This is a genomic window from Rothia uropygialis (assembly GCF_004137765.1).
GTDB lineage: Bacteria > Actinomycetota > Actinomycetes > Actinomycetales > Micrococcaceae > Rothia.
The window spans coordinates 1-57,671 of record NZ_NOIS01000003.1 but is presented as its reverse complement, the minus strand read 5'-3'; the positions used below and the strand labels follow the sequence as shown (position 1 = coordinate 57,671).

Here is a 57,671-nt window from a genome sequence, read left to right as displayed (position 1 = left end):
GTCGAGAGGTCACGAGAACGGCGGCAGTAGGTGCAAAACCTGATCCCGCGGCACCAATCAGGAAGACCACCGAGGCCGCCAGGAGAACGCGTTGGCGGCCAATGCGATCCGCAACCGGCCCGCTGGAAATCGCACCAATCATGGCGCCAATCACGGCCGAGCTGACGACCATCCCCTCGATCAATGGCGTCAGCGGGATCTCATCAGGTATGAAAAGAATGGCTCCGGCAACAATCCCGTTGTCGTAGCCGAAGAGAAGAGCGCCCAAGGCACCCAAGATGAAAACCACCTTGGTGTTAATGAGTCTGTTTCTGAATCTCACGATGGACGCCTTTCTCGAGGGCTTACCTGGCGAATACTGGGAACTGTGCTTGTGGGGCGTGGGTCAGTCGTGCCGGCGCCGTTGGGCTTGTACGGGAGAGCGAGGGAACAGGATGGCCTAGGGTGGCTCGCCTCATAGCGTCGTGCCCATGGGCAAGAAATCGATTTATTGATTTCACCACAGAGTAGTTGGGCTGACGCGGGGGTGGCAAGAGGTGTTATCGCCTAAAAATATTCCGCCCACGCACTAAACCCCTGAAATACCAGGATTATAGGCCGATTTGGTTGCAAGGAAAACCGATGTTTCGTTGACATGGGCTTCAGGTGAGCATACGGTTCTGGCAAGTAATCGTTATCTCACAGCGTTGTACATTTCGACGTTACGGAGAGTCACCGCGGATCAAGGAGCATTCATGACTGACCAATTTCAGAGCGACTACAGGTTCCCAAAGCTCTCGTCCGTCGCGACTACGCCCGCTCACACCGTGATCCTTATTCCTAGCGGTGACCTACGGGAAAGTGCCAACACCGCGAGCTGGCCAGCTCAGCAGGAGCTTGAACGAATCGTGACCGATGTTGTCCAAGAATCGGGATGGTCGATTCGACGCGGATTTAGGCCGGACGAAGAGCGCAGACACGGGTTTATCCGTTCTCAGCGGATGGGGATTGAGGTTTTCAAGGACATACCTCCGGATGCGCCGATCATCGTCGCTACCGCTAATTGGCAGTACAGCCACCACGTCCTCGCGGGCTTGCGCACACACCGAGGTCCGATTCTCACCGTCGCAAATTTTGCCCCCGAGTGGCCGGGCCTGGTGGGCCTGCTTAACCTCAACGCCAGTCTGACAAAGATGGGTACTGAATACTCCACGATGTGGACTGTCGATGGTACGGATGATTGGTTCCGAAACGGTGTCCACGAGTGGCTTGATACGGGGAGCGTCACGCACGATGCATCGCATGTCCGCGATCTCCCCGAGCTCGTGGACAGCGAAGAGAAGAGATTGGGGGAGGCACTGGGTGATCAACTCCTTGCCGACAAAGCCATCATGGGCATCTTCGACGAGGGGTGCATGGGCATGTATAACGCCATTTTCGACGACGCGCTGCTCAACCAGATAGGTATGTACAAGGAACGGTTATCTCAATCAGCCCTGTGGGCGGAAATGCAGACCGTATCTGATGAGGAGGCAAATGCGATTGGCCGCTGGCTTATCGACGAGGGTATGACTTTTCGGCTCGGCGACGATGAGGCCACCGAACTCACGGAGGGTCAGCTGCGTCTGCAGTACAAGATGTACATCGCTGCGCTGCGCATCGCCGACGACTTTGGGCTGGACGCCGTGGGAATCCAATACCAACAAGGGCTCAAAGACGTGTGCCCGGCTTCTGACCTTGTGGAGGGGCTCCTCAATAACGAGTACCGGCCCCCGGTGACGAGTCGCGATGGTTCTCGAGTCCTGTGGGAGGGCAAAGCCCTGCCCAACTTTAACGAAGTGGACGAGGGCGTGGCTGTGGATGCCCTGGTGACCAATCGCATCTGGAGCGCCATGGGGATGGATCCCGCAACGACATTGCATGACGTCCGATGGGGCGGTGAGCACGAGGGGCAATATGTCTGGATTTACGAGATCTCCGGGTCGGTTCCCCCTTCTCACCTGCCGGAGGGATATCGCAACGCCGAGGGGTGGCGCCAAAACCCTGTCTTCTTCCCGGCGGGAGGATCCACAATCAACGGCGTTTCCAGGCCCGGGGAAATCGTGTGGTCTAGGGTCTACATCGAAGATGGTGGCCTGCATATTGATATCGGGCGGGGGAGCGTTGTTGATCTTCCGGTCGACGAAACGTGGCGACGTAAGGAGTCAACGAACCCAGAGTGGCCCATAGCCAACGTCGTCTTACACGGAGTTGACCGAAACCAATTCATGGCTCGACACAAGGCCAATCACGTTCAGGTGGTCTATGGGGATGACGCCGACGCGGCAGATCGTGCACTGACGGCAAAAGCATCTTTCTTTGCACGCATTGGTGTGACCGTTCACCTGTGTGGTGAGGTCAACGTCGCCTGATTATTATGGTCAGGTGGGGCACGAAGTATCTCGGTCCCATTCGTGAGGAAACTTGCCGTGGCCGAATCGCGCAGACGGCGTGACCATAACCAGAATGTTCGGAGTACATATGCCCCGGTCGGAGCCGACTATTCGTGACGTCGCAAGCCGGGCAGGGGTTTCATCGGCCACCGTCTCGCGAGTCATGAACGGCGCCGCTAACGTCGACAAGATCCTCGTCCGGCGGGTACGCGAGGCTGTGGAAGCAACGGGATATGTTCCGAATGTCGCCGGTCGGTCACTGCGGGCCCGGAATAGTTCACAGATTGCGGTCATGATTCCCGATGCCGACAACCCGTATTTCACCCAGGTGGTCAGTGAGGTCGAGGCAGTTGTGCGGGGAGCCGGATACTCTGTGATGTTGTGCCATGCGGACAACGATCCCGACCAAGAACGCTTGTATCTCGGGCAAATCATTGCCCGAAAGATGGCCGGAGTGATCGCGATTCCCTCTGACGAAAGCCGTTCAGGTCTTAAGCCTCTGACGGATGCGGGCATCCCGGTAGTACTCGTGGATCGCCGCCTCCCCGATTTTGAGGTGGATTGCGTTGCAACGGACAACGTGGATGCAGGGAGAAGAGCGGCAATGCATTTGCGGGAACGTGGATTTCGCAAGCCCGCATGCATTACAGGTCCGAGCACCCTTTCGGCGACCGAAGATCGTGTCACAGGTTTCATTCAGGCATGGTCTGGAGGGGTTTCATCGGGCGATGCCGGCCCGAGCGCCAGGGAGCCGGTCCTCTATCGGGGGGACCTGCATATCGGATCCGGGGCTGACGCGATGACCGAGATCCTGAAAGAGGCAGAGGTCGACTGCGTCTTCGTCACAAATAATCGGATGTCGGCGGGCGCGTTCCAGTCTGTGCGAGGAGTGGCGGATGCGCCGGCTCTGCTCTCGACGGACGACGATATTTGGACCCGACTCGTAAGTCCGTCCATTTCCGTGATTCAACAACCTATTCGGGAAACGGGCCGGCTCTCCGCAGAGATGCTGATCAACCGCATCTCAAACCCTGCAGAGATGCCGCGCACCACCCTATTGCGCGCCAAGGTGATCGTACGCGAGTCGACCGCGGGTGGACCTGCCGTCGATCGCTAGAAAGAGTTCGAGGGGAGACCGACTCGCTACTGCCTCTTGTCACTTTGTGATAAATCGTTTACTCATGGCACCTGAGAAGTGCGCCTTACCTTTTAAAAAAACCTATTGACCGCCCGTTATCTGGCACATATGGTGTCGGTAATCGATTTCTCAATGAGTATTCTCGTTCAAGGAAGCGTGGTTACCGACATGGGTACCTATCTAGCCGCCATCTCGCAGCTCAATCGAACACTCTCGACGCGATCAATCAGTCCGGAAAATTTTGACGGCGCTCCCGGTGGGGGAGGTCGAGCCACGGAGGGTACCGGCGCTGCCGCTTCGAGGGATCTTGGTCAGGGATGGAAAGTTTCGCCCAGCATTGACATAGCTCCGGGGCACACCGTGGATCTGGCGAGAATTTCTGAGCCCGGCTGCATAACGCATATTTGGCTCACAACCCACAGCGATCACTGGCGTACGTTGATCTTCCGGGCCTTCTGGGACGGCGCCATCGAGCCCGCGGTCGAGGTTCCCTACGGTGACTTCTTCTGCAACGGATGGGGAGAGTTTTCGCAGGTGAATTCCCTCCCCGTGACTTCCAATCCGCAGGGTGGATTCAACGCCTACTGGCCTATGCCTTTCAAGGAATCCGCCCGCCTCGCGCTCGAAAACACCTCCGAAGTCACCGTGACGGTCTATTACCAAGTCACCTACGAAGTCGGCGGGGACTATTCGGAAGAAGCGTACTTCCACGCTCAGTGGCGGCGCAGCAATCCTCTGGCCGAGAAAACGACCCACACCATACTCGAGGGAGTGGAAGGCGCCGGTCATTACGCCGGTACCTACATCGCGTGGGGAAGCAATTCGAGTGGCTGGTGGGGTGAAGGCGAAATCAAGTTTTATCTCGACGGAGACCGTGATTTTCCCACCATCTGTGGCACCGGTACCGAAGACTATTTCGGTGGAGCGTGGAACTTCGATGTCCCGGGCCAGGGATATACCGCTTTTTCGACGCCGTACCTCGGAATGCCTCAGGTGATCCGTCCCGACGGGCTTTACGCGAGCCAACAGCGCTTCGGCATGTACCGGTGGCATATACAGGACCCGATCTATTTTCACCGGGACATCAGTGTGGACATTCAAGCTCTGGGATGGAGAAGCGGGTGGCGGTACCTGCCTCTGCACGACGACATATCCTCAACCGCCGTGTTCTACCTCGATCAACCGGTCACGGCTCGTGCCCAGGCACCCACCTTTGACGACATGGAGGTACATCTGGGGTCAGCCCCAGTGCCTGACCTCGGCGCGACTCCGCCGCGACAACCGGGCCATGAGGAGGCCCTGGCTAAGCCACGGCAGCGTCGCTGAGGCCCCATCCCACGTCCGATCTTCTCCACGTGTAAGGACAGTTATGTCAATCGATCAGGATCCTCCGTCTTCGCGGCCTCTCCCACCGTTAACTCCTGGCCCATATCGCAAGAGGCTCGGCCTTATTTCCACGGTGGCCTGTTTCGGTGGCCTGCTTTACGGATACGACACAGGCGTGATCAACGGGGCCCTCCGGCCGATGTCAGCGGAGCTCGGGCTGACGTCGATCACGGAGGGAATCGCCACCAGCGCATTGGTGTTCGCCGCCGCATTCGGAGCCTTCTTCGGCGGTCGGGTGGCCGATGCGAAGGGTCGTCGCACAGCGATCATCGCCTTGTCCGTGCTCTTCTTTGCCGGGTCGGTTTTGGTGGTCGCAACGCCGAATCTAACGTTACTGGTGCTCGGCAGGATCTTCCTCGGACTCGGTGTCGGTGGTGCGTCAACCGTGGTTCCGGTGTTCTTGGCCGAACTCGCTCCCTTTGAGATTCGTGGGTCGATTGCTGGGCGGAACGAGGTGGCCATTGTGATCGGTCAGCTTTCTGCTTTCGTGATAAACGCGATTTTGGGGAGCACGCTCGGCCATCTAGACGGCATATGGCGCCTGATGTTTGCCATTAGTGCCATGCCTGCGGTCTGTCTATTCGTTGGCATGCTCCGTATGCCGGAATCCCCACGGTGGTTGGTTGAGAACGGTCGGAGAGACCAAGCCCTGGAGGTGCTCCGATCGGTTCGACCCGAAAGCCGGGCGGAAATTGAGCTGGAAGACGTTCAGGCCACCGCACAGGACGAGAAACACCGGCGCACAGGTCTCGGTGCCATCCTCAAGAATAAATGGCTCTTCCGTATACTCTTGGTCGGTATTGGTGTGGCCATCATGCAAAGGATCACCGGTATCGACACGATCATGTTTTATGGGCAGATCGTGCTGATCCAATCCGGCTTCGGGGAAAACGCAGCATTGATCGCCAATATTGCACCGGGCATCGTTGCGGTGATCGGGGGATTCACTGCGCTTTACATGATGGATCGCGTGGATCGTCGAACCACTTTCACGCTTGGCATCTCTCTGACCACCGTGTTTCACCTCCTCATCGGGATCGCGTCGATGATCATTCCGGAAGGCAATGCCGTCAAGCCGTGGATTCTGCTCGTGTTGATCGTGGGTTTTGTGGCCTCCATGCAGACCTTTCTCAATGTTGCTGTGTGGGTCTATCTCGCGGAAGTCTTCCCTCTTCATATGCGAGGTGTCGCCAACGGCCTGGCTGTCTTCTGCGGCTGGATGAGTAACGGTGTTCTCTCGCTCACCTTCCCGTCGTTAATTGACAACCTCGGGATGTCCACGGTCTTCTTCTTGTTCTTCGGTGTAGGCGTCCTTGCACTCATCTTCGTTCGGACCCAGGTCCCGGAAACACGTGGCCGCTCGCTCGAAGTTCTCGAAGACGGAGTGACCACGGGCACCATCTACAAGGTTCCAGTGAAGCGTAAGTAAGTGGAATGGACCGTCTCGAACACCGGGCAATGCCCCCCCCCGTAGGCCCAGGCCTAGGTTGAAAGCATCGGACGGAAGATCATCCGGCGCGATGATGGGACTCACCGTACCCAATCTCGTCCTCCGATGCCCACAGCGTCGATCTGTCGCCTCAAGGGAGCCCACAGAAAGAACGTCGGCGCTTTGTCTGATGAAAACCGTCGGTCAGATCCTGAATGAACGCTAAACGTCCAAAGACTTCAGGGGCACAATACGGGAATTCGGGATGGGTTATCCGCGGGAGCGCAGCTCTCATGGGGCATGCGCAGGTTCCTTCCGCTCGGCCAGATCTGGCGCAAGCCTGGAGCGTAAACGGCTGAAAGCCCAAAGCGCACCCGGGACCTACGCCCGCAGACCGTCCAGAACCATCTTGACTGCGGTCTCGGCGAGCATGTCCACGGTTCCTTCGCCTTCCGGCTGGTACCAGTCCACGATCGAATTGATCATTCCGAGCATTAGCCGTGGAGTCGACTTGCCGGAGATGTCCCCGCGGAGGTCGCCCTCTTCCTGTGCCTGGCGGACCAGGCTCTCCACGGTACGGGTGATCTTTCGGCGCCGTTCCAGGGCGGCCGTCTCCACGGGTGAGTTGCCGCGAAGGCGCAAGAGCAAGGTCACATATGGCATCTGATCGACGAGCACGCGGATCGATCCCCGGATCACTCCTTCGAGCTTGTCGATGCCGCGAGCGTCGGTCGCCTGGACGTCCTCCATCGCCTTCTCGAGTGAGTCGAGCGCTCTCAGCAAAGCCTCTTCGAGGATCTCCTCCTTCGAGCTGACGTGATGATAGATCGCCGACTTCGAGATCCCCAGGTTTTCGGAGAGGGTGCCCATGGACGTCGTGTCGTACCCGTATTTGTTGAAGACCTGAACACATACCGAGATGAGCTTCTCACGGTCGTAACCGGGCCGTCCTCGTCGTGCGCCGTTGCTCGGTGCAGCAGACGCGCCGGTTTCCTGGTCTTTCGTGGCAGGCACAGTGGGCATAAATTTCTCGGCTTTCTGCAGGGTCCATCACGAGATTACCCGACGACGAGGCGGGCCCGACGCTACCGCCTCGCCGCCCCGTGCGGAGGGTCCTCCGGCATAAGTGGGTCGTGCCGTCTCAGTGCGGCCGTCTCTGAAGGAGCAACCCGTCCCGAAGCGTGGTCAGCCCTCTCCGAGGGGAGCGCAAAACGGATCAACCCGGCTCTGGACGGACCTGCGCGAACAGAGCCCGGAAGATCCGGCCGCCCGCCCCGGTTACTTGTTCCGGTGGTCGTAGACCCTGCGAATCTTGCCGGACGATCGCGCCAAGGTGCCCGGTTCGGCGATGTCGATCAGCGCGGTCGAACCGATCTTGGTCTTGATCTCGGACAACAGTGTTTTGCCGTCCTCGACGGCCTCCTCGCGGGGGACATCCTCACGCCGTTCGATGTGGATCGTCATCTGATCCATGCGATTCGGACGGCTGATTTCGAGCGTGAAATGAGGTGAGAGCGCGGGGAGGTTGAGCGCGAGCTCCTCGATCTGCGTCGGGAAGAGGTTCACGCCACGCAGGATGATCATGTCATCCGAGCGGCCCGTAATTCGTCCCATGCGCCGGTGCCCCGGACGGTCGGTGCCGGGCAGCAACCGGGTGAGGTCGTGGGTTCGGTAGCGAATGATCGGAAGGGCCTGTTTGGTCAGCGCGGTGAAGACCAGCTCGCCGGGCTCTCCCAATTCGCAAACGCGATCGTCGAAGGGATCGATGATCTCGGGACGGAAATGGTCTTCCCAGATGTGGGAGCCGTCCCGTGTCACGGCCGATTCCCCAGCAACTCCGGGTCCCATGACTTCGGAGAGACCATAGATGTCGCACGCGGTGATGTCGAAGGTGCGCTCGATCTCGCGGCGCATCTCGTCCGTCCACGGTTCGGCGCCGAGGACCGCCCGCTTGAGTGAGGTCTCGCGGGGATCGAGTCCGGCCTTGCGGAACCCGTCAGCGATCGCCAGAAGGTATGTGGGGGTCGCGAGAATCGCGTCCGGCTCGAAGTCGCGGATCAGCTGGACTTGTTTCTCGGTCTGACCGCCCGACATCGGGATGACCGCGCAACCGAGCTTCTCTCCGCCGTAGTGCGCTCCGAGGCCGCCGGTGAACAGACCGTAACCGTATGCGTTGTGGATCTTCTGGCCGGGTCGGACGCCCGAGAACCGGAAGCATCGAGCGACCAGGTCGGCCCATGTGTCGAGGTCGTCTTGGGTATATCCGACGACGGTCGGCAGGCCCGTGGTGCCGGACGACGCGTGGATGCGGCGAATGTCGCCCATCGGTACGGCGAAGGACTCGAAGGGATAGGCCTTCCGCAGGAACTCCTTGTCCGTGTATGGAAACTTGCTGAGATCTCCGAGTTCTCTGAAGTCGCCGGGGTGCACGCCGTGCTCGTCATAGAGCTCCCGGTACGCCGGGACGTTCTCGTAGGCATGGTGCAGTGTCCACCTGAGGCGCTCGAATTGCAGGGACTCGATCTCGTCCCGGCTCATCAACTCTTCGGGGTCAGGCTGTGAGGGGTCCGCCGAAGCTGTGGGGGAATAAGGGTTCTCGATGGAACAAGTAATCATGGGGTTCACGCTTTCTGACGTTGGGGGATGGTCCGGCTGCGTCCGCGGAAATGGGCGATGACTTCGTCGTCAGCCGTGACCGTGACGTCGTAGAGACCGCTGCGACCGGTACGGGCTATCTCTTTGGCCTCTGCAGTCATGACCTGGCCCGGTCGGCCAGACTGGACGAAGTCGATTTGGGCCCCTTGGGCAACGGTAATGGTGCTGCCATCGCCGGCGGGGTCATTGCAGGCCATGGCGAAACACGTGTCCGCCAGGGAAAACACCATGCCGCCGTGGGCGATCCCAAATCCATTGAGCATCTCCTCCCGCAGCGTCATGCTGATGACCGCGTGACCGTACTCCGAGCGGTGCACCTGGATGCCCAGCCACTCCGAGGCCCGATCATTGGCCAGCATTGGATGATCTGGCATGTTGTTCTCCTCACATTATATGACCGAATGTTCAGTAGGGAATCGTTAAAATGACGGTGTGTCAACCGGGGCGATTGTGTGTTGACGACCACACCGTATGCCTATATCCTGAACGAACGTTCGGTTATTATTTATTGGAGGACGTCATGACCCACACCGACGACGCCGTCGCCCCTGAGCAGGAACACTTCGACGCGCTCATCGCGGACGACTCCCGCATCGAGCCCCGGGACTGGATGCCCGAGGCCTACCGAAAGACGCTGACCCGCCAGATCTCCCAGCATGCCCATTCGGAGATCATCGGCATGCAGCCGGAAGCCAATTGGATTACGCGCGCCCCGAGCCTCAAGCGCAAGTCGATTCTCATGGCCAAGGTCCAAGACGAGGCCGGCCACGGCCTGTATTTGTACTCAGCCGCCGAGACCCTGGGGACGCCGCGGCAGGTCCTCAATGACCAGTTGCTCTCTGGTCGGGCCAAGTATTCGTCGATCTTCAACTACCCGGCTCGCACGTGGGCAGATATGGGGGCCATCGGGTGGCTCGTGGACGGCGCCGCGATCTGCAACCAGGTTCCGCTGTGCCGGGCATCCTATGGTCCTTACGGCCGGGCCATGGTGAGGATCTGCAAGGAGGAATCCTTTCACCAGCGGCAGGGATGGGAAATTCTGTACGAGCTCTCGCACGGGACCGAAGCGCAGAAGAAGATGGCACAGGATGCCGTCAACCGCTTCTACGGTCCGGCCCTCCAAATGTTCGGACCTCCGGATGACGAATCTCCCAACTCGCAGCAGTCTATGGCGTGGAATATCAAGCGCTTCACCAACGATGAGCTGCGTCAGCGCTTCGTCGACATGATGGTGCCTCAAGCCGAGGCTTTGGGCCTGACGCTGCCCGATCCTGACCTGCGGTGGAACGAAGAGCGAGGTCACTATGACTACGGAGAGCTGGACTGGGACGAGTTCATGTCCGTGATCAAGGGGCGCGGACCGTGCAGCGTCCAGCGGATGAAGCGGCGCCGGGAAGCCCATGAGAACGGTGCCTGGGTACGGGAAGCGGCTGCCGCCTACGCCGAACGTCAGGCCGCCCGTGCGGCGGAAGCCGCGCACGAGGATGCCGACTCCGCCTCGACACCACAGCAACGTCCCGCTGCCCAGCTGATTGGAGCCTGAGCATGAGTGAGCAAAGCCAAGAAAACCAGCAGTCGGCCTGGCCGCTCTGGGAAGTGTTCGTCCGGTCCTCCCGAGGGCTTTCCCACGTTCACGCGGGATCGTTGCATGCCCCTGATGCAACCATGGCGGTCCGTAACGCGCGTGACCTCTACACGCGACGGAATGAGGGAACCAGCGTGTGGGTTGTCGAAGCCGAGGCAATCACGGCTTCGGACCCCGATTCCAAGGGAGGCTATTTCGAGTCGGCCCAAGGCAAGGCATATCGACACGCTACGTATTACACCAAGTCCGAAGGGGTGAAACACCTGTGAGCACCTTCGCATCGCACGAATCGGCCACCAAGATCAGTGCCGGCGAGTCCATCAGCACCGAGTCGATCACCGATTCCGGGGCCCAAGCTGCCGAGCCTGTCGCACAGTATGCGTTGCGGTTGGGCGACGACGCCCTGATCCTGTCCCAGCGCCTCGGCTGGTGGATCGCTCGGGCTCCCGAACTCGAGGAGGACATCGCGCTGTCCAACATCGCCTTGGACCTGATCGGGCACGCGCGATTCCTGCTGACTTACGCAGGGACCGCCTGGGACAAGACCGAGGACGACCTCGCCTACTTCCGCACTGAGGAGGAGTTCCGCTCGTGCCGACTAGTCGAACAGGAGAACGGCGACTTCGGGCAGACCATAGCGCGGCAACTCATCTTCTCGATCTATCAGTACGAATTGTATTCCGCTCTTCAGGGCTCATCCGATGCGACCTTGGCGGCTATCGCTGACAAAGCGGTCAAGGAGGTCGAGTACCACGTGGATCACGCATCGCAGTGGGTTCTGCGCTTGGGGCTCGGCACTGAAGAATCCCGACGTCGTATAGCCGCCGGATTTGAATACCTGTGGCCGTACGTTGACGAGTTGTTCACCGACGACGACCTGATCGATCAGCTCGAAGGCGTGGCCGTGCGGCCCTCTTCGATCAAGCAGGCCTCCATGAAGGCCATCGAGGGGATTCTGGCCGAGGCCGAGCTGGAGGCCCCAAGAGTCTCCCAGGCCCGGTTGCCCCGTGAGTTGCGCGATGGTTCCTATTCGGAACATCGGGGGTTCATCCTCGCCGAGATGCAGTCCCTGGCCCGCCAGCACCCCGGGGCAAGATGGTGATTGCAATGTCTCCGATCATTCATACGGCGCCGGACAAGGAATCCGCCGGGTTGGCTCGGGCTCTTCCTCTAGGTCCTTCGCGGCGCCCCTCTGGCGACGTGGACGCTGCGTTGTGGGACCTCGCGGCAACCGTCTGTGACCCGGAAATCCCCGTTCTGACGCTCGCCGACCTGGGCGTGCTCCGAGATGCTTACGTAGAGGACGGGCAGGCCATCGTGGTTATCACTCCTACGTATTCCGGGTGTCCGGCCATGGAAACAATGGCCGATGACCTCGTGGCAACCATTTCTGCGGCGGGATACTCAGAGGTCCGAATCGAAAAAGTCCTGCGACCGGCGTGGACGACCGATTGGATGAGCGATGAAGGCAAAGCAAAGCTGTCCGAATACGGAATCGCTCCACCAACCGGAAATAGCGCTCCCGGCCACAACAGCGGGCCGGTACGCCTGACCCTCTCGGTCAAGTGCCCGCATTGCGGCTCGCTCAAGACCCGAGAGATGACACGCTTCGGCTCCACCTCGTGCAAGGCCCTTTGGGTGTGCAACGAATGTTTGGAGCCTTTCGACTACTTCAAGGTTCACTGACATGTCACAAACCAGTACCGAACGCATGGACGTCGCCACGGAAGCGGCGGAGGAGAACACGTCTCCGGGACGTAACGGTCGGCGTCGCGCGACGTTCAACCGCCTTCCCGTTACAGGACTTCGGAAGCTGACCTCGGAGTCGGTCGAGGTGGCCTTCGGGGTTCCGGAAGAGCTCGAGGATGATTACGACTATCTTCCAGGGCAATACGTAGCCCTACGTGCTCAGATCGGCGGACAGGAAGTGCGTCGATCGTACTCGATCTGCGCCGAACCTCGTCCGGGAGAGATTCGCGTCGCCATCAAGAAGGACGTGGGCGGGATCTTCTCGACGTGGGCCAATGAAGAATTGGCGGTCGGGGATGAGCTCGACGTCATGAATCCTCAGGGGGCCTTCACATCTAAAACCCGGTTGACCTCGATGAACCATCCGGAGGACTTGGCCCGTGAGGAAGTGCGCCGGGACAAGAGTGCTCACGTCGTGGCGATTGCCGCGGGTTCGGGCATTACGCCGATCATGGCGATCGCCCGATCGCTCATGAGGGCCTCGCCGACCACGAGCATCGACGTCGTCTATGCCAACAGATCCGCGATGGACGTGATGTTCGCCGAGGAACTGGGGGACCTGAAGGACAAGTTTCCGTCACGGCTGGCTCTCCATCACGTGCTGTCCCGAGAGCAGCGCATTTCACCGTTGATGTCCGGTCGCATTGATCCGGAGAAGCTGGACGAACTCCTCGATCGGGTTCTGCAGGTCGAGACCGTCAACGAATGGTTCTTGTGCGGGCCGTTCGAGCTGGTGCAGTTGTGCAGGGACGCGCTGAAAGAACGAGGCGTCCCGGAGGACAAGGTGCGGTTCGAATTGTTCAGTACGGGGAAACCGGAGAAACCCGCGGGACAGCAGGGGCGGGAGGTCACCGTCGACCCCGAGGGCGAGAATTTCCAGATCAGCTTCACTTTGGATGGCAACTCCGGAAAGGTGGACACGCCCAAGTCGGCCAACGAGACTGTCCTGAACGCCGCTTTGCGTGTTCGGCCCGATGTGCCGTTCGCATGTGCAGGTGGCGTGTGTGGAACATGCCGGGCCAAGGTGGTTTCCGGCGACTTCACGATGGAAGAGAACTTTGCGCTGGAGAAGGACGAAGTCGAATCGGGCTACGTTCTGACCTGCCAAACACGGCCGACCTCCGACAGTCTGGAAGTTGACTTCGACGCGTAACCGCTGGAGTGCGCGAGGAAAGGAATCCCGATCATGATTGATCTGACCATCTCCGACGACATCGCCGAGATAGTGCTCGACGCACCGAAGAAGCTCAATGCAGTGAATTCCGAAGACCTTGCCGAACTGTCGGAGGCCTACCGCGCGGCAGAGAATGCGGGAGTCCGGGCGCTGGTTCTGAGGGGTGAAGGGCGGGGTTTCTGCGCCGGTCGTGACATCTCCGGAGTCGATCCGGCCCACGATGACGTCGAAGGGTATCTCGGGAATCGGGCCACGGCCTTGTTTCGGCAAATTTCTGCATTCTCGGCTCCGACCTTCGCCGCGGTCCACGGAGCGTGTCTGGGTGTCGGACTGGGCCTGGCGATCGCGAGCGACGTCGTCTACGTCGCGGAGGACGCCAAAATCGGGTCGCCGTTCGCCAACCTCGGGGCCACGCTCGACTCCGGCGGCCATGCTCTGTTCTACGAGAGGCTCGGCGCGCACCGGACCCTCGACCTGATCTACACGGGAGAAATGATGAGCGGGGCCGAGGCGGTCACCGCAGGGCTGTTTTCCCGGTCTGTACCCGCGGAAGAATTGCTGGACTTCACGATGCAACGGGTCCGGAAGGTGTCCCAGGGGGCGACCCAGGCGTACCTGGTCTCGAAGGCCCTGGTCGGTCAGTTGCGCGACGAGCGAGCGGGCCTCTGGGATTCCATGGCGGCCGAATCCGCCGAGCAGGCACGGCTGTGCTCGACGGATGATTACGCGGAGGGTTTCACGGCGTTCCAGGAAAAGCGCAAACCGAACTTCCGAGGCCAATAGCCGTATCACCCCCTGCTTTTGATCCAGGCCCATATTGCCCGTTTTCTTACCGAAAGCGGGCAATATGTTTGATGTGGATGGATTGGGGTACGGACGCGGTTGCGCGTAACACTGCGAAAAGCGGGTAACAGAACCTCACAGGATGGCCGTGAGTCCGGGGCTTTGCATACGCTCGGGTGAAGAAAGATCAAGAGTCCCAACGATCAAGCTCTGGCTGGTTGGGCGGCAACCCTCTCCCGTAGCGGGGTGCCCCAGATGATGATCTGGCACCGTCGGCATTGCGACTGGCGGACATGCAAGTACGGCGCGAGAATCGGCGCCACCGCGTGAATGTTTGCGCCGCTTCTCGTTACCGGGACAGAAGCGCAAGGCTCGGGCGCGCGGAGACCTGTGGAGTCCCTCCATGCACCGAAAGGAATCCCGATGTCGGAAAAGAAGCGCATCGCCATCAACGCCTTTGACATGACGTGCGTGGGTCATCAGAGCTTTGATCTGTGGCGCCACCCTCGCTCGCGTGCCACCGAGTACAACACCCTCGAATACTGGACTGACCTCGCCAAGACCCTAGAGAAGGGGCTGTTCGACGGGGTCTTCCTGGCCGACGTCGTGGGCATCTACGACGTCTACAAGAACTCCGCGGCCCCTTCGATCCGCGGCGGTGCGCAGGTGCCGGTCAACGATCCGTTCATGCAGATTTCAGCGATGGCGGCAGTGACCGAAAACCTCGGTTTCGGCGTGACCAGCGCCGTGACCTACGAGCAGCCCTACACTCTTGCCCGGAAATACGCGACGCTCGACCACCTGACCAAAGGACGCGTCGGATTCAACGTGGTGACCTCTTATCTCCCCTCCGCCGCCGAGAACCAGGGACTGCCGCGCCAGATCGAGCATGACAAGCGTTACGAGATCGCCGACGAGTTCCTCGACGTCTGTTACAAACTGTGGGAAGGATCCTGGGAGGACGACGCCGTGGTCAAGGACCGAGAGTCCGGCGTCTACGCGGACCCGACCAAGGTCCATCCGATTCGGCACCAGGGCAAATATTTCACCGTCCCGGGCGCCGGTCTGACCGAGCCTTCCCGTCAGCGCACACCAGTGATCTTTCAGGCAGGGGCGTCCTCGCGTGGGCAGGCTTTTGCGGGCAAGCACGCCGAAGCCGTGTTCGTCGGGGGCCTTCGACCGGACCTCACCCGATTCATGACGGACAAGATCCGAGACGAGGCAGAGAAGGCCGGTCGTCAGCGCGATGACGTCAAGATCTTCGCAATGCTCTCGGTCATCGTGGACGAGACCGACGAGAAGGCCAAGGCGAAGTACGAGGAGTACCTGAAGTACGTTTCGACCGAGACTTCTCAGGCGATCATTGGTGGTTGGTCGGGAGTGGACCTTTCCCAATTCGGCGAGGATGAGGTGCTCAACTACATCAAGACCGACTCGATCCAATCCTTCCTCACGCCATTTACTCTGCAGTCCAAGGACAAGGAATGGACCCGGGAGGAGATTGCGAAGCACTGTGCGATCGGTGGCATGGGCGATGTGATCATCGGCGGCCCGGAAAAGGTTGCAGACGAGCTCGAACGATGGATCGATGAAGGCGGACTGGACGGCATCAATCTCGCGTACCACGTCTCTCCGGGTTCATTCGAAGACTTCGTGGAGTTCGTTGTTCCCGAGCTGCAGAAGCGCGGGCGCTATCGCACCTCCTACGAGGGCTCAACCTTCCGGGAGAACCTCTTCGGCCAGGGGCGGGTTTCCATCGATGAGAACCACCCTGCGGCGGCATACAAGGGTGCGTATGTGGGCCAGCCATCCACGGGGGACACCCCGGCGCGTCCCGTCGAGGAGGATGACGCCGCCTAGAGCCGGCGGTCCGAGAAAAGACGGCTTCCACGAGCTCCACGAACGACGGCGCCGCGTGAAAAAGATGGTCCATGAGACTGTCTTCCTCGCGCGGCGCCGTCGTGTGCCCATCGCCTACTTATATAGTAAGGCGAACCTTTGAGAGCAACGCCACAAAATGTGCAGTTGTGCACTGTTTGCAGAACTGCATAAACTGCATGAGTGCAAACCACTGAACCATCCCTCCGGGAACGCCGCCGCGCGCGGACGTGGGACTCAATCCACGAGGCCGCGCGTGAGCTCGCGTCCGAGCGGGGGATCAAGCAGACCACTGCGGAGCTGATTGCAGAAAAGGCCGGCGTCTCGCCGCGTACGTTCTTCAATTACTTCGCAACCAAGGAGGACGCCATCATCGGATTGCGTCCTCCGCAAATGACCCAGGAAATACTTGGCAGTGTGCAAGAGAGCGAGTCCGGTGGCCTGCTCGCACAGGCCTCCCAGCTTTTGGCTCGTGTCATGTATGACTCCTTCGCGGGCGACCTCAAGGAAGTCATGGGCCAACTCGTCGAAGACCGGGAGTACATGCGTCAACGCATGAAAATCCACATGCTTCGTTGCGAGCAGGAGCTCAAGGATTTCTTGCTGAGAATGGACTGGTCGGTCTATCAAGAGACCGGACAGTTCGTGCCTCGCGAGGACGAGGACAGCGACCCGGTCCCGGAGCAGGAGGAGCGCATTCGTGCGATCATCCTCATGGCCACCGCGGTTCTCCGATACGTCGACTACGGCGCACGGTCTTCCCGGGAAGAATTTGCCGCATCCATCAACCGCACAGTGAATCTGTTCTCCACCATCGTCAAGGAGCCCCGTTGAGTACCACCTACACACCGCGTCACGCCCCAGGGGGTGGCACGACCGACTCCGGAGCCGCAGACGGCGGGTCCGCATCGCCCCAGACGGGGGCATTGGGCTCTGCGCATGCCGCGGAGAAGGAAGGGTTCGGTCGACCCACCCCGAACACCAATATCCCCTTGCTCTTCATCGGTCTGATGATCATCATGCTGATGTCTTCACTGAACCAGACCGTTCTCTCCCCCTCCTTGCCGACCATCGTCGGCGAGCTCAACGGCGTCGAGCACATGAGCTGGGTCATTACGGCGTTCATCATGGTTTCGACCATCATGATGCCGGCCTACGGAAAATTGGGTGACCTTTGGGGGCGCAAGCCTCTGCTGATTTTTGCAATCCTCGCCTTTGCGGCCGGTTCGATAACAGGTGCTGTCGCTCAAGACATGACGACCCTCATCATTGCTCGTGGCCTGCAGGGCCTCGGCGGCGGCGGGTTGATGATCCTCTCGCAGTCCGTGATCGCGGACGTCATCCCTGCGCGTGAGCGCGGTAAGTACATGGGCGCCCTCATGGGTGTCTTTGCGTTCTCATCCGTTGCCGGCCCGTTGCTCGGTGGTTGGCTGACCGAAGGGCCCGGCTGGCGTTGGGCCTTCTGGATGAATATCCCGCTCGGAGTCCTCGCGCTCCTGGCAACCATTTTCCTCATCCCGCACACCAATAAGGCTGTGGAGCAGCAGCGTCGAAAGATCGACGTGTTCGGCATGATGTTCCTCGGCGCCGCGACCGCTTGTCTCGTCCTGGCGATGACCTGGGGCGGCAACCAGTACGACTGGAATTCGCCGACCATTATCGGACTGCTGATCGCCGTCGTCGTCTGCGTGGCAATCTTCATTCCGATCGAGTCCAAGGTGACCGAGCCGGTCATGCCGCTCGCGTTGTTCAAGGACCGCAACTTCAACCTGACCACCATCGCCAACCTGTGCATGGGAATTGGCATGTTCGGTGCCGTCGGCTACATGCCGACGTACATGCAGATGGTTCTCGGCGTGGATGCGACCGAAGCCGGTCTGCTCATGATTCCGATGATGGGCATGCTGCTCATTACGTCGATCTCCGTCGGCTTCATCGTTTCGAAGATCGGCCGCTACAAGGCCTTCACCGTCGTGGGCTCCGTTCTGCTAGCTCTTGGTCTCTTCCTCTTGTCCCATCTCGAGGTCGATACCCCGGCCTATGTCATCTGCATCTTCCTGGCCGTGATCGGTTTGGGCTTGGGTATGTCCATGCAGCTGCTGACGCTCATCGTCCAGAACTCGTTCCCGATCAGCATGGTTGGCACCGCGACGGCGTCCAACAACTTCTTCCGGCAGGTTGGTGCGACCATGGGTTCGGCCTTGGTGGGCGGCCTGTTCACCTCGCGCCTGAAGACCTTCCTGGAAGACCGCATGCCTCCACAAGCGATGTCCGCTACCGGAAGCGGTGGGTCCAACTCACTGACCCCGGCGCTCGTCAGCGGCCTTCCGGAGCCCATCAAGGGGATCGTCGTGGGAGCCTACAACGACGCCCTGGTTCCGATCTTCTTGTGGATCGCTCCGCTCGGCATTCTTGCTGCTCTCGTCCTCCTGTTCATCCGTGAGAAGGCGCTGGCAACCAGCGTCTCCGACTCCGGCAAAACCGAGGACGTCAAGGCCGAGGGTTCCTCCGAGCGAGGTTCGAACGAGGAGGTTGAGTCATCGACTCCGCCCCACGTTGCTTCATCGGGCAACAGCGATGGTGCGGAATCGAGGGCAGGTTCGGAAGATGAGGTTCGCCCCCGGACCGGCGAATTTCCCCTTCCGGAGACTGGCTCGATGATGAATATCCACCGAAAGTAACCAGGCCGCCCGCACGCCCGGGGCCGCACCTTGGGCATCGGGCTCCATGACGACGCCGCCCGCCCGCCATCCCTCAAGGATGGTGGGCGGGCGGCGTCGTACGTTAACAAAGGATCGTGGTTAGATCGTGGTACCTGCGCGCTCGCGGTGGGCAGCCAGGTCATCGAAGACGCGGGCGTTCAGGTCGAAGCCCAGGACCGCTTCATCGAGAAAGGCTTGGCGCTGTTCCTCGGACATGGGCGCCTCGTCCAGGAGAGTGCGGTACTGGTCCTTGAAGATCTTGGGTTTGGGGAGATCCTCGAAGCGATACATGCTCAATCCCTCCCTGGGGACGCCGTAGTGGCGCCCCATGAGTGCGGCAACTGCTTGTCCGCCGGAAAGATCACCCAAGTACCGCAAATAGTGATGGGCCAGGAAGCGCTCGGGCGATCCGGCGGTCTGCCGGATTCGTTCAACGTAATCGCTCGTCGAGGTTAGGCAAGGCAGCGTCGAGTCACCAGGTTTCCGTAGCTGCCGAAGGTCGTGTCGGATCGATGCGAGGCGGTCCAGACCTGGTTGGTTGAAAGGGCGAGTCAGGTCATCGTCGAGCTGACGGAAGCGGTGGGCGACGGACTCGAGAGCCTCGTAGATGTACTCGTACTGCGTGAGGAGTTGGGTATAGGCTGCAGCGTCCAGACTCCCCTCCATGAGATCGGACATGAAGGTCGAGTGCTCGGCCTTGGAGTGTCTTTCCGCGGTACGCGTGCGAACAATCGCCGAAAATCTGGTGTCTTCGCTCGATGCGTCATCGGCGTTCGGAGGGATATGAGGCGCTGATTTCAAGGGGGTCTCCGTGTGTCGAGATGCTGACAGAGTGTCAGCAACATGGTGGTGACATCTTGTCACCAAATTATTTCGACCGCAACAAGGCTCGTCTTGATTAAAACCTAGGCTACCCTAAACTGGACGCTAGTGAACCCATTCGCGAATATATAAGTTAGCTAATTTGGTTCACCGACGATAACTCCACCACCTCCATAGGGGAATCTATGAGCAATCCATCCAGGGCCAGGCGCTGTCAGGCGTTTCTTGCTGCCGCGGTCATCGGTATTTCGGGTGTGGCCAGCATCCCGTTGACCGCACAAGCCACGGAGTCTCCAGCACATCCGGCCGATCAGCAGTCACCTTCCGGTCAGAAGATCGAGGGAGCCACGCTGTCGTGGAACCTCAATGACAGTTTTGTCAGCTATCTCAAGACGCCCGGGACGGGCGGAAAAATCGATGCCGACGGAGTCGACAATCTGGACAACGCGTTCGGGTGGTCCTCCGGAACCGGGACTTTTCGGGATGGCAAGGGCGAGGTTGCCCTGCCCGGTTCTCTGCACTTCACTGCCCACAACGGCGCAATGGACCTGACGGTGCGCGATCTTTCGCTGTCGATCGATGGGCAATCGGGCATCGTGTACGCGAATATCGATTCCAAGAACGCCTCTGGCGAGATGGTCCAGTACGGCAGGATCGCACTGGGCCACGTCGACCTTTCAGGTCTGAACAAGAGTTCCGACTCGCTCAGTGCAGAGGCCGCCAAAGTGACTCTGACCTCCCAGGCCGCCCCGGCCTTCGGAGGACGATACAAGGAGGGGCAAGAACTCTCGCCCCTGACCTTCAAAGCCCCACTGTCCGCGACTGGCCAGCCATCAACGGGCCAGGGTGAACAAACACCATCTTCGGCCCGAAAAATCGTTTCCTCGGACCTGAAATGGGGAATCAAGGAATCCTTCCGTAAATACATCCGCGGCCCCATCGCAAAGGGAACATGGGAGGTTTCCGGCGGGATCACCGACGATAACGGGAGTTTTGGATGGGGCGCCGGCACAGGGCACTACGACCCCTCGACCCAGTCCGGCGAGATCAGCTATCCCGGCGAGCTCCATTTCACGGGTCATGGCGGGATTCTGGACATGAGGATCTCGAACATCCGCCTGAAGATCACCAACGGCCAAGGCAGTCTGATAGCGGACGTGGCGTCCAATGATCCCGAAGGGCAGCCTCACATTTACACGAACTCGACCCTGGCGAAGGTGGACTTGTCCGGCGCCACACTCACCGGGGGCAAGGTTTCGGTGACCAACGCCAAGACCACGATGACGGCGAGCGGATCCGTGGCCTTTGCCAACTTCTACTCGGAGGGTCAAGAACTCGACGCGTTGAGTTTCTCGGCGATTTTGGATGAAGCCGCAGGCTCCGATTCACCCGGCGGTAACGGAGGCGCCGATACGTCTGCCCCTGTCCCTCCTATCAATAATGGCTCCGGCTCAGGAACCTCCGACGCGGGCAATGGCGGGAACGCCGGGACCGGCGGCAACGCAGAAACGGGTGGTTCCGGTGCCGGAGGCAACCTCGGGAACGGGGACAATTCGTCGGCTGGGAACGGCGGTACGGGCTCCGTCACGCCTGCGGAGCAGAATCCTGCAGTAGGCACGGCAGATGTGAAGCAATCCTCGACACGCAAGGTCGTCTCTTCGGATTTGCAATGGGGAGTCAAAGAATCCTTCCGAAAATACATTCGAGGGCCCATCGCCAAAGGCACATGGACGGTATCCGGCGGGGTCAAGGACAACGGGGGCGTCTTCAATTGGGGTACCGGGACAGGCCAGTACGATGTCGCGACCAAGTCGGGACAGATCAAGTATCCGGGCGAACTCCACTTCACTGGTCACGGCGGCATTCTGGACATGAAGATCTCGAATGTGCGGCTCCAGATCACGAATGGTGAGGGCAAGCTCGTGGCCGACGTCGTCTCCAACGACACCGATGGAAAGCCTCACACGTACAACAACTCCGTCCTGGCCACTGTGGACCTTTCCGGAGCAACGTTGAACGGGGACAAGATCTCCGTGACGGGAGCAAAGACCACGATCACCCCGAGTGGTGCCGCAGCTTTTGCCGACTTCTATTCGGCAGGAACGGCACTCGACCCGTTGAGCTTCTCGGCGACCTTGGGTGAGACAGTGGACTCCAACCCGATTGACGCCGTCGAGGATCAGGGTTCCCACGAATCCGCAACCGCAAGCGACAACCAGTTCTCCACGAGCAACGGATCGGACAATGGCCAAGGTTCCTCGAACGGCGGAGCCGCCCAGAACGCCGCTGGCTCCGGTGCACAGGCAACTCAGAACGGTTCCGCCTCTCGGTCCGGTGGTTCATCGACCAACCCGGGCAAAGCCGATTTGAAATGCGTTCCGGTGACCGTCACGGAGACGGCAAAGCCTTCCGTCTCCGCCGCCAACCACGATTCGGCAGGGGCCACGTCTTCGACCTCCGGAACCGTATCCGCGGCATCGCTGAACTGGGGCCTGAAGACCTCGTTCCGTAATTACATTTCCGGCGGAATCGCCAAAGGCAAATGGGATCTGAGCAGCGTCGGATACTCGAACGGAACCTACAACTGGAGCAATGGAAGCGGAAAATTCGAAAACGGCAAGGGATCCGTGAGCTTCCCCGGATCCGTCCGTTTCACCGGACACAAGGGCATTCTGGACCTGAAGATCTCGAATTTGCGCTTGGACATCGACGGAGCCAAAGGCACTCTTTACGCGACGGTTTCCTCGAACAACATGGAAGGCAAGAACAAGGACTACGGCGAGGTGGCCCTTGCTGATGTCGACGTCTCGGGCCTCAAAGTCGAGGGCGGCAAGATCTCTCTCGATGGAGGTAAAACCAACCTGACCAAGGTCGGTTCTGAGGCCTTCGCCGACTTCTACCAGCCGGGCCAGGAATTGGACCCGCTCTCGTTCTCGGGTTCGCTCTCCGGCGGCGAAAGCCGCTCGGTCAAGCCCATGGCGGAAAGCAAGGCCACCGTGGACCAGAATGCCAAGCCCGTCGTGACAACCAAGACCGTGTATCAGGGTGAGGGTTGTGAACACCTCGCGAGTACCGGGGCCCAATCTCCGGCCGCCCTGGCCGGGATCGGAGCGGCGATCTTGGCCGTCGGGACGGGCGCCGTCCTGATCGCGCGACGCCGTATGGGTCATAACAGGCCCTAGGCGTTCTCAACGCTCCGCCCCTGGGAACGACGACCCCGGGGGCAGGGTCATTTCCTGATGGGGATTGGCCAACGCGGAACGGGCCGCTCACCGTGCGGCCCGTTCCGTCACTTCTCCCTGAAACTCCTCGAATCTGACTGCAGAGAGTTCATTATGAGTATTCACATTTCACGGCCCGGGACCACCACCGCAAAGGACAAGCCCGGTGGCGCGGCGATGGCACTTCTGTCGGGGCTGCTCGCGCTGATCCTCCTCATCTCCGGATGCGGCCAAGGAAACGGGGCGCCCTCTCAGGCTGGTGGCTCGAGCCCGGAATCCGCCGTCAATATGAGCCCGCTCCAGGCGCAAGCGGATGCACTCACCGAAAAAGCGGTGGACGATCCGAAGTCGCTGAAGGGGCCGACCACGGCGTTATCCGTACCTGAAGTCGAACCTGTCAACGATCCGCAGACCCCGCAATTGCCGGTCACCGTCAAAGACCATCAAGGAACGGATGTGACGGTCGAGGACGCTTCACGCATCCTGGCCCTGGACCTTTACGGGACCCTTGCCGAAACCGTGATTGGGTTGGGCCTGGGGGACCACCTTGTTGGTCGGGTGACCTCTTCGACCGAAAGCAGTCTCTCCAAGCTGCCGGTCGTGACCGAAAACGGCCACGACCTCAACGTGGAGAAGATCCTCGAACTCCGCCCGACCCTGGTTCTGATGGATACGACCAACGGTCCGACCGAAGTGACCGAGCAACTGCGTTCGGCCGGGGTCAAGGTCGTGCACTTCGACCCTGATCGCTCCATGGGCCAAGTGGTTCCTCAGATCCAGAAAGTCGCCGAGGCCCTGGGCGTTCCGGACTCGGGGAAGCGGCTGGGCGAGCGGGTTGAGAAAGAGCTCGACCAAGCGATCCAGGCCATCAAGAGCGCCGCTCCCAAGGACGATGCCAAGAAACTTTCGATGGCATTCCTCTACGTCCGCGGGACGGGCGGGGTCTTCTTCATCCTCGGCAAGGGATCCGGAGCGGATGACCTGATCACCTCTCTCTCCGGAATCGACGCCGCCGGAGACGCCGGCGTCAACGACATCAAGCCCGCGACCAGCGAGGCACTGGTCAAACTCAATCCAGACCTGATCCTCTGCATGTCGAAAGGTGTCGAATCAACGGGCGGAATCGACGGTTTCTTGGCCCGCCCAGGTGTCGGCGAAACCAAAGCTGGTCAGAACAGGCGCATCGTGGACATGGCCGACGGGCAGATTCTTTCCTTCGGACCAAATACTCCCGCCGTTCTGCTCTCACTGGCTCAGGCCGTCTATGCGCCGGATGCGGCGAATGAATCCGCCTCGTCAGGGGCTTCCTCTTGACCCGAAAACGCCGCGGGTCCGCGGACACGAGAAACAGGAGTGCGTGGATTGCCTCAGTATTCGTGGTGATCGGAATGTGCCTGATCGGTGTCGCGATTGTGTCGGCGATGGTCGGGCAATTCGATATGCCGGCAACCGAGGTGGTGTCCGCGGTCGCGCGCAGATTCGGATGGATCGCCCAGGATCCCAACGCGAAGTTGGCGGATGCGACTCTCTGGAATATTCGCTTCCCCCGAGTGCTGCTGGGCCTATTGGTCGGAGCCGCGTTGGGCGTGTCCGGGGCGGTGATGCAATCTCTATTCGGCAACCCCTTGGCCGAGCCGGGTGTTATCGGCATTTCGGCAGGTGCTGCCGTGGGGGCTTGCATAGCAATTGTTCTGGGGCTGAGTTTTGCCGGAATCTTTACGGTGGCCGCGTGTGCATTCGTCGCCGCGTTGGTCACCACCGCTCTCGTCTATTGGCTGTCCCGTTGGCAAGGACGTTCCGGCGTCGTGACCATGATTCTGACCGGCATTGCGGTGACCGCCGTGGCCAATGCGGCCATCGCGCTACTGGTTTTCATGGCAGATAGCACGGGGAGGGACCAAATCGTTTTTTGGCAGATGGGTTCCCTCAACGGGGCGACCTGGGGAGCGGTCGCATCATCTGCCCCCACTGTTCTGGTAGGCCTGGTGGGCTGCCTGACCATGGCGAGAAAGCTGAACTTGTTGGCGTTGGGGGAGCGTGCGGCTGAACATTCCGGGGTCAATGTCGAGCGATTACGTCTGGTCGCGATCGCGTGCACGGCGATGCTCACCGGGACTGCGGTTGCCCATTCCGGGATCATCGCGTTCGTCGGACTGATCGTCCCGCACGTTTTGAGACTGGTTCTCGGGCCTTCGAACCGCTTGCTGCTGCCTGCCTCCGCGATGGGCGGCGCGTTGCTCATCGCCGCCTCGGACGTCGCCGCTCGCAATCTGGTGCCTTTCGCGGATCTGCCCATCGGAATCTTCACGGCGCTCGCCGGGGGCCCGACCTTCTTCATTCTGCTGCGCCGCACGTTGCGTCGAGGAACCACATTATGACTCTCCTGACGACCAAAAACATAGATTACCGGTATGGCGAGACCACCGTGCTCAGCGACGTTTCCTTCGACGTGTCCGTAGGGGAAGTCGTCGCGCTGATCGGTCCGAACGGTGCCGGAAAGTCAACAATGCTCTCGGTCATCGCAGGCGACCTGCGTCCCGACCGGGGTGCGATCCGGATCCAAGGCAGAATTCCCCATGCCTGGGCAGCAATGGACCTGGCGCGTCATCGGAGCGTATTGCTGCAGAACTCGAGCGTGACCTTCTCGTACCGCGTCGAGGATGTCGTCGCCATGGGGCGTACCCCGTGGAAAGGGACCCAACAACAGGACCACGACGCAGCCGTGATCAAACAGTCCATGGAAATCACGGATACGGCGAAGTTCTCCAATCGCGATGTCACGACTCTCTCCGGTGGGGAGGGCGGACGGGTTCAACTGGCCCGCGTCCTGGCTCAGAGCACCCCTCTTGTCCTCCTGGACGAGCCGACTGCTGCGCTGGATATTCTCCACCAGGAGTCGACCTTGCGTACGTGCCGGGAACTGGCCGCCGCTGGGTCAGGAGTGGTCGTGGTTCTGCACGATCTCGACGTCGCCGCGGCCTATGCTGACCGAGTCGTCCTGTTCCGCAAGGGGCGGGTAACGGCGTCGGGATGTCCCGAAGAGGTGATGACAACCGAGCGCTTGAGCGACGTCTACGGCTGGCCGATTGAGGTCCTGCGGCACCCACGGACCGGCCGACTCCTCGTTATCCCGGAGCGACAAGGGCATTTGTAGACAGCTCAGCGTGAAAAGTAACGCAGAACACAACAGGCGGTACTACCATGGGACTCATGATCTTCAAGGCGGTCGGGGAGACGCGGCCATACCCCGCGCATCCGTTCAAGAGCCAGAAGGAGTGGGGCATGCTCGCCCCGCGGCAGGTGAGGCTCGATCAGCTGATCACCACTCAGAGGATGCTCGACCTTTCGACCCTTTTCGGGGAGGACTCCACGTTTTATGGGGACATATTCCCTCATGTCGTCAAGTGGGAGGGCCGAATGTACCTCGAAGAAGGAGTGCACCGTGCCTTGCGAACGGCTTTGCAGCATCGCCCCGTGATGTATGCTCGCATCCTCAATCTGGACGCAGAGGCCGTCGACCTGGAAGAAAATCACAAGTGGGAAGGCTGAATGCCGCCTGGCAGGTCGCTGAGACATCACCTCTCGACTCGTTATTTAGTGACAACCGGTCCTATACTGTCAATATGCCTCGTATCTCCGCAGCCTCCAATGCCGCCCAGCGAGAGAACACCCAGAACGCGATCCTAAAATCCTTCGGGGAGCTCCTCTATACCCGCGGTCTCACCGGTTTGACCATGACCCACGTTGCCAAGAACGCCGGGATCGGTCGAACAGCCGTATACAACTACTTCGCCGACATGGGCGAGTTGCTTGTTGCATATGCGCTGGATGAGACCGAGCGTTTCATCAACGACCTGCGTACGGAGCTGACCAGCGTCATCAACCCGGTGGACCAACTTGCGGTGTATGTTCGCATGCAGATAGAGGACATGTCCCGCCGTCACCTTCCACCCGGGCCTGCCATGAGGTCGGTGCTGTCTCCGGAGGCATTCGAGAAGCTCGGGGATCACGTCGGTGAACTGCAAGCCGTGCTCGCGAGGATCTTGACGGCCTGCATAGACCAGGGTTACCTGGCCCAATCGGACATCACCGAGCTTGCGCAGCTGGTGCACGGTTCGCTCAGTTCGGCCGCGGACCGCGGCAAGAACGAAGATGAAGAAGCTCGCGACGAACGTATCCGGCACACGACCAGATTCATCCAGCTCGGCCTGGGCGCCCAATTCGACGACGAGGGGCGGCCGGTTCCGGCGTATGCGGATCGGCTCCCGGCCGAGGGGCCGCGGTTGCGCTCGGTGGCTTCCTGACCTCCTGCCGAGCGTACTCACGTGGCCAGGTCGGATTCCTTCCGGCGTGGCCACGTGTGTATCGTCAGGACGTTTGGTTGATCTGCCTCAACGAATCGAACGGAGCATGGGAGCTGAACCGTGCCTCGATGCCTTGGCGGACGAAGCGTTTGGCATTCTCTGCCGCTTCGAGCGGTGTAGCTCCCTTGGCAAGTTCGGCGGTCACGGCGGCCGCGAGCGAGCATCCGGCCCCGGCAACGGCGACCTCACCGATCTTGGGTGCGGACAACACCTTCAAGGTCTTGCCGTCATAGAACACGTCAACCGCATCCGGTCCCGCGAGCCGTACGCCGCCCTTGGCGAGTACCGCAGCACCGGAACGCTCGTGAATCCGTTTGGCGGCCTCTTCCAAATCCTCGACGCCGGAAATCTGGTCCATTCCTGACAGCGAGAGGGACTCGAAGTGATTCGGCGTCACGAAGTCGGCCAAGGGAAGGATCTTGGCCTTGAGAGCCTCATCCGTGTCCAACGCTGCACCGGGCTCCTGGCCCTTGCAGATCAGCACCGGGTCCAGCACGATGTTCCGGGGCTTGTTCTGCATCAAAGTCGAGGCAACGGTCTCGATGGTTGCGGGCGAACCGAGCATACCGATCTTGACCGCGTCCAGATCGTAGACGGCCGTGTTGACCTCCAACTGGTCTGCGAGGGTTTGCTGATCGATCGGGAAAACGCGATGCCCCCAGTCGTTTTTGGGGTCGAAAGACACAATGCAGGTCAAAGAGAGGCACCCGGAGACGCCGAGGGCCTGGAACGTCTTGATGTCAGCCAGAGCCCCGGCGCCACCGGTGGCTTCGGAACCCGCGATGGTCATCGCAACAGGGGTTTGAGTAGTCGTAGTCATGTACCCATTATCCAGCCGACAGGTAAGATTTTCACGGCTCGGGTGGCAGACGGGCCTCGAAGGCTGAAAAGGCCTTCACTTCGGAACAGTCGAACCACGGCTTCTCGGAATCGAGAGGTCGCGTCAATACAGATTGGTGACCAGCATGCAGTCCACCCCATCCGGACAGGGCAGACGGGTATCGCCGTCCTCCCCGAGACCCGAAGCCGGGACGCCTTGGCTAGCCGCTGAGCCCCGATACGCGAGGCGCCCGCGGACTTACTTCGACCTGCTTCTCGCGTTGTACTGCGTATTGCTGATTCTGTCGAACATCGGCGCGACCAAGGGCGTTGCATTCGGGCCCATCCTGACCGACGGCGGTTTCTTCCTGTTCCCGCTTGCATACGTCTTGGGTGACGTGGTGACCGAGGTTTACGGCTTCAAAGCGGCGCGTCGGGCGATCGTGACGAGCTTCTGCGCCGGGGCTTTCGCGTCCCTATGTTTTTGGATCACGATCATGCTGCCCTCGGCTGATTTCTATGAGAACCAATCGGCTTTCGAGGCCGTCCTCGGGCCGGTGCCCCGAATCATCGGGGGCTCGCTACTCGGCTTCCTGGTTGGACAGCTTCTGAATGCATGGATCATGGCGCTGATCAAGAAATGGACCCGTGAGCGGTTCATGTGGATCCGTCTGATCGGTTCCACTCTGGTGGGGGAGTTCGCGGACACCCTGATCTTCTGCACGATCGCGGCGCCGGTCCTCGGCATCGAACAATTCGGTGACTTCGCCAATTACGTCATCGTCGGCTACTTCTACAAGTGCCTCATCGAGGTCGTCCTGTTGCCCATCACGTACCCGACTATCGGTTGGTTCAAACGCCACGAACCCACATATCCGGGTGCGGTCAGTCGGTAAATCCGGCTATTTCCCCGATGTCCATGAGGTACGCGAGCTGGGCCTTGAGGGTCTTCACGGCCGGCCCGCGTACTTCCTCAGGGACATGGGCATAGATATCGGAAGCCAGCGCCGATGCTGAGGGACCGAGATCGTCGTTGGACGCCTTGAGACGGCGGCGCAACTCGTGGATTCGGTTGAGGCGGTGGTCCAACAGGCGCTCGCAGGCTTCTTCGAGGAATTCGCCGTGCGGACCGTGAGCAGGAAGCACCGTGAAGCCCGGCTCATCCTTGAACACCCGCAGGGTATCGAGATAGTCCTCAAGATCGCCATTGGGGTAGTCGAGCATTGTGGTGCCACGACCGAGAATCGTATCGCCCGTCAGAATCACGCCGTCGTCGAAAATGCTGAGACAGATCGAATCCGAGGTGTGCCCCGGCGCATGCCACACGCTGACCTCGACGTCGACGTCACGCAATACTTCTTCGTCCTGAAACGGTCCGGCCCCAACACACAACGAACGATCCCATGCACGAACGGGTGCGTCCGTGAGCTCGCGCAAGAATTGAACGTTGCCGATGTGGTCCTCGTGCCAGTGGGTCACCACGATCAGGGCGACGTCCACGGCGGCGGTGACGGCACGGGCATGCCCTTGGTCGCGGGGACCGGGATCGACGACGACCGCCCGCGGTTTCGGCTGACCCGGGGCCGGTGGGAAGGTTTCCCCCAAGTCGCCGATGACGTAAGTATTGGTGCCCTCCAGCGTCATTGCGCTGGGATTGTCGACGGTCAGGTACGCAGTGTGGGCGCTCGTTCGAACCCAACCGTGCGATCCTGGCACGGGAGGCGTGGACATATAGCTCGAAGAAGCACTCATAGCACTAGTTCATCACACCTCAGCAATGAGTACCTGCTCCCCTCCGGGTTCTTGCGTTGTTTGAAGTGTGGAACCCGGTGTGCGTAACCCGGTGCAATCGCGCGATAATTACGGGATATTCACTCGCATTCACGAGAAAGGCCCTCGGCAGCTCAATGGAAAAGAACACGAAGGACGGCGCGCTCGCGCGGTCGTTGTCCCATGAGCAGATGACCATGATCGCCCTGGGCTCCGCCCTGGGCACGGGCCTTTTTCTGGGTTCCGGCGCGGCAATCGGCGTGGCCGGTCCCGCGGTCATCATCTGTTACGCCATCGGCTCGCTGATCGCAGCCATCATCGCCTGCGCTGCCGGGGAAATGGCGGTCAAATTCCCCGTGCGGGGCGGTTTCGGCACCATGGCGGGTCGGTTCCTCGGGCCCTTTGGCGGCTTCGTGACCCGTTGGGCTTATTGGGCGACGACCGTATGCGTTGCCGGCGCCGAACTGGTTGCCGTGGCTACCTATCTCAAGTTCTGGTGGCCGCAACTGCCGCTCTGGGCGGGCATCCTGGTCTTCGCCGTCGTCGTCGTTTCCCTCAACGCATACAGCGTGAAATCCTTTGGTCTTGTCGAATTCTTCCTGTCCGGTATCAAAGTCATTGCCGTGATCGCGTTCATCGTGATCGGCCTGATCATCGTGTTCCTCGGTCTGCCGAGTCACCCGGCCGAGGGGATGAGGCACCTGACCGAACACGGTTTCGTGCCCAACGGTCCGAGCTCGATCTGGTTGGGCATGGCGGTGGTCATGTTCTCCTTCGGTGGTATTGAGCTCATCTCGATTTCCGCTGCGGAAGCAAAGGACCCCGTGCGCTCGGTCCGCAGCGCCGGTAAGGCAACGATCTGGCGTCTTGCGACGTTCTACGTGTTGGCTCTGTTTGTGGTCATGGCGCTGATGCCATGGTCCGCGGCTGCGGGAACCGGCGACCTGTCATCAAGTCCCTTCGTGATGGTATTCTCCGAGGTCGGAATCCCGGCCGCGGCAGCGATCATCAATTTCATTGTTCTCGTCGCCGCGCTCTCCGCGGCCAACGCAAACGTCTATGCCGGGACGCGCCTCATTCATTCGCTGTCGTACCAGGGCATGGCGCCACGCGGACTGCAGCGAACGACCAAGCTGGGCAGCCCCGTACGGTCCTTGGCCATTTCATGTGCGGGCATTCTTCTGGTCATCGTCCTTGCCCTGGTCACCGAGAACGTTTTTCTGATCATGATGTCGGTGATCACCACGTTCATCCTCGTGGTATGGACATTGATCCTGTTCTCCTACATCAGCTACCGGCGCCGGAACAGGGCTTCCGCGGAATTCCGATTGATCGGGGGAATACCGACGGCAATTATCGGCATCATCTGTTTGGCGGCCATTTTTGCCGCGGTATTCTCGAGTCCTGATATGCGGCTGCCGGGCATTGTTGCGGTGTGTTTCTACGCTTTTCTGACGATTGTTTACTACGCGTTCGTGCGTCGGTTTGTCGGCAGCGACAAAGACGCATTCGACGAGGCGGAACTCGCAACAAAAACTGACGTGTAGTTTTGCCGAAACGGGCGGTTGGTTGGCGCTAATCTTGATCCGGGGAACACCCCACGATCATTCGCCCGTGCCGATAGGGCAGGCATTTGCCTGTATTGACCCTTGTCGTGCCGGGCCGGCCCTAAGGGAATCAATCGCATGACAAAAACTCTTCGTCCCCCATCCGCATTGGGACTGACAAGAATGGCCAAAGGAGCCCTGACACTGACCCTATGCGCGGGATTATTGGGCATCCATGCGCCTGCTTTCGCGGTCGGCGGCGCATCGGAATCGAATTCGACCGGTACGTCGTCGCTGGGAAGTGAAACCGATGGTACCGAAAACAAACAGGTTGGGAGCCTCGTCCCCGAGCGGGATGTCCTCAAACCACCGGCCCTTGGCGCGATTCCGCCTGTTACTGGTGGCGAGAATCCGGGCGCGACGATGGGGCAAACTCAGAAGTCCATGGATCAGACGGACCATTTGTCTCCGGCGTCGGCCGAATCAGCCCACCAGGACATGCAGAAAGCACTCAAGGGCGAAGCGGTGACCAAGAACGCTGCCCCGAAAATCGCGGGTGCAGCCGCACCGGACGGGGTAGGACAGACCGCGGCGACGTCCGGAATTCAGGGGATGGACGTTTCCGGGTGGCAACCCAACGTCAACTGGAATTCCGAATACGCCAACGGGGCTCGTTTCGCATACATCAAAGCCAGCGAGGGGACCGGTTACACCTCTCCCACGTTCTCTTCGCAGTACACCGGAGCCAGTAACGCGGGAATGTACCGCGGTGGCTACCATTTTGCTTTGCCCTCCCAGTCTTCCGGGGCGGCGCAGGCCGATTACTTTGTGAACAACGGCGGAGGCTGGACCGCGGACGGTCGAACGATGCCCGGAATGCTGGATATCGAGTTCAATCCGTATTCCAGCCTGGGTAACACCTGTTACAACATGTCCCAAGGCCAGATGAACTCGTGGATCACATCATTCACGGAACAGTACAAAAACCGGACCGGACGGTATCCGGTGATTTACACGAACTATTCCTGGTGGGTTTCTTGCACCGGAAACACCAATCAGTTCAACTCCATGCCGCTGGATATCTCGTATTATTCGTCCACGGCGGGACCGATGCCTGCCGGGTGGAGTACCTACGACATTTGGCAATACAGCGCTTCCGGGCCCTATTCGGGGGATTCGAACGTTTTCAACGGCAACGCAGCTGGACTGTCCGACTTGGTCAGGAACGCGGGTTACAAGCCGGTCGGCGGCCGCTCCCCAGGCAATTCGGGCGGTGATACCGGGGGCTCGTATTACACGTCGGCGAATGGGAAGAGGGTCAAGCTCTCCGGAGCGATCGGTGGCAAGTGGAACGCAAACCGCAGCAAATACGGCGAACCGGTCAACAACGAGACGTGCGGTTTGGTCCAGGGCGGCTGCTACCAAACCTTCTCGAACGGATACACCATCTACTGGACCCCGAACGGTACGGGAACGCACGCGGTATATACGTGGGGTGCGATCGGAGACAAATGGATGGCCTCCGGGTACGAGCGGTTCTATGGGTATCCGGTCAACGAGGAGACCTGCGGGCTGGTTGGGGGTGGCTGTTACCAAACCTTCTCCAACGGCTACACGGTGTACTGGACTCCATTCGGCACCGGAACCCATGCGGTGTACACCTGGGGTGATATCGGCAAGGAATGGATGGCTGCCGGATACGAGCGAGGCTACGGTTATCCGACAACGGAACGGATCTGGAACGGAAGCCAGTACTACCAGAAGTTCTCCAACGGATGGACCGTAACCGATCCGAGCTGATGGCCGATGTCGGGACGTGCGAGAACGTACCGGCCGTTCCAGGGAGACCGCCCGAGGGACGGAACCGGTGCGTCCTCGGCGGACGGCGGGATCGAAATCGACCCTTTCCTTCAATGGATAAGGTGGAAGGATGAGTTCTCGAATCCTCACCGTAGAAGTGCCCCTTCGCTGGGGCGACATGGATGCGTACCATCACATCAACAACGTGCAGATTGCGCGCATCATGGAGGAAGCCCGTGTGGCAGCATTCGGACCGCCACCGGCGGCTCCGGGAGCGGAAGAGGCGGAGGTTCCCATTCCGCTTTTCACCCGGCTTCCCCGCGGAACGCAGGCGTTGATTGCTGAGAACCACATCAAGTACCGTGCCCCGCTTCCGTACAGCAGGACGCCCGCTCGTGTGGAGATTTGGGTGGACAAGATCACTGCGGCAAGTTTGGCGATCGAATACCGAATCTATGATGCTCGAAGCGGCCAGCGTTGTGTAGATGCCTCTACCGTTTTGGCATTCTTCAACGAACCAGAAGGTCGGATCGTTCGCATCTCAGACGAACAGCGTCGGCTCCTCGAGGACTCCGCGTCCTCAGACTGAATTTCAGCCCGGTACGGCAACGGCCCGGCGTCCCCCAAGGGACGCCGGGCCGTTGCCGTACCGTAAGAAGGCTACTTGGTGACGATCCGGATCACCGGGCTCCCCAAGGACGCGGTATCGGCAGGGATGCCCTCGACGCTCGCATACTTGGGCGTGTTGGTGACCAACACAGGGGTGATGGACGAATACCCGGAGTCGGCGATGACCTCGCGGTCGAATGTCAGCAGCTTCTGCCCCGCCTCGACCCGGTCACCTTTGGAAACCTCGGGTGTGAAGCCCTGACCGCCCAGGTTCACGGTATCGATGCCCACATGGATGAGCAGCTCGACACCCGAATCCAACCGGATACCGAGTGCATGGCCGGAGGTAGGCGTCGCTATGATCTTGCCGGCCTCCGGAGCCACCACCGTTTCTGCGCTCGGTTTGATGGCCACGCCCTGACCCAACTTGCCGGCGGCGAAAATCGGATCGGGGACCTCCGACAGGGAGACGGCTTCACCTTCCAGCGGCGCGCCAACTGTCAGTTCAGTACCCGCCGCCGGCTGTGTGGTTGCGTGGTCCGTCTGTTCCGCTGATGCGGGTGACACTGGAGCCGACGTCCCGGCGGACGCAGCGGTCGACCCGGCTGCGGCGACGCCGACGGCAGCGCCTACACCCGCGCCGACCGGAGTGCGTTCTTCGGATCGCGCGACCTCGGAATCTTGACGATCCTTCTCGATGGCGTCCTCGGTTTTCTCGCTCGTGGGAACCTCATCCGAGGCGAGATTCTGTTTCGCCAGATCGGCATCGCGTTGCTCGCGGGAGCGGAAACCGAAGATCAGCACTCCTGCCAAACCGCCGAAGAACGCAACGGCCAGGCCGATAGCGAAGAGCGGTATCGGCTGCATAGCGGGGATCGACAGCAACGAGGTGAAGGCAAAAGCATAGGACCTGACGCCCATCCAGGAGATCAGGCCGCCGGCAATCATGGCCGGGACCAGAATCAGTGGAAAGACCCGCTTGTAGCGCAGGACCACACCGTAAAGTGACGGCTCCGAAATACCGCCGAGAAGGCCCGAGACAGCGGCGCCCGTGGCAACCTGACGCAGCTCCTTGTCACGGGCTGCACGAATGGCAACGCCGGTGACCACGCCGAAGACGGCGAAGTTGTACGCGGCCATGGGGGACTGAATGAAGTCGTAGCCCAGGGTCGAGAGGTTGGATATCATCACTGCGTTGAGGGGCCAGTGGAGGCCGAGCGGAACCATGAACAGGTACGAACCGGCGACGACGACGCCCACGATAGCCGGGTTGATGTCGTTGAGCCACTGGAACACGTTCGAGATGCCGAGCCCGAGGTTCACACCAATCGGCCCGATGATGAGAGCGGTCAGGGGAACCATGATCAGAATCGAAATCATCGGGACGAAGACCATGTGAAGCATGTTCGGGATGATCTTTTTGAGGAACCTTTCCAACGGCGCCAGAACCGCGACCGCGAACAGGGGAGGGAAAACCTGTCCCGTGTAATTGAACAGGTAGAGCGGAACACTCCAACCGCCGATGTGGAAGAGGGTGATGTGGTCGGCGTCGCCGGCCATCTCCGCCAGGCCTCGGAAAGCATCCGTCATGAGGGCGGCGGGGATAGCCGCGCCGACCCACATATTGGCGCCAAGCCGCTTTGCAGCCGTCGCGCCGATGAAGATCGGCATGAAGTTCAAGACCGACATGGCCGCGCCCAGCAGAATGAACCAGAACGGGAACTGGGAGCGCCAGTCGTTGAGCAGCGCGGCGTTCGCGGAGTCGTCCCCGACCTTGGGGCCGTTGACGAGGTCGACATTGACCACCTGACCGGCGAAGTTCGTGTAATGGCCGAATACACCGAGCTGCTGGAGCAGCACGATGAGGGTGAGGATCATCGACGAACCCAGAAGCGCCCAGAGCACGGGCCGGAACGAATCCGAAAGGACGTCGAACATGCGGGTGATGATTCCCGCTTTCTTCTCATCCCCTTGTCCCACGGCCTTGGTTTTCGAAGCGGTCGAACCGTTTTCCTTGTCCATGCCGGGTAGTTTGGACATTTCTCCATAGACCTCGGCTACTTCGTTGCCGATGACAACCTGGGTCTGCCCGGACTGCTCGATCACCGACAGAACACCGTCGGTCTTCTCGATTTGGGGTTTGTCGATTTTGCTCTTGTCGTTGATGGTGACCCGGAGACGGGTCGCGCAGTGGGTGAAGTAGTCGACGTTGTCGGCACCACCCAGTCCGTCCAGGACGGACTTCGCCGTTTTCTGATAGTCCACGGATGACTCCTCGATGAATCAACCGGCCGTGGGGCCGGCGTCTTAAAACACAAAAGACCCGAGCCGCACGGTGCTTACGACCAAGGTTCCGTAGTGAACGGTCCTGGGCGACGGGCGCGGGTACGAGGCATGGACTACCTCGAGGCCTTTGCGCCTCGCGATGAAGCCACTGGTCCTGGGACCAGCGATGCGACTCAGGTCTTGCCTGCTGTGTCAGTAACAACCCTGATATTTCGGCGATGTCCGCCGAACTTCGGATTACTTTACCCGTACGTCATAACCTGCGCAATGGGTAAGTCGCGCGGACTAGGGCACAGCTCGCACCGCTTGTTATAACGTGCGGTGGCCGGCCTTTTAGACTTCACCCGATAGGACTCCCGCCCGGAAGGCCTCGGACTGGTGCCTCCGCATCCACCGTCGATGCAACCAGTAATTCAGCTCGACGAGTCCGCTTCCGACTGCCGCGATGAAGAAGGAAGCCCACAGCAGGTTCGCTTCGGGAACCTGGAACTCGTGGTACATGAGCGACCACGGAATGACCAGGACCAAAACCAAAGCGACGTACATGCTCAGCAGCAGTGCCCACCGCGCAGGAGTCAGGGGACGAGAGCCGACACAGAGGATCCACAAACCCACGAGGACCAGGACGATGAAGTTCGCCGTCTGGATCTGTTGCTGGACCTGCAGTCCGCTGGGATCCAAGTACTGCGAGTAGAAATTCACGGCCACAATGCACAGTGTGACCACCACGGCGCTGGGCAGCGCGAAATGCAGCGCCCGGCGCAAAAACCCTCCGACGTAACGGCGATTGTTCGGCAACATCGTCAGGATGAAGGAAGGACCACCGATGATGAGCAGGTCCGCCGTCGAATACTGCCGGGGCAGGAAGGGGAATTTCCACGCCAGCAACCCGAGGACCACGCCCATCATGACTGCGAAGCTCGTTTTGGTCAGGAAAAGGTTGGTCACTCTCTCGATATTCGCAATGATTTTTCGGCCTTCGGCGAGTACTGAAGGCAGCCGGGAGAATTTTCCGTCCAGGAGGACCAAGCGGGACACTGCCTTCGTCGCGGGGGCGGCGTTGCCCATCGCGATGCCGAGGTCGGCGTGTTTGAGTGCTAGCGCATCGTTGATCCCGTCCCCGGTCATCGCGACGACGCGGCCCTGTTCCCGAAGCCCTACCACCATGTTCTTCTTTTGGTGAGGAGATACCCGGCCGAACACGTGGTGGGTGAGGGCCGCTTCGGCGAGGGCCGGTCCGTCGTCGGGAAGAGCCGAGGCGTCGATCGCGCCTTGTCCTACGTCCATGCCGGCCAACCGTGCCGCGGCGGCGACGGTTGCGGGGTTGTCCCCCGAGAACACCTTCAGATCGATTCCCTGCCCGGTGAAATAGGAAAGGGTCTCCTTGGCGTCCGAGCGGACCTGCTCCCGGAACGTCAACAGAGCGACCGGAACCCAGTTCTCGGGCAGCTTCTGCACCGGCCGGGCAGCCTCGTCCCTGGTCAGAGCGTCGGAACGAGCTAGGACCATGGTCCGTAGTCCCTCGGATGCGAGCTGTGTGGCGCGATCCCGGGTTTCACCGGGGGGTAGGAGGACCTCGGGGGCGCCGAGCAGCCAGGCCCCCGAATCCGCGAATTCCACCCCGGAGAACCGGTTGGCCGAGGAAAAACCCAGCACGCCGCTCGGCTTATGCTGCGGAACGGAGTCGAAACTTTCCCCGAGTGCGGCCGCGGTCGGGTTGGCATTTTCATCATGGCCGAACCAGGCCAGGGCCGCGCGGGCTTGCTCCTCAAGGTCAACGGCCGAACCCAGGGGATATGCTCGGTCGAAAGTGACTCCACCCTCGGTGAGGGTTCCGGTCTTGTCGAAACACACGGTGTCCACCCGGGCAAGAACTTCGACCGCGGGCTGCTCCTGGATGAGGACTTCGTCTGCGGCAAGCTTGACTGCCGCAACCGCGAAGGAAATCGTGGTCATGAGCGCCAGTCCCTGGGGGACCATCGAGGCAACCGACGAGACCGCGACGACGAGAGCGTCCTCCCAATTGCCGGTCGAGAGGGCGCGGTGCCAGCCGCCGACCGCTTGCATCTGTCCGTTGAGCACCACCAGGATGATCGGGATCAACGCGATCGAGATCCATTTGACGACCCGCTCCGTTGCGGCGCGCAACTCGGAATTGATCGGCGCGAACTGCCGCGCTTCCTTGGCCAGCCGCGACGCGTGCGAACGCTCGCCGACCGCGGTCACGCGAACCCGGCCGGAGCCTCCGACCACGGACGAGGCGGAATAGACTTTGTCGCCTGGTTTTTTGACGACCGGGTCGTTCTCGCCGGTCAGGAGCGATTCGTCCAGATCCAGGCCATCCGCGGTCAGAACCTCGGCGTCGGCAGGAACCTGGTCGCCACGGGAGAGGAGGAGTACGTCGTCAAGAACTATATCCTCGAGTTTGATCTGGGAAACCGCACCATTGCGCAGGATGCGGGCGGGATCCTGGCGGAGTAAAGCAATCTTGTCGAGTTGCCGTTTGGCCGAGAACTCCTGAACGAACCCGATGATGATGTTGGCCAGGGCTGCAAGGGAGAAGAGGAGATCGAGCCAGCGTCCCAGGACGATGATGACGGCCGCGCACATGCCCAGTACGAGATTGAACAGGGTGAACAAGTGAGTGCGGACGATGGCCCATACGCTTCGCGAAGTGGTGTTGGGCTGATGGTTCGTCAGGCCGAGTTCGGTGCGTTCGCGGACCTCCTCGGAGGATAAACCCGTGTTAGCGAGTTCGGCGTCGTCGACGCGCGCGAGTCGCGGCTGGGCATCCTTGGTGCGAGTTGGCATCGATCTCCTCGTGGTTCACAACGTGCATTCATTAGTTTACGGGCGTGTCCGCCCTGGCCGGAGTAGACCTACCTGTAATTCCGGCGACCTGTCATCTGGGCGAACCGAGGAGGTGTTAGTGTCGGGCGTACCGCGCCAGAAGGTGATGTATATAACATCAGTCGCCGTTCCGTTCGATTCAGCAATTCCTTCCCAACTCATGACAGATCGGAAAACTCATGGACACTATGTACGCCGCCGTGGTTCTTCTGGCCTGCGTCGCCTTGGGCGAGTTGATCTCGGCCGCGACTCGGGCTCGTATACCAGCACTCCTCGTCGCCATGATTGCAATGGCCGCACTGACCCAGACCGGCTTATTCCCCGTCCAGATCGCCGAAGCTTCGCTATTCGTCGGTATGGGAACCATTTTGCAACCCGCGATCATGGTTCACATGGGAACTCTGCTTCCCATCGCGTCCTTGAAACAGCAGTGGCGTCCCATCATCATCTCCGTAGCGGGCATGGCGTGTGCAACAGGGTTGATTCTGCTGGTCGTAGGACTGCTCTTCGGCTATGGCACGGCTGTTGCCGGGACGGGTCCTCTGGTGGGCGGAATCGTCTCGACGTTGTTGACGACCGAGGGCCTTACCTCTGCCGGGATGACCACCTTGGCAGCCATCCCGCCCCTGGTTCTGATGCTCCAAGCCTTGCCGGCAATGCCTCTGACCGCTTTCTTCCTGAAAGGGCACGCTCGTCGTCTAATCGAAAGCGGCGAGGTCAAAGTCAACCGGGATCCCGATACCGGAGCGATTCAGCTGTCTCCCGAGGCACAAGCCGAGGCGAACCGGAGGACGCTGGTGAGGCTGCCGGCTTCGGTGCGTGAAAACCAGATCATCCTGCTCTTCATGGTGGTCGCCGGTGGTGCGCTGGCCATGTACATGCAAGGAATCACGGGTGTTTCCTACAGTCTCTGGGGCCTGGGGCTCGGCATCTTGTGCGTGTGGTCGGGACTCCTGCCGCGGGCTTCACTGGAGAAGGCCAACGCGTTCTCACTGGGCATGGTCGCGATCATCGTCATCGTCGCGGCGCCGTTGATGAGTGCCTCGCTATCGCAGATCGTGACGTCTCTCGGAGCTGTCGTGTTGATTCTTCTGGTCGGAATGATCGGCATCGTGGTGGGAGGAGCCATAGCGACGAAGCTCCTGGGCTGGGACCTACGGTTGGGCATGCCCGTGGCGCTCACCGCGATGTTCGGCTTTCCCGCGGATTACCTCATTACGACCGAGGTCGCCCGCTCGTCATCGGACGATCCCGAATTGCAGAAGGCGGTCCAGGATCGAATTCTGCCGCCCATGTTGATCGGCGGTTTCACCAGCGTGAGTGCCGGTTCGATTGTGATCGCAACGATCCTCGTCAACACGTTGTGAACGGCCCTAGCCCGGACAAAGGCCAAAGCCCTGCCGAACACGGGGTGTTCGACAGGGCCTTGGGGCCGTGCCTTTCCGAGACGCTTAGCCGAAGTACTTCGGCAAAGTGCCGGACCATGCCTGGCGGAGTTCGGGAAGCCCGACGCTGGCGATGCCCTGCAGATCCAAGGCGTCGTTGACGGCGTCCACAACACCGATGCGCGCGAACGGGTAACGCCGTGCGGTGCACATGTCTTTGAAACGGACTTCCTCCGTGCGCGGCACGGAACAGATCGCGCGTCCTTGGGATTCCGAGAACAACATCGTGAATTCGTCCACGTCGTCGCGTTCGGCGATTTCGCCCAATCCGATCCTTGCGCCTACGCCGAAACGAAGGCACGAGTCAGCCAAGGCGGCCGCCAACCCACCTTGGGAGAGATCGTGGGCGGCATCGATCATGCCGTCGCGGGACATGTTCACGAGCATGTCGCCCAAGAGTTTCTCCTGTGCCAGGTCAACGCGGGGAGGCCGGCCACCGAGATGCCCTTTCAATCGAGCCCATTCCGAGCCATCCAGCTCTTCATAGGTGGTTCCGAGCATGTAGATCGCGTTGCCGTCTTCGGTCGCGGCCCAGCCCGACGGAGTGCGGCGAGCTACATCGTCCATGACGCCCATCATCGCGACGACGGGCGTCGGGTTGATCGCGCGGCCGCCGGTCTGGTTGTACAACGAGACGTTCCCGCCGGTCACCGGGACGCCCAGTTGAATGCAACCGTCCGCCAGACCGCGGACGGCCTCAGCGAACTGCCACATGATGGCCGGGTCTTCGGGGGACCCGAAGTTGAGGCAGTCCGATACGGCAACGGGTCTGGCGCCTGCGGTCGCCACGTTGCGGTATGCCTCTGCCAAGGACGCCTTGGCGCCTTCATACGGATCCAGATACGTGTATCGCGGATTTGCGTCCGTGGCCAGGGCGACGCCCAGTCCCGTTTCCTCGTCAATGCGAATCACACCGGCATCGTCCGGCTGGGAGAGCGCGGTGTTGCCCTGGACGTAGCGGTCGTACTGGTTGGTGACCCATTCCTTGGAGCACAGATTGGGAGAGGCCATGAGATCGATGACGGCCTGGCCCAGATCCGCACCCGAGGGGCGATCCGAGCCGGCCTCGGAAGCGACAAAGTGGTCGCCCTGGGTCTCGTCCTGCCATGAAGGACGCTCATAAGGGCGTTCGTACGTGGGGCCTTCATGGGCGACGGTCCGCGGATCGACGTCCACGATGATCTCGCCGTTCCACTCGATGACCAGACGTCCCGAGTCGGTGACCTCACCGAGCACCGAGTACTCTACGTCCCACTTGTCCATGATTTCTTCGAAGCGGGCCATATTCGCCGGGGTCACGACGGCCATCATGCGTTCCTGGGATTCCGACATCAGGATCTCGCCGGGAGTCAGAGTGCTGTCTCGCAGCAGAACCTTGGTCAAGTCCACGTGCATACCGCCCTCGCCGTTGGAGGCGAGCTCCGACGTCGCGCAGGATATCCCTGCCGCGCCGAGATCCTGGATCCCCTCGACCACCGAGTCCTTGAACAGTTCCAGGCAGCACTCGATGAGTACCTTCTCCGCGAAGGGGTCTCCAACCTGCACGGCCGGTCGCTTGGACGGCTTGGCATCATCGAAGGATTCCGAAGCCAGAACCGACGCACCGCCGATGCCGTCACCGCCTGTTCGCGCACCGAACAGGATGACCTTGTTGCCTACTCCGGAAGCATTCGCGAGCCGAATGTCCTCATGCTTCATCACGCCTACGGCCAACGCGTTGACGAGCGGATTGGCTTGGTAGCAGGGGTCGAATTCGACCTCGCCGCCGATATTCGGCAGGCCCAAGGAATTGCCGTATCCGCCGACGCCCGCGACGACGCCGTGTACTACGCGTTGGGTATCCGGGTGGTCGATGGCCCCGAAACGCAAGGGGTCCATGACGGCGACCGGGCGCGCACCCATCGAGATGATGTCGCGAACGATGCCGCCGACCCCGGTGGCGGCCCCCTGATAAGGCTCAACATAGGAGGGGTGGTTGTGGGACTCGATCTTGAAGGTTACCGCCCAACCGTTGCCGATGTCGGTCACGCCGGCGTTCTCGCCGATCCCGACCATGAGGTCCTTCTTCATTTCTTCGGTGACTTTGGCGCCGAATTGCTTGAGGTGCACCTTGGAGGATTTGTAGGAGCAGTGCTCGGACCACATGACCGAGTACATGGCCAACTCGGCGGCGGTGGGACGGCGCCCGAGGATTTTCTTGATGTCCTCGAATTCGTTTTCTTTCAGACCGAGCTCGGCCCAGGGAAGGATAGTCTCCGGGGTGGACTGTGCATGCTCGACGGTGTCCAGGTTGAACTGCTGTTCGTTCATGTGAATGTGAATCCTTGTGTCGACTCGGGAGATTATGCGGCGACGATCTGGCGCAGAAGAGAAGTGAACAGATGGAGTCCGTCCGAGCCATATCGCATCGCCACTTCATCCGTTCCGGACGATGACGGGCCGAAGCCCGGTTCCACGGCATGCTCGGGGTGGGGCATCAGGCCGACGACGTTGCCGCGTTCATTGGCAACTCCGGCGATGTCCTGTCGCGAACCGTTTGGATTGCCATCGACGTAGCGGAAGACCACACGGTTCTCTTCCTCGAGAAGGCGAAGCGTTTGCGCGTCCGCGACGTACTGGCCGTCCTGGTTCTTGAGCGGAACCACGATTTCGCTGCCTTGTTCCAGATCGGCGGTCCACGGGGTTGACGTGGACTCGATACGGAGCCTTTGGTCCTTGCAGATGAACTTGAGATGATCGTTCTTGATCATCGATCCGGGCAACAAATGCATCTCGGTGAGGATCTGGAAACCGTTGCAGATGCCCAGTACGGGCATCGGGGAGGAACCCGAGGTGCCCTCGGCGGTTGCGGCTCGGTAGACCTCACGCATCAAGGGAGCCTTGGCAGCGATCGACCCTGCGCGGAGGTAGTCACCATACGAGAATCCGCCGGGAATGATCACGGCGTCCACGGATTGCAGGTCTGAATCCTTGTACCAGAGCGGAACTGGCGTTCCACCCGCGAGTTTCACGGCCCGGGCGGCATCGCGGTCATCGAGGGTCCCGGGAAGAGTGACGACGCCGACGCGAACGTTCGCGAGGCGATCGTCCGAAACCTCGGCAGAGAGATCGGCGATCAAAGGTACTTCTGTGGAAGACAGCGATTCGGGCATGGTCAGTCCTCCGCGACGGAAACGTTGACGACGTCCTCGATCACCGGGTTGGAGAGGAGCTCTTCCCCGGCTTTTCGAGCTTCCTCGAGGTGACGCTCGGTGATGTCACCCTCGACGGTCAGTTCGAATCTCTTGCCTTGCCGAACCTCGGCGAAGCTGCTCAGCCCGATGTGGGGCAGTTCGCGGGCGATAGCCTTGCCTTGCGGGTCGAGAATTTCTGGCTTGGGCATGACATCAACAATGATCCGGGGCATCCGTCGCTCCTGTACGCGGTTAGGGGTATTCAGGCGCGCGGAAACCGGTGCCGTCTCACGTCGGACGCTAACATCCCGGACGCTCCGCGAGCTTGCTTCCCCAGTCTAACCGGTGAAAGCGACGGTTACGTCCGGACCGCTGCCGACCAGCATAAGGATCAGTTCGTTGCTCTGGGGCCGGCTGATACGGGGAAAGCAGAAAACCCTGCTCGCCGGAGATTGGGATACGAAATCCTGCCGCGACCGCCAAGTGTGTTTTCGGCAGAGTTGTGCCACAGCGCATGGATCGGTCTGAGGTGGCGTCGGTTTCCCCGTAATCTTTTCCGTGGCGTCAATAGCCGCGAGGACGACGGCGTGAGTCACCAGCCGGGCCCGGCACGATGTTTCCCCCCTAGTTACCCGTGATCCGGGTAAGGCATCGCGGCGCGGGAACAAGGCCCTGAGACGGGCGCTGTTCTTCTCGGTATCCGTCTGCCTCGTTGGGTGGTGGTGCCTGATTCGGTGCCGGCACCCCCACCCAACAGCACCCGGCACGGGCTATGACGTGGACCCCCTCCGCGAGGTGACACATCCGTGCTCCCGGTCCCACCTCGCCCCTCGGTCACGGAAGAACACCGAGAAGAACCAGAAGACATCCGAGGAAACTCGCCGTGACGGTTTGTCGAAAACCAAAGAAGCACCCCCCCGACGATGAGGGTGCCTTACCTGGGCAGTCCCGGCCTCTTGGACCAGTCTCGGAGAAGGACCGCCAGGCATCTTCACCGCGAAAGAGACATAACCATTCGAGGTGGGCAGTAGTTGAGTGCTGCCGCGTTAGGCCATTTGCGGCGGTGGACGTCGATGTGGCTGCAGGGTTCCCGACGGGTGAAAGCTCCCCAAACCGCAAGAATGCAGAAGGCGGATCGCATGAACCCGACGATTCTGCGGAAAGCCCGTGGCCGCAAGAGTGTCCAGAATCGGCATCCGTCCGTAATCGAGAACGAGTCGAGTCAGGTACAGGGCAATGAATACTACCGAGAGGAGGGGCGGCGTCCATGTTGCCAAGGTCGCGAAGGTCAACGCACCTGGGATCACAGATCCGGTCGAGGGATGTTTGGACAGCGGTCATTCGAGGACTGAGGATCGGACCGTTCATTCATGCACGAAACGCCATGTTGTGTACAACAGCGCATCGTCGATCATGGCCAAAAACTTCCATCACCCCTGAAATACTAGGAATAAAGCCGTTCTGGACAAAGTGTTGACTCTCATTGGTGACCCCGATTACAGTCTCTACCATGCAACAGGAGATACAGGATGCAATCTGCAAAGCGTGGGAAGCCGCATGGGACCGTGGAGAGGTGGACCGCCTCGATGACATCATGGCGGCCGACTATAGGCGCGCCAGCACCTCGAGCGACACATCCATGACAATGGAGGAGCTCAAAGACGAGATCCGTAGCGTACGAGCAGCTTTCCCGGACCTGACCACCACAATCGACGAGTTCATAGCCAACGACTCCAAGGCCGTCATCTTCTGGACATCGAGGGGCACACATACGGGTGATAGCCTCGACGCCCCCTCCACCAATCTTCCCGTCGTAACGCGAGGATCCAACATTCTCGAAATCGAGAGCGACCTTGTGACCCGCGAGACCGTGACATGGGACCGCGCAGGCTTGTTGGCCGATACCGGAATCAAACAGCTTTCCGCCGCTCACGAACCGTCGCATTCCGAAATTGTGGTCGACACCATGGCCGAGGACCCCGACCACGAAGCCGTCAAAGGATTCAACCGGAAATTCATAACGGGCGTGACGGTCGTAACCACCGGCTCCGGGGACATCGCGAAAGGCCTTGCCTGCAACGCCTATTGCTCGATTTCGTTCGAGCCACCGCTGGTTGTCGTATGTGTCCAGAAGACATCTTCTACGCACCCGGACCTGTTCAAGTCCTCTCATCTTGGCATCAACATCATCGCCAACGATCAGAGCGAAACATTGGCAACATTTGCGTCAAAAGGCGTCGACAAATTCGCGGGCGTCACCTGGCACGAGGGTCCGCATGGTTCACCACTTATCGACGGTTCATCCGCTGCGCTTGAAGCCGAGATCAAAGAGCGCTTCCAGGCCAAGACCCACACGATGTTCATCTGCCGCGTGCGGCACGCAGAAGTAACTGACTCTGAACCAATGGTGTACAAGGCGGGCCGATTTTACGACGGCGCCGACCTTCATGCCCTTTAAACACGACGGCGAGACGTCTCCATCATGACCTGAAAGGATCCGCAATGGCGCGCATCGATGAAAACGGCACGGCCCCCGACCAGGGATATCGAGACAGCCTGACCAAAGTTGAGCCGTACGGCATCGAACACATTCCCGAGGCGGAACGGCACGGAAAGCCGAGTTCCCAGTTTTTTATCTGGTTCGCCGCCGGCATGAACTTCCCCATCATCGTTCTTGGATTCAGCGCAAGCAGCTTGGGCCTGTCTACGAGCGCCTCAATCACCGCGATCCTCATCGCCGCTTTCGTCGGATCCATGTTGATGGGAATCCTCTCCAGGATGGGGGTCCGCCTCGGGATACCGCAGCAAATGCAAGCCCGCGGCACGCTCGGCTTCATCGGCAATATGTTCCCGGTCGCCTACATTAACGTCTTCGCCGGCATAGGCTGGGCAGCCACGACCATCATCCTCGGCGGCAAGGCGATCGCCGAGCTGACCAATGTTCCGTTCTGGGCCTCAGCGCTCATACTTGTTATCCTGCAGCTCGCTGTCGGGTTCGTAGGCTACAACCTCATCCACTACCTTCAGCGAATCTTAGCCATCGTGCTGTTCTTTGCTTTCCTCATCATCAGCATCGTCAGCCTGCAACGAGGAGGAGCACAACTCCACGCGAACCCAGATGCTCCAGGATTCGCCGGCAGCGGTAGTTGGATCATATTTTTCGGCTTTTTCCTGTCATTTCTCATCGCTTGGTTCCCCTTCGCTTCTGATTACTCTCGCTACCTGCCGAATACGAAGGAGACACGCCGCGGTGCAGGTTTCTTCACCGCGTTGGGCAGTTTCGTCACCATTGCCTGGATGGGCATCCTCGGGGTCATCCTTGCTGGCTCGGCCACATCCGAGGATCCAATCACGGCACTGCACTCTCTGATGGGGCCGTGGGCCTTGCCGGGGCTGGGGGCAATTGCGCTCTCCTCGTTCTCGCAGAACTTCCTCAATGTGTACGGCGGCGCAATCTCGATCCAAACCTTGGGCATTCCTATTAAACGCCAGACCGGTGTCGTACTTATCTGCGTTGCCGCCTACCTCGTCGCGTTATGGGGGCAGACCAGCTTTTACGACAGCTTCAAAGTCTTTCTCAACCTGACGGCGTATTTCATCGCGCCCTTCGCCGCGCTTCTGATGTGCGATTTCTATTTCGGCAAACGGGCCAGCAGACAGGGTATTGCCGAGCTATTCGATAGGTCCCGCAAATTCGAATGGGGCTTCGTCGCGTGGGCGGTCGGCGTCATCGGATCATCGCCTTTCTGGATATCCTCCCTCTATACAGGGCCAGTGGCATCGGCATTCCCGCACATCGGTGACTTGACTTATTACGTCGGGGCCGCGATCGCCGTTGTTATATACTTCCTCACCTACGCGCTGCCACGGTTATCGGGCCGGCGTATCACGCCACGTACCGCCGTTAAGTCAGAAAGTGAACAGCCGGAGACGGAACGAGTGACGACAAACTGACATGCTCAAATTATCGCCGAGACTTGTCATCATCGACATGCAACGGGCCTTCCGTGAGGAAACCCAATGGCGCATTCCGCGCTATGACGCTATTGTCCCCGTGATCAACGACCTCATCGAGTCCACTCCGACACCACCTATTGCCACCCGATTCGTCCGCGACCCGGCTGAAGATGGTACATGGCAGGACTACTACGATTGTTGGCACCAGATGAGGCTTGCACCCGACGATGACCAATGGGATATCACCCTCGGCCTGCCGGAGAATGCTCCTGTCATCGACAAGCCCACCTTTGGGAAATGGGGGCCTGAACTGGCTCGGCTCATCCCAGCAGGCCACGAGATGCTGCTCACCGGAGTCGCGACCGATTGTTGCGTGCTGGCAACGGCCATCGCCGCGGTCGACGCCGGTCGTTCCGTCACGGTGGTCTCGGATGCGTGCGCAGCAGTCAATGACGAGGTCCAAGACCGGACGCTAGCGATCCTCGCTCTGCTGTCACCGATGTGCCGCATCGTCAAAGCCTCTGAGCTGGGATAAGGAGTCAAAATCGTGGCCAGCTGTGCAGACCCCAACAAGGAGGCAGAAGATCTTTCCCACGCTGTCCGTGGGCATCGCTCGTGAAGGGCAAAACTTGCCCAGGGTAGGCAAAGACTCCATGTGCAGGGTGGATCCGTACGCCACTTGCCGAAGCGCAGGGAGAGCCGACTGCACCTTTTCGTGGAAAACATGTCTTGCCCGCCGACGAGACAAGCATCGATGCTGAGTCTGCTCGTCGGCCGCTGGGTGTTCATCACGAGGCGGGCATTCCCGCGTCGCGATGGGCCCCAGCTTCGGGTCGAAATGCTGACGCCGCGAACAGCTTCCTTGCCGATGCTGGTAGATCCTAAAGCCACAGCGTGATCACCTGTTGCATGCCAGTAGCCCAGAGGATAAAAAGCTGGAAGGGCTAGCTAGGAGAAAAAAGCCGGAATATCACGGAACATTGCGAGCTCTTGACATCAACGTAACGCAAGTCATAGATTTCATGTATGCAAGAAGCCATGGAGAACCCAGTCCAAAACACAGGTATTGAGGTCCCTTTGCTGGAGAAGGTGCGTCGTCAAGTTATCAACGGACGTTATGGGCCTGGAGACCTCATCCCCGAAATCGTGCTGGCGGAAGAATTCGGGGTCAGCCGCACCCCTATCCGCGAAGTCCTCAAGCAGTTGCAGAACGAGGGGCTGGTGGAGATTCGGCCCCGCGTAGGGACTTTCGTGCGAGAACCGACGCGTCGGGAGATCGTTGAACTTTTCGAACTCAAGGAGTCCCTGGAAGGGTTGGCTGCCAGTCTCATGGCCCGACGCGGCCGGGTCCGAGAGCTCGAGACACTCGAACGCAACCTAGAGGCCTCAGATGTGGCCGCGTCTGAAGGAAACAGCCAATCGTATGCAGAGCTAGTCCACGAATTTCATTGGACTCTGGTACGTGGTGCCGATAACCGGAAGCTGTATGAGACCTACGAGCGACTGATGAACCAGTTGGCATACCACCGCATTGTTGTTGACACGGTGACTCGGCCCGGTCGGCTCAAAGCTTCCGATAATGAGCACCACGCCGTGGTCGAGGCCATCAAACGTAAAGACGCTTTGGACGCAGAGTTCACCATGCGCAATCACGTTCGTGCTTCGAGCCAGGCAGCGTTGGCTCCGACGGACTACCCGCGTCTCACCGAAGCTGGTGCCTTGGACAACACGGAAGAACATTCGCCTACCGTCAGGAGTAGTCCCCATGGCTGTTAACACGGCACCGATAGCTGTCGGTGGGGAGATAGCGACTCGGATCGGTCTCCGCTCGCTCACGACCGTTTGCGATGAATTGCGTCTCGAAGTCGGAATTCCCCTTCAGCGCCCCTTGAGCCAGGCCGCGGCGATCGCGGTCGTGAAAAACCCGTGGCTTGAGCAAGGGACTCCCAACGATCTCGGAGCAGCGGCGGAATTCATCGCACCAGTCCTGGGCAAAATACTCACGGACCAGCTCATCTCATCGTTGGGCGACGTCGAGAATGTCGAGGCCTTCGGCAAAGCCGCTCTGGTGGGAATCGGCGGCGAGCTCGAACATGCAGGAGCGCTGATTCATACGCCGTACTTCGGCAACATTGTCCGCGAATTGTTGGAGGGCACCTCGGTGCTTTGTTTCACCGACGGACGTTCCGCCCCAGGTTCTGATCTACGGGTTCCCTTGTGGCACAAGACTCGGGCGACGTCCAGGGACCACTATCAGACGATGGAAGTCCACCTGCCTGATGCTCCTCGGGCCGATGAGATTTGCGTCATCGCCGCAGCGGCCAATGGCCCACGCCCGTTCCCGCGCCTGGGCGATCGGCAAACTGATCGTCCGATTACCGCCGAAATTCTGAAAGGAATTCTGCCATGAACATTCGGAAAATCACCACTATCACCGAGGAGATCACCAGCGAGGGAGGACGTACTGTGGATCCTCCGGCCCGCGTGGCCGTGGTTGCTGCGGTCATCGAAAACCCGTGGAAAGGTCAGGGATACGTCGAAGACCTGACCGACGGGATCGAAGCCGTCGCTTCCGACCTCGGAGCGGAATTGGCACCGCGAGTGATGAAGGCACTCGGGGCAGATCTGGAGGCTTATGGCAAAGCTGCCATCGTGGGGCTCAACGGGGAGATCGAACACGGGTCGGCCCTGATCCATACTTTGCAGTTCGGCAATCATTTTCGCGATGCTGCTCGAGCGAGCACCTTGTTGCCCGCAGTCGAAAAACGAGCCCCGTCCGGGGCCGTCTTCGACATCCCGCTGAAGCACTTCACTGACGCCAGCATTCGGTCGCATCACCAGACGATCGAGGTACGCGTTGCGGATGCTCCGCATCCGGATGAAATCCTGATCGCGTTGGCCGGCGCTGCCCAAGGACGCCCGCAGCAACGACTGGCGCCGCTGAAAACCGAGCAGTGATCCGGATGGATAAGCCTTCTCATAGCACCGCGGTGGTTCTCCTGCACGGAGTGGGCCTTGACCGGACGGTCTGGTCCGCCGTTGAAGAACAGATGGGTAGACGCCCGACCTTGTCGCTTGACCTTCCAGGTCACGGGGCTCAGCCACCGTTGAAGTCACCAACGACGTTGGCGGAGTTGGCCGACGACGTTCTCAAACGTATGCCCGAGGAACCGGTCCACCTCGTCGGTTTTTCCTTGGGGGCGCTGATCGCCCAGTTGATCGCAGCACGAGACCCTGAACGTCTGGTGACCCTGACCTGCGTGAGCGCGGTTTGCTTCAGGACCCAGGAGGAGTCGACTGCAGTCCAGAAGAGGCTCACTACAGCTCGGAAGGACTTCCGGGCCAGCATGGAACAAGCGGTCCACCGTTGGTTTCCGGGCAACACCGAGGTCAGCTCTTTGCACCGGGACAGGACCTACAAAGTGCTGATGGCAAATGACGTCGAGTCCTATCTTCATGCCTACGCCGTTTTTGCCGGCGGCGACCAAAGCGTCGCACCGAAACTGCCCAAAATTACCGTACCCACTCTGGCCATCACCGGGGAACTGGACACCGGTTCCACCCCGGAAATGACCAACCGGTTGGCAGAAGTCATACCCGATGCCCGGCGACGCATCGTTGCCGGAGTCCGACACATGCTTCCCGCGGAGGCCCCAGGAGAACTTGTCGCGGAATTAAACGAATTCATCAACGAAGCGGAAGGAGCTCATCATGGCTGAGCGTCTCGATCACTTTATCGGTGGAGAACACTACTCTCCATCCAGCGGGACATGGTTTCCCAGCACCAACCCCGCAACCCTGGAAACACTCTACGAGGCAGCTCGCGGCGACGAGGCCGATGTCCGAGCCGCTGTAGAGGCAGCCCACAAAACGTTTAAATCGCCTGAATGGTCTCGGAAAACCCCCACTCAGCGAGGGCACCTCTTGCGACGATTGGGTGATGTGATCGGCGAACACGCTGACGAGCTGGCCCGGTTGGAGAGCGTAGATAACGGCAAACTGTACCGCGAGATGCGAGGCCAGCTCAGGAGCCTACCGGAGTACCTGTACTATTACGGCGGACTGGCCGATAAGGTCCAGGGTTCTCAGATCCCGACCAATTCTCCTGAGGTACTGAACTTCACACAGCGTGAGCCGCTGGGGGTCGTGGGAGCGATCACGCCCTGGAACTCGCCGCTGACCCTTACGGTCTCCAAGCTGGCTCCGGCGCTGGCTGCTGGCAACACGCTAGTGATCAAGCCCAGTGAGCACACGTCCAGAACCATCCTGCGACTAGGTGAACTGGCCGACGAAGCCGGTTTCCCTGCCGGCGCCGTCAACGTCGTAACGGGTTTCGGCGCGGAAGCCGGAGCCGCACTGGTGAATGATCCAAGGCTAGCCAAAATCTCCTTTACCGGTTCCACCCGGACTGGTTCGGCGATCGCTTCATCGGCTGCAGCTCGATTTATCGGCTGCACCCTGGAGCTGGGTGGGAAGAGCCCCAATATTGTCTTTGAGGACGCCGATGTGTCGAATGCTGCCATGGGAGTGATCGCCGGAATATTTGCCGCTGGGGGTCAGACCTGTATTGCAGGTAGCCGTGTTCTTGCGCACCGAAGCATCTACGACGAGCTGGTCGAACGCGTCACCGAACGGGCATCAACAATCAAAATCGGTGATCCTCTAGAAGATGAAACCGAATTGGGTCCGTTGGCCTTTGAGGATCAGCTCAAGAAGGTGCGTTCTTATATCGATATCGGGTCGGAGGAGGGGGCCACGGTTCACTACGGGGGCCAAGACCCCGAAGTGGACCTGCCAGGCTACTTCATTACTCCGACGGTGCTCACCGGTGCAACAAACGAGATGCGGATCTGCCGAGAGGAAATCTTCGGCCCAGTTGCGGCGATCATGCCCTTTGAGACTGAGGAAGAGGCCCTGCGTCTAGCCAATGACACCGACTACGGGCTGGCCGCAGGGGTGTGGACCTCGAACCTGCAACGTGCGATGCGGATGTCGCAACAACTCGACGCCGGAACAGTTTGGCTGAACACCTACAGGGCAATGTCGCCAATGTCGCCCCGAGAAGGATTCAAACAATCTGGCGTCGGAGTCGAGCACGGTCTCGAATCTATGAATGAATACACCCGGCTGAAGAGTATCTGGATCAACACCGATGAAGGTCCTGTCGCCGACCCGTTCGTGATGAGGGGGTAAAGCAATGCCGCTGATCGATATTTCCATCGCCGAAGGGCGCAGTCAGAACCAACTGCGGGAACTGATAGAAGGTGTGCATCGCGTTGCTGAGTCAACTGTCGCCGCCGCGTCGGAAAACATCACCGTCATTGTTCGTGAGGTGCCCCAGGAGCTCTGGTCTCGCAACAACCAAACTATCGCGGAACGGGCGGAAAAGACCGACCTGTCGGTACCGCCTGCCGAGTCTGATGCCAAGAATCGCTGATGTCCAGGGACAGTGACGTTCCTGGAGCAGAGAAGAAGAGGAGGAGAAAGATGCGTTTTTCGCTGTTCATCCATATGGAGCGCTGGGACGAATCGCTGAGCCACGAAGAACACTGGAAGAACTTGGTGGAACTGGTGCGAATTGCCGAGGAAGGAGGATTCGGAACTGTATGGATCGGGGAACACCATTCCACGGAATACACCATCTCACCCAGCCCGATGCCCCAATTGGCATACCTGGCCGCAAAGACTTCGAAAATTCGACTCGGAGCCGGGACCATCGTTGCTCCCTTCTGGAACCCCATTCGGGCTGCTGGGGAAACCGCTCTGCTTGACGTCATCAGCGGCGGCCGAGCTGAGATCGGGATCGCCCGTGGGGCCTACCAGTTCGAGTTCAACCGTTTAGCTGGCGGCATGGCCGGGGCAGAAGGAGGTAAATATCTTCGTGAGCTTGTCCCGGCGGTGCGTAAACTCTGGGAGGGCGACTATGCCCATGAGGGCGAACTATGGCAGTTCCCAGTCTCGACCAGCGTTCCGAAGCCTGTCCAGAAGCCCACCCCACCGATCTGGGTCGCCGCGCGTAGTCCTGAGACACACGACTTCGCTGTGGCCCACGGTTGCAATATCCAAGTCACCCCCTTAATGAAGGGGGATGAAGAAGTCAAAGACCTCAAGGACAAGTTCGACGCTGCAGTAGCCAATCACCCCGAGGTGGAGAAGAAACCGGAAATCATGGTGCTCAAGCACACCTACGTCCACCCCTCCAAGGAACCCGATGGATGGCGGCCGGCCGCGGAAGCGATCAACCGGTTCTACCGGACTTTTTCCGCATGGTCTTTCGGGAAAAAGGATCCGGTGAACGGATTCCTGGAACCAATGCCAGAGGAAGATTTCGCCGAGCGTCCCGAGTTCGACCCAGAAGCCCTTCATCATACTGCGATGATTGGTACACCTGATGAGATCACAGGACGAATTCGTTCGTATGAAGATATGGGCTACGACGAATACAGCTTCTGGACGGACAACTCAATGCCCCATGAGGACAAGAAACGTTCTCTGCAACTGTTTATAGACGAAGTGATGCCGAACTTCGACTAGTCAATATATCGCGTGATGTTTTATGGAGCCCCTCGAACGCAAGCGCTCGAGGGGCTCTTTGGGTGGCGACATGTGTCCCGGCTTGCGAGGTACTGACTCGACAGGTTCACTCCGGTGTGGCGGGCCCCGGAAAGTCGGTTTTCATCTTAATGATCTGTGAAGCCACGTCGTGGGTCTTCTCAAGGCACCGTGGCCGTCAACGGCATGCATCACGAGTAATGAGAGGATCGTTCTGAGCGCTGAGAGTCTGGGCGCTGTTGATCAGCCCGACGAGGCTAAACGCTTGCGGGGTGTTTCCCATGTGCCGATGTGCTTGGGCGTCGTATTCTTCCGACAACAGTCCCACGTCGTTGCGCAACGCCAGAAGACGTTCGAACAGATGCTCGGCTCGCTGGCACTCACCGATCCCGTGCCAAGCGTCTACCAGCCAGAAGCTACAGACCAGGAACGCGTTTTCTCTACCGGATAATCCATCGGCGTTCCCATCCGCGGTGTTGTCATAACGAAGCAAAAACCCATCGCTGTCGAGTTCTTGGGCCACAGCTTCAACTGTCCCGATAATACGAGGATCATCCCAGGGCAAGAACCCAACTCGTGGCAGAAGCAACAAGGATGCATCGAGCCCGTGGGAACCGTAGAACTGGGTGAAGGTATTGCGTTTCGGATCGAAGCCATGCGCGCAGATATCGGCATGAATGGTTTGCGCCAATTGTTTCCAGGAGGCGACGTCCCCGGGCAGTCCTTGCTGTTCGACAGCACGAATGGCACGGTCGACTCCGACCCAAGCCATAACTTTGGAATGAACGAAATGTTGCTTAGGCCCCCGCATTTCCCAGAGCCCATTATCCGGTTCTTGCCAGTGTTGTTGAATCCAGTCGACGAGCGAACGTTGCAGATCCCAGGCGGAATCGCTGGCCTGAAGCCCCGCTTCGCGGGCGAGATGAAGACCATCGAGGGTCTCTCCCCACACATCAAGCTGATGTTGTCCCGCGGCCGCGTTGCCGACTCGTACCGGTCGTGAACCCTGGTACCCGTTGAGCCAGTCCAATGTCATTTCCGGTATGCGTTGAGTTCCGTCCAGCCCGTACAGAATCTGCAGTTTTGACGGGTCACCGGCTACCGCTCGAACCAGCCATTCCCGCCAGGCCAGCGCCTCCTCGGTATAGCCCGTGTTGATCAAAGCCTCGAGGGTAAATGTCGCATCTCGGAGCCAACAGTACCGGTAGTCCCAATTTCGGCTGCCTCCCAGCTGTTCGGGTAGCGAGGTGGTCACTGCGGCAACAATTCCGCCGGTGGGCGCGTAGGTCAGAGCCTTGAGCAGTATCAAGGAACGATGAACTTCCCGGTTCCAGGGGCCGTCGTATGTGCACTGATCAATCCACCGAGACCAGAAACGGGTGGTCTCCTTCAGCGCGTGGCGGGCGCTGATGGCAGCAGGCGGAGGCAAATAAGAAGGCTTATGGGTGAGAACGAAGGCTATCTGCTTACCCGATGAGACATCGAAGGTTGCGTTCAGGGCGCCGGCCTCGTGGCGCAACGGCACATCCGTGCGAACCCAGACTGCGTCTGGACCGGCAACCGCCGCGAATTCTTCTGAGCACGGGGTTCCGGGGGCGTCGTTGCCCGCGTGTATCCACGGGGTGATGCGGCCGTAGTCAAACCGCAAGCACAGTGAGGTGCTCATCTGAACGCATCCTTCGACACCTTCGACAATACGAACTACATTGGCTGCCTCGTCTCGGGGCGGCATGAAGTCGATGACATCTACGATCCCATCTGGCGATTCCCAGCGTGTGCGCAGCACAAGACTGTCGCTATCATAATCACGTCTGCTCAGGCGCGCGTGCCCCTTCGGGGCGAGACTCCAATACCCAGCCGATTCGTCGTCCAAGAGTGCGGCCAAGCAGGCCCGATCATCGAAATGAGGCAGGCACAACCAGTCGATGGAACCATCAAGTCCTACCAGGGCGGCCGTGTGCAGGTCGCCGATCAGTCCATAGTCTTCGATACGTTTTTCGCTCACAAACCCTCCTCATCCAGCAAAACCACGGTCTTGACCTCGTGATCGCCAGAGGCAAATGCGTCGGGGGCCTTCTTGAGCGGAATTCTTCTGGTGATAAGACGCTCGAGCCAACCCAAGTCTGCCTTGGCGAGGACGTGGGCGGCCTGCTTGTAGTGACGAAGGTTGGCGTTGACAGACCCGACAATCGCATCGTTGTCCAACACGATCTCCCGGTTGATGCGGCCGGCGTCAATTTTCAAGGGCTTTCCCGTTCCGGAAACTCCCGTCAGGCACACGATGCCGTAGGGGCCAGTTTCTGCGATGGCATCGAAAATGACCTGCCCGGCCCCGGTCGCTTCAATCACCACATCGGGTCTATGGTGTTTGCTGATCTCCGTGACGCTACTGGTGTGGTAGGTCGCGCCAAGGGCCTCAACGAGATCCGGTTTGGGGCCGTCGGTGAGTTGATCCAGAACATGGACATCCAAGCCTTGCTGAACGCCGATCATGGCCGCTAACAATCCCACTGGACCAGCCCCGGTCACTAACACCGTCTGCGGGGCAAACCAGCTGCGATGGCCGATGCGCTCAACTTGTTCCCAGGCCTTGGCGACGATTGTGGTTGGTTCCAACAGAACCCCTGCTAACCCCAGCCGCGGATCTAGACGGACCGCGAACTCGGGATCTATAGTCCAATGTTGGCTTCCATACCCATCGAGTTGCTTGATCCCTCGCTCGGTGTACCGTCCGTTGCGGCACATATCCCACTGCCCGCGTGCACAAGCTCCACAGGGCACCGGATCCGGGCGGCGTACGACCCCGGCTACGAGGTCTCCCACCGAAAACCCGCTTCCGCTGGGTGCTTGTTCTACCCGTCCCAGTGACTCGTGGCCCAAAACAAGATGCTGCCGCTCATCAGGAGACCAGCCATATTTCCCGTCCACGATCTCTTTGTCAGTCCCGCAGATACCGATCGCGAGACCACGGACCAATAACTCGTTATCAGCAGGACGTGGCTCGGGTATTTCCTCGACACTAGTTGAATCCGATTCACCGGGCTTGACGGTTAGGGCGTACATAGTTCAGTGGTACCCGACTCTGTCCATTCCGTCCACCAGGTGCCTCCCCAACCACAGGACTCTCATCAGATCATCGGCCATCCGTCCATGGCGGGCTGACTCGTATCCACGCCGGAGGCGGGCGGGGCACTACCCCCACTCAGACCTGGTGAGTCACACCGTCGGAATGCCAGGAATGTACGAGGTCCAGTGCTGCGAAAACGGTTTCACTTGACCAAGCAGGCCACCGTGGTTCCGGCTGGAGTGCCCCGGTCAAGGCCCTCGACCGGGCCGGGCTACCTGGTGTAGAGGTGGAATATGAATATTGTCGCCAAACGCATCTATGACCGATCCGGCCACAACGATGGGACGCGGGTGCTGGTCGACAGAGTCTGGCCGCGCGGTATTCGCAAGGAAGACGCCGAACTCGATGACTGGAACAAGGACGTAGCCCCCTCCACCGAGCTGCGCAAATGGTACGGGCACGATCCGGACAAGTTCGACGAATTCTGCCGCCGCTACCG

General features: G+C 60.0%; 49 protein-coding genes and 1 riboswitch (1 of these 50 running past the window's edge). Of the genes, 35 read left to right on the top strand and 14 right to left on the bottom strand.

Annotation, left to right across the window (positions count from 1 at the left end; all coding sequences use genetic code 11):
• Window positions 1-322: the 5' end (the start) of a sugar porter family MFS transporter gene (locus tag EWV35_RS07070; protein ID WP_165168424.1), read on the bottom strand. Its footprint begins 1,103 nt before the window's first position; the window shows 322 of its 1,425 coding nt (coding positions 1-322); the start codon lies at window positions 320-322; the stop codon falls past the left edge of the window.
• A 412-nt stretch (window positions 323-734) separates the two neighbouring features.
• Here EWV35_RS07070 and EWV35_RS07065 point away from each other — a divergent pair, with 412 nt between their 5' ends.
• The 4 genes from EWV35_RS07065 to EWV35_RS07050 all read left to right on the top strand — a co-directional run bounded on the left by EWV35_RS07065 (window position 735) and on the right by EWV35_RS07050 (window position 6,364).
• The gene (locus EWV35_RS07065) at window positions 735-2,390 is read left to right on the top strand and encodes a fucose isomerase (RefSeq protein WP_129659824.1); all 1,656 of its coding nucleotides are present in this window, start codon (window positions 735-737) and stop codon (window positions 2,388-2,390) included.
• Between the two features lie 109 nt (window positions 2,391-2,499).
• The gene (locus EWV35_RS07060) at window positions 2,500-3,528 is read left to right on the top strand and encodes a LacI family DNA-binding transcriptional regulator (protein WP_165168422.1); all 1,029 of its coding nucleotides are present in this window, start codon (window positions 2,500-2,502) and stop codon (window positions 3,526-3,528) included.
• Window positions 3,529-3,681: 153 nt separating this feature from the next.
• Window positions 3,682-4,875: a glycoside hydrolase family 172 protein gene (locus EWV35_RS07055; RefSeq protein ID WP_238654256.1), complete on the top strand. Its 1,194-nt coding sequence runs from the start codon at window positions 3,682-3,684 to the stop codon at window positions 4,873-4,875.
• A gap of 43 nt (window positions 4,876-4,918) precedes the next feature.
• Window positions 4,919-6,364 carry a sugar porter family MFS transporter gene (locus EWV35_RS07050; protein ID WP_129659818.1) on the top strand — a complete coding sequence of 482 codons (1,446 nt, stop codon included), beginning with the start codon at window positions 4,919-4,921 and terminating at the stop codon, window positions 6,362-6,364.
• Between the two features lie 381 nt (window positions 6,365-6,745).
• Here the strand turns inward: EWV35_RS07050 and EWV35_RS07045 are convergent, their stop codons facing one another.
• From EWV35_RS07045 to paaI, 3 genes are all read right to left on the bottom strand, one after another.
• Complete coding sequence (locus EWV35_RS07045; RefSeq protein WP_129659815.1) at window positions 6,746-7,387, bottom strand: TetR/AcrR family transcriptional regulator; 642 nt, start codon at window positions 7,385-7,387, stop codon at window positions 6,746-6,748.
• 255 nt (window positions 7,388-7,642) lie between these two features.
• Window positions 7,643-8,980: a phenylacetate--CoA ligase family protein gene (locus EWV35_RS07040; RefSeq protein WP_193554090.1), complete on the bottom strand. Its 1,338-nt coding sequence runs from the start codon at window positions 8,978-8,980 to the stop codon at window positions 7,643-7,645.
• A 5-nt stretch (window positions 8,981-8,985) separates the two neighbouring features.
• A complete protein-coding gene (gene paaI, locus EWV35_RS07035) occupies window positions 8,986-9,393 on the bottom strand; it encodes a hydroxyphenylacetyl-CoA thioesterase PaaI (protein ID WP_129659808.1) in 408 nt (135 codons plus the stop codon).
• A 146-nt stretch (window positions 9,394-9,539) separates the two neighbouring features.
• Here paaI and paaA point away from each other — a divergent pair, with 146 nt between their 5' ends.
• From paaA to EWV35_RS06990, 9 genes are all read left to right on the top strand, one after another.
• The gene (gene paaA / locus EWV35_RS07030) at window positions 9,540-10,562 is read left to right on the top strand and encodes a 1,2-phenylacetyl-CoA epoxidase subunit PaaA (RefSeq protein WP_129659805.1); all 1,023 of its coding nucleotides are present in this window, start codon (window positions 9,540-9,542) and stop codon (window positions 10,560-10,562) included.
• A gap of 2 nt (window positions 10,563-10,564) precedes the next feature.
• Window positions 10,565-10,873 carry a 1,2-phenylacetyl-CoA epoxidase subunit PaaB gene (gene paaB / locus EWV35_RS07025; RefSeq protein WP_129358608.1) on the top strand — a complete coding sequence of 103 codons (309 nt, stop codon included), beginning with the start codon at window positions 10,565-10,567 and terminating at the stop codon, window positions 10,871-10,873.
• A complete protein-coding gene (paaC, locus tag EWV35_RS07020; protein ID WP_129659802.1) occupies window positions 10,870-11,706 on the top strand; it encodes a 1,2-phenylacetyl-CoA epoxidase subunit PaaC in 837 nt (278 codons plus the stop codon). The genes paaB and paaC overlap by 4 nt, the downstream gene beginning before the upstream one ends.
• A 5-nt stretch (window positions 11,707-11,711) precedes the next feature.
• The gene (gene paaD, locus EWV35_RS07015) at window positions 11,712-12,290 is read left to right on the top strand and encodes a 1,2-phenylacetyl-CoA epoxidase subunit PaaD (RefSeq protein WP_129659799.1); all 579 of its coding nucleotides are present in this window, start codon (window positions 11,712-11,714) and stop codon (window positions 12,288-12,290) included.
• Window position 12,291: 1 nt separating this feature from the next.
• A complete protein-coding gene (paaE, locus tag EWV35_RS07010; protein WP_129659796.1) occupies window positions 12,292-13,506 on the top strand; it encodes a 1,2-phenylacetyl-CoA epoxidase subunit PaaE in 1,215 nt (404 codons plus the stop codon).
• A 33-nt stretch (window positions 13,507-13,539) separates the two neighbouring features.
• Window positions 13,540-14,310 carry an enoyl-CoA hydratase/isomerase family protein gene (locus EWV35_RS07005; protein WP_129659793.1) on the top strand — a complete coding sequence of 257 codons (771 nt, stop codon included), beginning with the start codon at window positions 13,540-13,542 and terminating at the stop codon, window positions 14,308-14,310.
• Window positions 14,311-14,495: 185 nt separating this feature from the next.
• Window positions 14,496-14,618, top strand: a riboswitch (SAM riboswitch).
• Between the two features lie 115 nt (window positions 14,619-14,733).
• Window positions 14,734-16,170: an LLM class flavin-dependent oxidoreductase gene (locus EWV35_RS07000; protein WP_129659790.1), complete on the top strand. Its 1,437-nt coding sequence runs from the start codon at window positions 14,734-14,736 to the stop codon at window positions 16,168-16,170.
• A 201-nt stretch (window positions 16,171-16,371) separates the two neighbouring features.
• Window positions 16,372-17,022 carry a TetR/AcrR family transcriptional regulator gene (locus EWV35_RS06995; protein WP_129659787.1) on the top strand — a complete coding sequence of 217 codons (651 nt, stop codon included), beginning with the start codon at window positions 16,372-16,374 and terminating at the stop codon, window positions 17,020-17,022.
• Between the two features lie 92 nt (window positions 17,023-17,114).
• A complete protein-coding gene (locus tag EWV35_RS06990; RefSeq protein ID WP_394342445.1) occupies window positions 17,115-18,869 on the top strand; it encodes an MDR family MFS transporter in 1,755 nt (584 codons plus the stop codon).
• 120 nt (window positions 18,870-18,989) lie between these two features.
• On the opposite strand, the gene EWV35_RS06985 is transcribed toward EWV35_RS06990, so the two are convergent.
• Window positions 18,990-19,691, bottom strand: a complete 702-nt coding sequence (locus EWV35_RS06985; protein ID WP_238654254.1) for a biliverdin-producing heme oxygenase — start codon at window positions 19,689-19,691, stop codon at window positions 18,990-18,992.
• Between the two features lie 206 nt (window positions 19,692-19,897).
• Here EWV35_RS06985 and EWV35_RS06980 point away from each other — a divergent pair, with 206 nt between their 5' ends.
• From EWV35_RS06980 to EWV35_RS06955, 6 genes are all read left to right on the top strand, one after another.
• Window positions 19,898-22,894 (top strand): HtaA domain-containing protein, encoded by a 2,997-nt coding sequence (locus tag EWV35_RS06980; RefSeq protein ID WP_129659784.1) that lies wholly within the window; start codon window positions 19,898-19,900, stop codon window positions 22,892-22,894.
• Window positions 22,895-23,047: 153 nt separating this feature from the next.
• Window positions 23,048-24,247, top strand: a complete 1,200-nt coding sequence (locus EWV35_RS06975) for a heme/hemin ABC transporter substrate-binding protein (RefSeq protein WP_129659781.1) — start codon at window positions 23,048-23,050, stop codon at window positions 24,245-24,247.
• Between the two features lie 74 nt (window positions 24,248-24,321).
• Complete coding sequence (locus tag EWV35_RS06970) at window positions 24,322-25,311, top strand: FecCD family ABC transporter permease (RefSeq protein ID WP_129660927.1); 990 nt, start codon at window positions 24,322-24,324, stop codon at window positions 25,309-25,311.
• Complete coding sequence (locus tag EWV35_RS06965) at window positions 25,308-26,087, top strand: heme ABC transporter ATP-binding protein (protein WP_129659778.1); 780 nt, start codon at window positions 25,308-25,310, stop codon at window positions 26,085-26,087. The genes EWV35_RS06970 and EWV35_RS06965 overlap by 4 nt, the downstream gene beginning before the upstream one ends.
• 56 nt (window positions 26,088-26,143) lie before the next feature.
• A complete protein-coding gene (locus tag EWV35_RS06960; protein WP_129659775.1) occupies window positions 26,144-26,482 on the top strand; it encodes a type II toxin-antitoxin system VapB family antitoxin in 339 nt (112 codons plus the stop codon).
• A 74-nt stretch (window positions 26,483-26,556) separates the two neighbouring features.
• Window positions 26,557-27,237, top strand: coding sequence for a TetR/AcrR family transcriptional regulator (locus EWV35_RS06955; RefSeq protein ID WP_129659772.1), 681 nt, complete (start codon window positions 26,557-26,559; stop codon window positions 27,235-27,237).
• A 64-nt stretch (window positions 27,238-27,301) separates the two neighbouring features.
• On the opposite strand, the gene EWV35_RS06950 is transcribed toward EWV35_RS06955, so the two are convergent.
• Window positions 27,302-28,117 (bottom strand): hydroxymethylpyrimidine/phosphomethylpyrimidine kinase, encoded by an 816-nt coding sequence (locus EWV35_RS06950; protein WP_129659769.1) that lies wholly within the window; start codon window positions 28,115-28,117, stop codon window positions 27,302-27,304.
• Window positions 28,118-28,262: 145 nt separating this feature from the next.
• On the opposite strand from EWV35_RS06950, the gene EWV35_RS06945 reads away from it, so the two are divergent.
• Window positions 28,263-29,012: a queuosine precursor transporter gene (locus tag EWV35_RS06945; protein ID WP_129659766.1), complete on the top strand. Its 750-nt coding sequence runs from the start codon at window positions 28,263-28,265 to the stop codon at window positions 29,010-29,012.
• On the opposite strand, the gene EWV35_RS06940 is transcribed toward EWV35_RS06945, so the two are convergent.
• The gene (locus EWV35_RS06940; protein ID WP_129659763.1) at window positions 29,002-29,868 is read right to left on the bottom strand and encodes an MBL fold metallo-hydrolase; all 867 of its coding nucleotides are present in this window, start codon (window positions 29,866-29,868) and stop codon (window positions 29,002-29,004) included. The genes EWV35_RS06945 and EWV35_RS06940 overlap by 11 nt on opposite strands.
• A 155-nt stretch (window positions 29,869-30,023) precedes the next feature.
• Here EWV35_RS06940 and EWV35_RS06935 point away from each other — a divergent pair, with 155 nt between their 5' ends.
• The 3 genes from EWV35_RS06935 (at window position 30,024) to EWV35_RS06925 (ending at window position 33,822) form a co-directional block, all read left to right on the top strand.
• A complete protein-coding gene (locus EWV35_RS06935) occupies window positions 30,024-31,433 on the top strand; it encodes an amino acid permease (protein ID WP_238654250.1) in 1,410 nt (469 codons plus the stop codon).
• A gap of 138 nt (window positions 31,434-31,571) precedes the next feature.
• Window positions 31,572-33,233, top strand: a complete 1,662-nt coding sequence (locus tag EWV35_RS06930) for a GH25 family lysozyme (RefSeq protein WP_129659760.1) — start codon at window positions 31,572-31,574, stop codon at window positions 33,231-33,233.
• A gap of 130 nt (window positions 33,234-33,363) precedes the next feature.
• Window positions 33,364-33,822, top strand: a complete 459-nt coding sequence (locus EWV35_RS06925; RefSeq protein WP_129659758.1) for an acyl-CoA thioesterase — start codon at window positions 33,364-33,366, stop codon at window positions 33,820-33,822.
• Window positions 33,823-33,893: 71 nt separating this feature from the next.
• On the opposite strand, the gene EWV35_RS06920 is transcribed toward EWV35_RS06925, so the two are convergent.
• Window positions 33,894-36,107, bottom strand: coding sequence for a glucose PTS transporter subunit IIA (locus tag EWV35_RS06920; protein WP_129659755.1), 2,214 nt, complete (start codon window positions 36,105-36,107; stop codon window positions 33,894-33,896).
• 354 nt (window positions 36,108-36,461) lie between these two features.
• Window positions 36,462-38,939 (bottom strand): HAD-IC family P-type ATPase, encoded by a 2,478-nt coding sequence (locus EWV35_RS06915; protein WP_129659752.1) that lies wholly within the window; start codon window positions 38,937-38,939, stop codon window positions 36,462-36,464.
• A gap of 218 nt (window positions 38,940-39,157) precedes the next feature.
• Here EWV35_RS06915 and EWV35_RS06910 point away from each other — a divergent pair, with 218 nt between their 5' ends.
• Window positions 39,158-40,345 (top strand): hypothetical protein, encoded by a 1,188-nt coding sequence (locus EWV35_RS06910; RefSeq protein WP_129659749.1) that lies wholly within the window; start codon window positions 39,158-39,160, stop codon window positions 40,343-40,345.
• A gap of 84 nt (window positions 40,346-40,429) precedes the next feature.
• Here the strand turns inward: EWV35_RS06910 and purL are convergent, their stop codons facing one another.
• From purL to purS, 3 genes are read right to left on the bottom strand one after another with little or no spacing between them, the layout of a single operon-like run.
• Window positions 40,430-42,733, bottom strand: a complete 2,304-nt coding sequence (gene purL / locus EWV35_RS06905; protein WP_129659746.1) for a phosphoribosylformylglycinamidine synthase subunit PurL — start codon at window positions 42,731-42,733, stop codon at window positions 40,430-40,432.
• 32 nt (window positions 42,734-42,765) lie between these two features.
• Window positions 42,766-43,575, bottom strand: a complete 810-nt coding sequence (gene purQ / locus EWV35_RS06900) for a phosphoribosylformylglycinamidine synthase subunit PurQ (protein WP_129659743.1) — start codon at window positions 43,573-43,575, stop codon at window positions 42,766-42,768.
• Between the two features lie 2 nt (window positions 43,576-43,577).
• Window positions 43,578-43,829, bottom strand: coding sequence for a phosphoribosylformylglycinamidine synthase subunit PurS (purS, locus tag EWV35_RS06895; protein WP_129659740.1), 252 nt, complete (start codon window positions 43,827-43,829; stop codon window positions 43,578-43,580).
• 1,277 nt (window positions 43,830-45,106) lie between these two features.
• On the opposite strand from purS, the gene EWV35_RS06890 reads away from it, so the two are divergent.
• The 10 genes from EWV35_RS06890 to EWV35_RS06845 all read left to right on the top strand — a co-directional run bounded on the left by EWV35_RS06890 (window position 45,107) and on the right by EWV35_RS06845 (window position 54,087).
• Window positions 45,107-46,054 carry a flavin reductase gene (locus EWV35_RS06890; protein WP_129659737.1) on the top strand — a complete coding sequence of 316 codons (948 nt, stop codon included), beginning with the start codon at window positions 45,107-45,109 and terminating at the stop codon, window positions 46,052-46,054.
• 44 nt (window positions 46,055-46,098) lie between these two features.
• Window positions 46,099-47,550, top strand: coding sequence for a purine-cytosine permease family protein (locus tag EWV35_RS06885; protein ID WP_129659734.1), 1,452 nt, complete (start codon window positions 46,099-46,101; stop codon window positions 47,548-47,550).
• Between the two features lies 1 nt (window position 47,551).
• Window positions 47,552-48,088 (top strand): cysteine hydrolase family protein, encoded by a 537-nt coding sequence (locus EWV35_RS06880; protein ID WP_129659731.1) that lies wholly within the window; start codon window positions 47,552-47,554, stop codon window positions 48,086-48,088.
• Window positions 48,089-48,579: 491 nt separating this feature from the next.
• Window positions 48,580-49,329, top strand: coding sequence for a GntR family transcriptional regulator (locus EWV35_RS06875; protein ID WP_129659728.1), 750 nt, complete (start codon window positions 48,580-48,582; stop codon window positions 49,327-49,329).
• Complete coding sequence (locus tag EWV35_RS06870) at window positions 49,319-49,963, top strand: amino acid synthesis family protein (protein WP_129659726.1); 645 nt, start codon at window positions 49,319-49,321, stop codon at window positions 49,961-49,963. Before EWV35_RS06875 ends, EWV35_RS06870 begins: the two co-directional genes overlap by 11 nt.
• Complete coding sequence (locus EWV35_RS06865) at window positions 49,960-50,511, top strand: amino acid synthesis family protein (protein WP_129659723.1); 552 nt, start codon at window positions 49,960-49,962, stop codon at window positions 50,509-50,511. Before EWV35_RS06870 ends, EWV35_RS06865 begins: the two co-directional genes overlap by 4 nt.
• A gap of 5 nt (window positions 50,512-50,516) precedes the next feature.
• On the top strand, window positions 50,517-51,272 hold the full coding sequence (locus tag EWV35_RS06860) for an alpha/beta fold hydrolase (protein WP_129659720.1): 756 nt from the start codon (window positions 50,517-50,519) through the stop codon (window positions 51,270-51,272).
• Window positions 51,265-52,746 carry an aldehyde dehydrogenase gene (locus EWV35_RS06855; RefSeq protein WP_129659717.1) on the top strand — a complete coding sequence of 494 codons (1,482 nt, stop codon included), beginning with the start codon at window positions 51,265-51,267 and terminating at the stop codon, window positions 52,744-52,746. Before EWV35_RS06860 ends, EWV35_RS06855 begins: the two co-directional genes overlap by 8 nt.
• Window positions 52,747-52,750: 4 nt before the next feature.
• A complete protein-coding gene (locus tag EWV35_RS06850) occupies window positions 52,751-52,990 on the top strand; it encodes a tautomerase family protein (RefSeq protein ID WP_129659714.1) in 240 nt (79 codons plus the stop codon).
• A 50-nt stretch (window positions 52,991-53,040) separates the two neighbouring features.
• The gene (locus EWV35_RS06845) at window positions 53,041-54,087 is read left to right on the top strand and encodes an LLM class flavin-dependent oxidoreductase (protein ID WP_129659710.1); all 1,047 of its coding nucleotides are present in this window, start codon (window positions 53,041-53,043) and stop codon (window positions 54,085-54,087) included.
• Between the two features lie 196 nt (window positions 54,088-54,283).
• On the opposite strand, the gene EWV35_RS06840 is transcribed toward EWV35_RS06845, so the two are convergent.
• On the bottom strand, window positions 54,284-56,110 hold the full coding sequence (locus EWV35_RS06840) for a glycoside hydrolase family 15 protein (protein WP_129659707.1): 1,827 nt from the start codon (window positions 56,108-56,110) through the stop codon (window positions 54,284-54,286).
• Window positions 56,107-57,168: a glucose 1-dehydrogenase gene (locus tag EWV35_RS06835; protein ID WP_129659704.1), complete on the bottom strand. Its 1,062-nt coding sequence runs from the start codon at window positions 57,166-57,168 to the stop codon at window positions 56,107-56,109. The genes EWV35_RS06840 and EWV35_RS06835 overlap by 4 nt, the downstream gene beginning before the upstream one ends.
• 297 nt (window positions 57,169-57,465) lie before the next feature.
• On the opposite strand from EWV35_RS06835, the gene EWV35_RS06830 reads away from it, so the two are divergent.
• Window positions 57,466-57,671, top strand: a 206-nt coding sequence (locus EWV35_RS06830; protein WP_129659701.1) for a DUF488 domain-containing protein, incomplete at its 3' end; no start/stop codon positions are given.

Coding starts and splice junctions, on each gene's coding strand:
- EWV35_RS06980 (WP_129659784.1), top strand. CDS start 19,898: ATGAGCAATCCATCCAGGGCCAGGCGCTGTCAGGCGTTTCTTGCTGCC.
- EWV35_RS06950 (WP_129659769.1), bottom strand. CDS start 28,117: ATGACTACGACTACTCAAACCCCTGTTGCGATGACCATCGCGGGTTCC.
- EWV35_RS06940 (WP_129659763.1), bottom strand. CDS start 29,868: ATGAGTGCTTCTTCGAGCTATATGTCCACGCCTCCCGTGCCAGGATCG.
- EWV35_RS06975 (WP_129659781.1), top strand. CDS start 23,048: ATGAGTATTCACATTTCACGGCCCGGGACCACCACCGCAAAGGACAAG.
- paaB (WP_129358608.1), top strand. CDS start 10,565: ATGAGTGAGCAAAGCCAAGAAAACCAGCAGTCGGCCTGGCCGCTCTGG.
- EWV35_RS06890 (WP_129659737.1), top strand. CDS start 45,107: ATGCAACAGGAGATACAGGATGCAATCTGCAAAGCGTGGGAAGCCGCA.
- EWV35_RS06870 (WP_129659726.1), top strand. CDS start 49,319: ATGGCTGTTAACACGGCACCGATAGCTGTCGGTGGGGAGATAGCGACT.
- EWV35_RS07000 (WP_129659790.1), top strand. CDS start 14,734: ATGTCGGAAAAGAAGCGCATCGCCATCAACGCCTTTGACATGACGTGC.
- paaI (WP_129659808.1), bottom strand. CDS start 9,393: ATGCCAGATCATCCAATGCTGGCCAATGATCGGGCCTCGGAGTGGCTG.
- EWV35_RS06925 (WP_129659758.1), top strand. CDS start 33,364: ATGAGTTCTCGAATCCTCACCGTAGAAGTGCCCCTTCGCTGGGGCGAC.
- EWV35_RS06845 (WP_129659710.1), top strand. CDS start 53,041: ATGCGTTTTTCGCTGTTCATCCATATGGAGCGCTGGGACGAATCGCTG.
- purL (WP_129659746.1), bottom strand. CDS start 42,733: ATGAACGAACAGCAGTTCAACCTGGACACCGTCGAGCATGCACAGTCC.
- EWV35_RS06965 (WP_129659778.1), top strand. CDS start 25,308: ATGACTCTCCTGACGACCAAAAACATAGATTACCGGTATGGCGAGACC.
- EWV35_RS07060 (WP_165168422.1), top strand. CDS start 2,500: ATGCCCCGGTCGGAGCCGACTATTCGTGACGTCGCAAGCCGGGCAGGG.
- EWV35_RS06910 (WP_129659749.1), top strand. CDS start 39,158: ATGGACACTATGTACGCCGCCGTGGTTCTTCTGGCCTGCGTCGCCTTG.
- EWV35_RS07040 (WP_193554090.1), bottom strand. CDS start 8,980: ATGATTACTTGTTCCATCGAGAACCCTTATTCCCCCACAGCTTCGGCG.
- EWV35_RS06970 (WP_129660927.1), top strand. CDS start 24,322: ATGTGCCTGATCGGTGTCGCGATTGTGTCGGCGATGGTCGGGCAATTC.
- EWV35_RS06850 (WP_129659714.1), top strand. CDS start 52,751: ATGCCGCTGATCGATATTTCCATCGCCGAAGGGCGCAGTCAGAACCAA.
- purQ (WP_129659743.1), bottom strand. CDS start 43,575: ATGCCCGAATCGCTGTCTTCCACAGAAGTACCTTTGATCGCCGATCTC.
- purS (WP_129659740.1), bottom strand. CDS start 43,829: ATGCCCCGGATCATTGTTGATGTCATGCCCAAGCCAGAAATTCTCGAC.
- paaE (WP_129659796.1), top strand. CDS start 12,292: ATGTCACAAACCAGTACCGAACGCATGGACGTCGCCACGGAAGCGGCG.
- EWV35_RS07050 (WP_129659818.1), top strand. CDS start 4,919: ATGTCAATCGATCAGGATCCTCCGTCTTCGCGGCCTCTCCCACCGTTA.
- EWV35_RS06955 (WP_129659772.1), top strand. CDS start 26,557: ATGCCTCGTATCTCCGCAGCCTCCAATGCCGCCCAGCGAGAGAACACC.
- EWV35_RS06915 (WP_129659752.1), bottom strand. CDS start 38,939: ATGCCAACTCGCACCAAGGATGCCCAGCCGCGACTCGCGCGCGTCGAC.
- EWV35_RS07045 (WP_129659815.1), bottom strand. CDS start 7,387: ATGCCCACTGTGCCTGCCACGAAAGACCAGGAAACCGGCGCGTCTGCT.
- EWV35_RS06960 (WP_129659775.1), top strand. CDS start 26,144: ATGATCTTCAAGGCGGTCGGGGAGACGCGGCCATACCCCGCGCATCCG.
- EWV35_RS06880 (WP_129659731.1), top strand. CDS start 47,552: ATGCTCAAATTATCGCCGAGACTTGTCATCATCGACATGCAACGGGCC.
- EWV35_RS07055 (WP_238654256.1), top strand. CDS start 3,682: ATGAGTATTCTCGTTCAAGGAAGCGTGGTTACCGACATGGGTACCTAT.
- EWV35_RS06865 (WP_129659723.1), top strand. CDS start 49,960: ATGAACATTCGGAAAATCACCACTATCACCGAGGAGATCACCAGCGAG.
- EWV35_RS06855 (WP_129659717.1), top strand. CDS start 51,265: ATGGCTGAGCGTCTCGATCACTTTATCGGTGGAGAACACTACTCTCCA.
- EWV35_RS06875 (WP_129659728.1), top strand. CDS start 48,580: ATGCAAGAAGCCATGGAGAACCCAGTCCAAAACACAGGTATTGAGGTC.
- EWV35_RS07065 (WP_129659824.1), top strand. CDS start 735: ATGACTGACCAATTTCAGAGCGACTACAGGTTCCCAAAGCTCTCGTCC.
- EWV35_RS06885 (WP_129659734.1), top strand. CDS start 46,099: ATGGCGCGCATCGATGAAAACGGCACGGCCCCCGACCAGGGATATCGA.
- paaD (WP_129659799.1), top strand. CDS start 11,712: ATGTCTCCGATCATTCATACGGCGCCGGACAAGGAATCCGCCGGGTTG.
- paaA (WP_129659805.1), top strand. CDS start 9,540: ATGACCCACACCGACGACGCCGTCGCCCCTGAGCAGGAACACTTCGAC.
- EWV35_RS06945 (WP_129659766.1), top strand. CDS start 28,263: ATGCAGTCCACCCCATCCGGACAGGGCAGACGGGTATCGCCGTCCTCC.
- EWV35_RS06935 (WP_238654250.1), top strand. CDS start 30,024: ATGGAAAAGAACACGAAGGACGGCGCGCTCGCGCGGTCGTTGTCCCAT.
- EWV35_RS06930 (WP_129659760.1), top strand. CDS start 31,572: ATGACAAAAACTCTTCGTCCCCCATCCGCATTGGGACTGACAAGAATG.
- EWV35_RS06835 (WP_129659704.1), bottom strand. CDS start 57,168: ATGTACGCCCTAACCGTCAAGCCCGGTGAATCGGATTCAACTAGTGTC.
- EWV35_RS07005 (WP_129659793.1), top strand. CDS start 13,540: ATGATTGATCTGACCATCTCCGACGACATCGCCGAGATAGTGCTCGAC.
- EWV35_RS06860 (WP_129659720.1), top strand. CDS start 50,517: ATGGATAAGCCTTCTCATAGCACCGCGGTGGTTCTCCTGCACGGAGTG.